Below are 52,931 nucleotides of genomic sequence, written 5' to 3' on the forward strand. Positions count from 1 at the left end.
TCGGGTTCATGAAGAACTTCACGAAGAACTCGACCGGCACGAGCAGGAACAGCACCGGCTTCGGCACACCCGGCGGCACGAGCTGGTGCTTGAAGTGCCCGGCGAACCCGTGCCTGCGGATGCCGAGGTAGTTCCACAGTGGATACACGATGAGAACCGACAGGGCCATCGGGAAACCGATGTGCGCCAACGTCGGGAACTGGATGATAGGGATGATGCCGAAGATGTTGTTCACCAGCACGAAGGTGAACATCGATACAATCAACGGCACAAAAGGCATGAAGTCCTTGGAACCGATGATCTCGCGCGCGATGTTGTTCCTGCCGAAGTCGTAGACCGACTCGGCGAGGAACGTGAACCGGCTTGGGACGACCTTGAGCCGACGCGATGCCATCAGGAAGAACACGATGATGATGGCGATGGACAGCACCGCCAGCACCATGGGCTTGGTGATACCCAGGAAAATGGGTGGGAGGTCGAAGTCACCCGCTCCCGGCGGAACGAACTCGCCACCTTCGGCTAGCCACAGCGCCCGCAACTGGGCTCCTTCCGGTTCTCCCGGCCGGCAGGTTCACACCGCCGGGGGAATCGTCACGATCAGGACGTAACGTACCTCAGTCAACCCGCGCACCTACCAGGGGCACCCCTGTTCCTGAGGGGTGCGCCCTGGGCTTGTGAACCGAGGTACAAGCGCACCCTATCAGGGGGTCCAGGCCATAGAGAACGCGCGTACTACTTGGTAGTAGATCTACTGGTCGTCGTTGGTGATGATCAGTGTCGGCAGCTTCGTGCGGCGAAACGCGACGGTGTCCATCGCGGCCCAGACGACCACCACCGCCAGCATCGTGTACGCCAGCGACTCCGTGTGCAGCCAGGTGATCTCCCGCAACACCATGAGCACGAGCAGCAGAATGATCATCTTGCCGATGAAGCCGCCGAGCGCGCCGGTCATCACCATCATCGGGTTCATCGCGGCCGTCCTGCGCATCAGCCACCACGTGGCCATCGACGAGCCGAACGCGACGACGCCGCCGATCAGGGCGGCGACCCCGCCCTGCACACCGTTCAGCACGCTCGCCACGACGACGCCGATCACGGTCGTCGCCACCGCGGGCCAGATCGCGTACCGGAGCATCGCGTCGGCCAGCCGCGTGACGGCCTCCCCGTGCGTCTTCGGCAGGTCGGTCTGAATGCCCAGGTCGGCAGCGCTCGGCCCGGCTTCTTCTTGCTCTGTCTTCTCGTTAATGATGTTCGCCCCGCAAGCTCCGCTCAGTCATCGCGCCCTGAGTCTAGGGACGATGGAGACGACCAGTGCGATCAGGAGGCCGATGCCGATGCCCCAGATCACGGCGAGCGCGTCGAACAGGGTCAGCGCGACGGTCCCGAACGCCAGCAACGCGGCCCACAGGTAGATCAACAGCACCGCTCTGCGCTGGGAGTGACCGATCTCCAGCAGGCGGTGGTGGAGGTGCATCTTGTCGGCGTGGAACGGCGAAAGGCCCTTGCGGGTGCGCCGGACCACCGCCATCAGCAGGTCGAGCACCGGCACGAACAGCACCGCCGCGACCACGAGCAGTGGCGACAGCAGCGCGATGGTCGTCGTGCCGTCGAGGCTCTGCACCTTGCCAGAGGCCGAGGTGCTGGCCGCCGCCATCATCAGGCCGATCAGCATCGAGCCGGAGTCGCCCATGAAGATCTTCGCGGGCTGGAAGTTGTGCGGCAGGAAGCCCAGGCACGCACCGGCCAGCGTCGCCGCGATCAGCGCGGGCGGGTAGTAGGTGACGTCGCCGCCGGACTGGTCGAGCAGGTGCAGTGAGAACGCACACGTCGCGACGGACGAGATGAGGCCCACACCCGCGGCGAGCCCGTCCAGCCCGTCGACGAAGTTGATCGCGTTGACCATCGTGACCACGAGCAGCACGGTCAGGATCGCGCCCTGGTTCTGGTCGAGGATCAGCAGCGAGCCGCCCGCCCCGTTGCCGCCCCACGGCACCCAGAAGATGATCCACTGCAGACCGAGCAGCACCAGGATGCCCGCACAGGTGGTCTGACCGGCGAGTTTGGTGAGCGAGTCCAGCTCGAACCGGTCGTCGAGCATCCCGATCACCATGATCAGGCCGCCGCCGAGCAGGATCGCCGTCGGGTCGAGCGAGTAGTCGAACGCGCGGCGCAGCACCGGCAGCTGGTGGGCGAGCAGCATGCCGCCGCACACACCGAGGTACATCGCGAGCCCGCCAAGGCGCGGGATCGGCACCGTGTGCACGTCGCGCTGCCGGGGATGGGCGACCGCACCCCACCGCAGCGCGAACCGCCGCACGAGGCCGGTGAACAGGAACGTCAGAACCGCGGTGGTGAGCCCGACCAGCAGGTACTCCCGGATCGGCAGCCCGGCGGGCTCGAAGTTCTGTGCCAGGTCCACGCGCTCAGTCCCGGGGGTAGGCGGGGTGCGTCGCGGTGAGCCCGCGGACGGCGGCGGCCACGGCGGCGTGGTCGGCGTCCCCGGCCTCGGTACCCGCTTCCGCCCGGACCGCGCGCCCGATCAGCCGTGCGATCTCGGCCATCTCCGGCTCGGTCATGCCCTGGGTCGTGACGCACGGTGAGCCGACCCGGATACCGGACGCGGTCGCCGGTGGCGCCGGGTCGAACGGGATGGCGTTCTTGTTCAGCGTGATGCCGGCGTGCCCGCACCGCTGCTCGGCCGCCGCGCCGGTGACGTCCAGTGGCCGCACGTCCAGCAGCGCGAGGTGGGTGTCGGTGCCGCCGGAGACCACCCGCATGCCCTCCGCCTCCAGGCCCTTGGCGAGCGCGGCGGCGTTCGCGACCACCTGCGTCGCGTACCCCTGGTACTCGCTGGTCGCGGCCTCCCGCAACGCGACGGCCTTCGCGGCCACCGCGTGCATCAGCGGACCGCCCTGGCTGAACGGGAACACGGCCTTGTCGATGGCCTTCGCGTGTTCGGCCCGGCAGACGATCATCCCGCCACGCGGGCCGCGCAGGACCTTGTGCGTGGTGAACGTGACCACGTCCGCGAACGGCACCGGCGAGGGGATCACCTTGCCCGCGACCAGCCCGATGAAGTGCGCGGCGTCGACCATCAGGATCGCGTCGACCTCGTCCGCGATCGCACGGAACGCGGAGAAGTCGATCAGCCGCGGGTAGGCGGTCGCGCCCGCGATGATCATGCGCGGCCGGTGCAGGAGCGCGAGGTCGCGGACCTGGTCGTAGTCGATCAGCTCGGTGTCCTGCCGCACCCCGTACGGGACGGCCTCGAACCAGTGACCGGAGAAGTTGACCTTGGAGCCGTGCGTGAGGTGCCCGCCCTGCTTGAGGTCCATGGCGAGGACGACGTCCCCCGGCTCGCAGAACGCGGCGTAGGCGGCGAGGTTCGCACTGGCCCCCGAGTGCGGCTGCAGGTTCGCGTGCTCGGCGCCGAACAGCTCCTTCGCCCTGGCGACACCGATCTCCTCGGCGATGTCGACCTGCGCGCACCCGCCGTAGTACCGCCGGCCCGGGTAGCCCTCCGCGTACTTGTTGGAGAGCGTCGAACCGAGCGCGGCGAGCACGGCCGGGCTGGTGAGGTTCTCGCTGGCGATCAGCTGCAGCCCGCCGCGCAGGCGGTCCAGCTCACCGAGCACCACGTCGGCGATCTCGGGATCCGCAGCGGCCAGCGAATCGAAGTCCGGACCCCAGAACGGCGTGTTCACCCCTGCTGCTTCTCTCTCGTGGCGGATTTGCCGGGCCAGGCTACCGCGACCCGGGTTACGGTCCGTGGATGACCAAGCTGAACTACCGGGCGGAGCTGGCCCGCCTGCACCTGGAGCTCGTGAAGCTGCAGGACTGGGTCAAGGCGAAGGGCCTGCGCGTCGCGGTGCTGTTCGAGGGCCGCGACGCCGCGGGCAAGGGCGGCGCGATCAAACGCATCACCGAACCGCTCAACCCACGAGTCTGCCGGGTCGCCGCGCTGGGCACCCCCACCGACCGCGAGAAGACGCAGTGGTACTTCCAGCGGTACGTGGCCCAACTCCCCGCGGCAGGCGAGATGGTCCTGTTCGACCGCTCCTGGTACAACCGCGCGGGCGTCGAACGCGTGATGGGCTTCTGCACGGAGGCCGAGTACCAGGAGTTCCTGCGCTCGGCCCCGGATTTCGAACGGATGCTCATCAGGTCCGGCATGATCCTGGTGAAGTACTGGTTCTCGGTTTCCGACGAGGAACAGGAAAAGCGTTTCCAGGAACGCATGCACGACCGCACCAAACGCTGGAAGATCTCCCCGATGGACCTCGAGGCGAGACGCCGGTGGTTCGACTACTCGAAGGCCAAGGACGTGATGTTCGCCCACACGGACATCGAGGACTCCCCGTGGTGGGTGGTGGAGGCCGACTCGAAGAAACGCGCGCGGCTGAACTGCATCTCACACCTGCTGGGCCAGGTCCCGTACGAGGACGTCGAGCCAGCCGTGCTGGAACTCCCGCCACGCGGCCCGGAGGACCCCCACTACCAACGCCCCCCGAAGAATTCGATGCGCTACGTCCCGGCCCGCTTCTGACGACGCTCCGACACCTCCCGAGCGAGCACGGAGTGCCCTGAAAGGCGCGTTGAGGACGTCGAGCGCCCTGAACGCGCCTTTCAGGGCATGACCGATGTTCCCGAACCCTCACCCGCTGCGCGGCCGCCCTGCGGACACGCCGCGAAAGGCGCGTTCACGGCACACCACATGCCCTCAATGGCACATTCACGGCGCTCAGCGCCCTGAACGGCCCATTCACGACACCACCAATGTCCCAAATGCTCCGTTGATCAACGACCGGCCCCGCTACGCGGACCGCGCCGCGCGCGAACGCGGAGCGCCCGCAGGGCGAAAGCCCGCGAAGCGGACACGCCGCGAAAGGCGCGTTCACGGCACACGACATGCCCTCAATGGCACATTCACAGCGCCCAGCGCCCTGAACGGCCCATTCACGACACCACCGATGTCCCAAATGTTCCGTTGATCAAGGACCGGCGCCGCTGCGCGGGCGCGCAGCGCCCGCAGGGCGAAAGCCCGCGTAGCGGGCAAAGCCCCCGCGTAGCGGGCCCGCCCTGAAAGGGCAAAGCACCCCGCCCCAACGCACCCCACCCGAACGGAACCACCCAGAAGGTTCGGTGGTGGCGGCGGGCATCCTCTGGGCAGGGCGCCAGCCCTGCCCACAAGGGCCCCTGCAGGGCGGCGGAGGCTCACGTGTCAAGGGTGGGCGAAGCCATCGCGAAGCGACGCCGAAGGCGCCCTTGACACGTGAGGGGCCGCCCGTAAAATCCGCCGCCACCACCGAACACCAACACTCGGGAAACACCCCGAAGACCCAAGTGGGACAACAAAAACAGCGGAAAGAACCCCGCACAACAAGATCAACAGGCGGCCTCCGGCCCCCCGATCTCCAGCCTACCGAGCAGTACCGACAACAACGGAACTCGAACCCACGAGTTGTCCACAGGAACACGTCAAGGCCGCGAGTTGGCGACCATCGCCTCGTAGACGGGCAGCATCCGTGGCCAGTCCTCGTCCGGCGCGGAGGCGAACACGAAGTACTCGACCTCGTCCACGAGCCAGTACAAGGCGTGCACCCGTTGCAGCCCACGCCCGTCCCGGTGCTGGAACTCCCACTCCACCGCCGGATGCCCGCCATAGGTGGCGCTGCTGAGGTCCAGCCGCCGATAGGACACCGTCCGCGACGCGAACCCGGACTCGTAGGCCACGTGCACCCGCACGATGTCCGGTGACGAGGCCGGGGCCCCGCCGAACCCGACGACCCGGGCCGGATCAGACGGATCGACGGCCCGCATCGCGCCGGGCCCGCCCGCGGCGACGGCCCGCCACCCGTCGGGGATGACGGTCGTCATGTTGGCGGGGCCGGTCGCGCGGCGAAACCCGGCAGGGACGGTGCTCGACGACACCGGTGGCGACGAACCGTCCGACGAGATGTAGGTGGTCGGATTCTCGGCACCGGCGGCGTCGGGCTTGGGCATCGCCAGCAGTACGGCGCCGACCGCGGCGCTCACCACCAGGTAGGCAGCGGCGAACGCCCACGCGACCCAACGTGAGCTGAGCGACCTGACGCTCGCCACCAGTTTCACCTCGACAACCCCCCGACATGGGTCTACCGAGAGTAACGTGCCCGCCGAGGTGATCCAATGCTTCGAGCGTGGCAGGACGTGATCGTCAAGTGGCAACTGGTGCCGGACGACCAACCTGTCGACCAGCCGGAGGCCCGGCTGCATGCGGAACGTGGCCGGTCGGCGCTGTTCGCCGGGCGGCTCGACGAGGCCCTCGCCGAGTTCGAGGCCGCCGCGGAGCTGCGTTCCGATCCACTCGATCGGGTGGGTGTCGGCGACGTCCACCTCGCGCGTGGCGGGTGGCGTAGCGCCGAGGAGAACTACCGTGCGGCGCTGACCTGCGGTGGGGCGGGCGCCTTGCTGGCACAGCTGGGGCTCGCGCAGGTGAAGGTCGGGCAGGGGAACGCGGCGGGCGCGGTCGGTGACCTGGAGCTGCTCGTCGCCGACCGGCCCGCTGATCCGACGCTGCGGTACTACCTGGCCAGCGCCTGGTTCTCGGCGGCGGACCAGTGCCGGTCGCGGACGGCGGACGACATCCTCGTGATCACCAGTGAGGCGCAGCTGCGGATCTGTGCGGACGCCGGGCGACGGATCCGCGCACTGGACACCGGTGACACGGAGCTGCGGCGCGGCGCGGACCAGCTGCTCGCCGAGGTGGCGGCAGGCAGGCGCTGGACGTGGGCGCCGGAGGGCATCGCGGTGAGTCTCGCGGTGCTGATCGTGGCGATCGGGCTGATCACCGTGGTGGCGGGCGGGTTGCTGGACAACGTGGTGCTGGTGGTCTCCGGCGTGGTGATGGGTGCGGCGCTGCTGTACGCGGTCGTGCACCGCTTCCGACGGCAGACGTGGCGGCGGCGGGCCGACGAGATGGCCCCGCACATCGTGAAACACGGTGTCTAGCTAAGGTCAGCGCTGTGAGTGTCGTGTACGACTGTGCCAGGGAACCGGACCGCTCCGACGGGCTCGCGGCGGCGGCGAGTGCCGTCCGCGCCGGGCGGCTCGTGGTGGTGCCGACCGACACGGTGTACGGCATCGGCGCGGACGCGTTCTCCGGTACCGCGGTGCGTGCGCTGCTGGCCGCGAAGAACCGTGGGCCGGACATGCCGGTCGGTGTCCTCGTCGGGTCGTGGTCGACCATCGACGGGCTGGTGCTGTCGGTGCCGCGGCCCGCCCGCCAGCTCATCGAGGCGTTCTGGCCCGGTGACGTGTCGATCGTGCTGCCGCACGCGCCGTCGCTGTCGTGGGACCTCGGCAGCAGCGGCGGGACCGTGATGCTGCGGATGCCGCTGCACCCGGTGGCGCTCGAACTGCTGCGTGAGGTCGGGCCGATGGCGGTGTCCAGCGCCAACGTGTCCGGGCAGCCGCCGGCGGCCACCGCGGACGAGGCGAAGGCACAGCTCGGTGAGTCGGTCGCGGTCTACCTCGACGGCGGGCCGTCGGGGGAACCGGTGCCGTCGACGATCGTCGACCTGTCCGGGGACGAGCCGGTGGTGCTCCGCGAAGGGGCTGTGCCCGCGGCCGCGATCCACGAGGCGCTGGGGTCCTAGATGATTGATTCCGTGAAGTCGGTGTGAGTGGGCGGCCGGTCGTCGTGTGCTGGTCGCGTCGTTGGGTGGGAGTGCTGGCTCCGGTTCGCGTGGTGCTGCGAAAGGCGCGTTGACGGCGTGGGAATGCCCTGAAAGGCGCGTTCAGGGCGCTGGGCGCCCTGAACGGCCCATTCACGGCACTCGTTGTGCCGTGAACGCGCCTTCACGGCATCGGCCCGCCCCGTCGGGCGCCCGCAGGGGTGTGGGGGTCGTGCCTGATGACGGGTTCGTACACCAAGCCACTTCACATGATCTTCACGGAATCAATCGTCTAGCGGCCTCGGCTCTCTGTAGGAGAGTCGGGTCCGATCAGCAGTTACCTCAGGGGAACGTGACCTTGAATCCCGGGGAGGCGGACTCGTCAGGACGTCCTGATCGCGGTCGCGAACCGTGGTCTGCCCGCCAGGTCGTCGTGGTCCGCGACGTCCGTCAGCACCTTCCTGGTGGCCAGCAGTTCCGGCACGGACTCCCGGTGGCTGTCGTCGTGTTCGATCGCGACCGCACCACCCGGCTTGAGCAGCCGTGCCGACAGGTTCACCACGTGCCTGATCACCGTGAGACCGTCGTCGTCGGCGAACACCGCCCGGAACGGGTCGTGCTCCCCCACCTCCGGCGCCACGTCCGTACCGACCGGGACATAGGGCGGGTTGCACAACACGAGGTCGACCCGCGCGTCCAGTTCGGTGATCAGGTCCGGGTCGGTCACGTCCCCCGCGTGCAGCCGGACCCGGCTCGACGTCATGTTGCGGCGGGCCCACGCCAGCGCCGTCGGGTCGATCTCGACGGCGTGGACCTCCGCCTCCGGCCGTTGCGCCGCGACCGCGAGTGCCAGCGCGCCGGAGCCGGTGCACAGGTCCACCACGACCGGGTTCTCCCGCCCCGCGAGGAAGTCGAGGCCCCACTCCAGCAGCAGCTCGGTCTCCGGACGCGGCACGAACACGCCGGGGCCGACCTCCAGGGTCACGGTGCCCATCACGGCCCAGCCCAGCAGGTGCTGCAGGGGAATCCGCTTCGCGCGCTGGTGCACGAGCTGCCCGATGGCCTCGATGACCTGCCGGTCCACGAGCGGGGTCAGCATCAGCTTGCCGCGTTCCGCGCCGAGCACGTGCGCCGCGATCAGTTCCGCGTCCACGCGCGGGGACGCCACCCCGGCATCCGCCAGGATGCGTTCCGCCTCCATGATCGCAAGCCGCAGCGGCTGTCTCGACATGGCGGTCACCCTGTCACGTCGACTGGTGCGCGGCGAGTCGTTCGTCCCGGTCCGCGGTGGCGAGCGCGTCAAGCACACCGTCGAGGTCGCCGTTGAGTACCTGGTCCAGGTTGTAGGCCTTGTAGTTCACCCGGTGGTCGGAGATGCGGTTCTCCGGGTAGTTGTAGGTGCGGACCCGCTCGGAGCGGTCCACGGTGCGGACCTGGCTCGCGCGTGCCGCCGACGCCTGCTTCGCGGCCTCCTCCTCGGCGGCCGCGGCCAGCCGGGCCTTCAGCACCTGCATCGCGCGTGTCTTGTTCTGCAACTGACTGCGCTCGTTCTGGCAGGACACCACGATGCCGGTCGGCAGGTGCGTGATGCGCACGGCCGAGTCGGTGGTGTTGACGCTCTGGCCGCCCTTGCCCGACGAGCGGAACACGTCGATGCGCAGGTCCTTCTCCGGGATCTCCACGTCCTCGACGGCGTCCTGCACGTCCGGGTACACCAGCACCCCGGCGGCGGAGGTGTGGATGCGGCCCTGTGACTCGGTGGCGGGCACGCGCTGCACGCGGTGCACGCCGCCCTCGAACTTCAGGCGGGACCACACCCCGTCGGCGGTGGGTGTCTTCGACCGGATGGTGACCGTCGCGTCCTTGTACCCGCCGAGCTCGGTCTCGGTGCCGTCGAGGAGCTCCGTGGACCAGCCGTGCTTCTCCGCGTACCGCAGGTACATGCGCAGCAGGTCGCCCGCGAACAGCGCCGACTCGTCGCCGCCCTCACCGGACTTGATCTCCATGATGAGGTCGTCGCCGTCGTGCGGGTCGCGGGGCAGCAGCAGCTCGGTGAGCTTGGCCTCCAGCGCGGGGACCTTCTCCTCCAGCGACGCGGCCTCCTCGGCGAACGCCGCGTCCTCGGACAGCTCCTTGGCCGTCGCCAGGTCGTCGCGAGCCCGCTCCAGCTCGCGCAGGGTGCGGACGATCGGGGTCAGCTCGGCGTAGCGGCGGCCCAGCTTGCGGGCGCGTGCCTGGTCACCGTGCACGGCCGGGTCGGCGAGCGTCGACTCCAGCTCGTCGTACTCACCGAGCAGCTCACCGAGCGATGACGCGTCCACGGGTCTTTCCTTCCGATGAAGCCAAGGTGCAGCGGACACGAAAACGGCGCCCACCCACGCGGGTGGACGCCGAATCCGAAGCTACTTGGCTTTCTTGTCCCGCTTGCCGTAGCGGGCCTCGAAGCGCGCGACCCGGCCGCCGGTGTCGAGGATCTTCTGCTTGCCCGTGTAGAACGGGTGGCAGTTCGAGCAGACCTCGACGTGGATGCTGCCCGACTTCTTGGTGCTGCGCGTGGTGAACGTGTTCCCACAGCCGCAGGTGACCTCGGTCGTGACGTACTCGGGGTGGATACCGGTCTTCACAGATCTTGCCCTTTCTCGGTGGCCGCCGGGTCCCCGAACAGCTTCTGGGGTGAACCGGAGCCGGACTCGACCTAACAGTTTGCCAGATGTCCTGGCAGGGGGTTCAACACGCCCCCACCAGGACATATTCCGGCTTCTGGTCGGTCTCAGTCGTCGTTGACGGAAGGTGTGTTCTTCGCCACCTGCATCAGGAACTCGATGTTGGTGCGGGTCTTGCGGAGCTGGGTCAGCAGCAGGTCGATGGCCTGCTGGTTGTCCAGCGCGTGCAGCACCCGGCGCAGCTTGACCGTGACCGCCAGCTCGTCCGGCGGGAGGAGCAGGTCCTCCTTGCGGGTGCCGGACGCGTCGACGTTGACCGCCGGGAACGTGCGCTTGTCGGCGATCTTGCGGTCGAGGATGAGCTCCGCGTTGCCCGTGCCCTTGAACTCCTCGAAGATCACCGTGTCACCCGCGGACCCGGTCTCCACCAGCGACGTGGCGAAGATGGTCAGCGAGCCGCCGTCCTCGATGTTGCGTGCCGCGCCCAGGAACCGCTTGGGCGGGTACAGCGCCGTCGAGTCGACACCACCGGACAGGATCCGGCCGGACGCCGGGGCCGCCAGGTTGTAGGCACGGCCGAGGCGGGTGATCGAGTCGAGCAGCACGACCACGTCGTGCCCCATCTCGACCAGGCGCTTCGCCCGCTCGATCGACAGCTCGGCGACCGTGGTGTGGTCGCCCGGCGGGCGGTCGAAGGTGGAGGCGATGACCTCACCCTTCACCGACCGCTGCATGTCGGTGACCTCTTCCGGCCGCTCGTCCACGAGCACGACCATCAGGTAGCACTCGGGGTTGTTCGTGGTGATCGCGTTCGCGATCGCCTGCAGCACGGAGGTCTTGCCTGCCTTGGGCGGCGACACGATCAGCGCGCGCTGACCCTTGCCGACCGGCATCACCAGGTCGATGACGCGGGTGGTGAGGATGTGCGACTCGGTCTCGAGGCGCAGCCGCTCGTTCGGGTACAGCGGCGTCAGCTTCGTGAACTCGGGGCGCTGCTTGGCCTGGTCCGGGTCCAGCCCGTTGATCGTCTCGACACGCACCAGCGGGTTGAACTTCTGCCGCTGCTGCTCGCCCTCACGCGGCTGGCGCACCATGCCGGTGATCGCGTCGCCCCTGCGCAGGCCGTACTTGCGGACCAGCGACAGCGACACGTAGACGTCGTTCGGGCCAGACAGGTAGCCGGAGGTGCGGACGAACGCGTAGTTCTCCAGCACGTCGAGCACACCGGCGACCGGCAGCAGGACGTCGTCGTCGCGCACCTCGGTGTCCGGGCTGTCGCCGCGGCCGCCACCACTGCTGCTGCCGCTGCCCCGGCGGCGACGGTCGCGGAACCTGCGGCCGCGCCTGCGCCCGCCGTCCTCGTCATCGTCGTCGTCCGGGCCGTTGTCGCGGTCCCGGCCGGAGTTGCGCTGGTCACCGCGGTTGTCCTGGTTGCGGCCACCGCGGTCGCCGCGGTCGCCGCGGTCGTTGCCGCGCCCACCCCGGTCGTTGCGGTCGCCCCGGTCACCACGGTCGTTGCGGTCGTTGCGGCCGCCGCGGTCGTCCCGCTTGTCGCCCTGCTGCTTCTCCGCGGGCTTCTCGTCCGTGGAGACACGCTGGTCGCCGCGGTTGTCGCGGTTCTCACCACGGTTCTCACCGCGGTTGTCGTCCCGCTTCTCCGGCTGCTCCGGGGAACCGGCCGCACGGCTCGAACCACGGCGACGGCGGTTGCCCTCACGGCGGCCGCCGTCCTCGGTGTCGGGCTGCTCGGCCTTCGGCTCCGCTTTCTGCTCCGACTTCGGCTCGGTCCTCGGCTCGGTTTCGGCCGTGACCTCGCGCTTAGCGGGCTTCTCCTCGGCAGGTGCCTTGTCACCGATGCCGAGCGGCAGGGTGTCGGAAGCGGTGTTCGCGGCGGGCTTCGACGAGCCACCCGACTGACGCTCCTTGATGGCCGCGATCAGATCGCCCTTGCGCATCCCGGCGGTACCGGTGATGCCAAGCTGGCCCGCGAGCTCCCGCAGCTCCGCGAGGACCATGCCGGTGAGACCGGCGCGGCGCTTCGTTCCCCCGTTTGCGCTGGTGCGTTGTGTTGTGTCGGCCGCACCGGCAGCGGTGTCGACCGTGCCGTTGGCAGTCTCGCTGCCCAGCAGATCAGTGTTGCTCACTCATGTCCTTCCTGACCAGGTCCCCGCCTCCTGAGGTGGACCCGTGAACCAGCGGACCGCCGTTCGTCGAACCGAGACGGCGTGCTCCGCGGCCTCGCCAACGCGGAGCTTTCGGTCACCACTGGTTTCGGTGCCCGCCAACGTCGACTCCGACCGGGAATGGGCCGAGTCGCCGACTGAACGGAAGATGCGACCCGAGGAAAAGAAAATCCTCGGGAACGACACCGGGCGCCCGTACGCGCGGTGACTGAACGCCCCTGAGGGTAGACGCACACCCTTCGGCGTGCAACAACCGGGGCCACCCGGCGTGGCACATCCTTACAACGCGGGCTACCTGCTGTTTGTTCCACCCGGCTCGACCACGACACCGGTCCGGTCGACCGGGAGCGCGCGCACGGTGAACCCCGCGGTGTCGACTCGAGACGGCAGCGACCCGCCCGACGGCAACGCGAGCACGGTAGGGCCCGCACCGGAAACCGTTGCGGCGACCCCGTTCTCGCGGAGTTCACGAACCATTCGCATGGTCTCGGGCCACGCGGACTCGCGGTAGTCCTGGTGCAGACGGTCCTCAGTGGCCGGCAGCAGGAGGTCGGGCCGCGCGGTCAGCGCGTGCACCGCCAGCGCGCAGCGCCCGACGGTGAACGCGGCGTCGGTGTGCGGAACGTTGCCGGGAAGCAATCCACGCGTGACAGACGTCGCGGACAGGGTGTCCGGCACCAGCACGACCGGAGCAAGCCCCGGGTGCGGCTCCAGCCGGACCGCCCGGTACCGCACCCCCTCCGACCAGGCCAGGACCAGCCCGCCGTACAGGGACGCGGCCGCGTTGTCGGCGTGTCCCTCGAACTCGGCGGCGACCTGCAGCGCGTGCTCGTCGAGCTCCTTGCCGGCCAGCGCGTAGGCGGCGGCGACCCCGGCGACGATCGCGGCGGCCGACGAGCCGAGCCCGCGGGCGTGCGGGATCGCGTTGTGGCACCGCAGCAGCACACCCGGTAGCGCCACACCGAGTGCGTCCGCACCGGCACGCAGCGCACGCGCCACGAGGTGCTTCTCGTCGGTGGGCACCGCACCGGCGCCCTCACCGGTGACCTCGACGCGGACCGCCGCGCCGGTCACGGTCACCTCGACGGTGTCGTGCAGGCACAGCGCCATGCCGAGCGCGTCGAAACCGGGTCCGAGGTTCGCGGTGGACGCCGGTACCCGGACGCGGACCGAACCGGGGGTCATGCCAGTTCGAGCGCGTGCGCGACCGCGTGCGGCTCCACCGGGATCGCCTCGACGGGGGCCATCTCGGCGAGCACGGTGTCGGGGTCCTTCAGGCCGTGTCCGGTGACCGTGCAGGTCACGAGCGAGCCCTTCGGGATGCGACCGTCCGCCGCGGCCGCCAGCAGGCCCGCGACGGCGGCGGCGGACGCCGGCTCCACGAACACGCCCTCCCTGCGGGCGAGCAGGTGGTACGCGGCGAGGATGTCCTGGTCGGTGACGGCGTCGATGAGCCCGTCGGACTCGTCGCGGGCGGTGACGGCGCGGGTCCACGAGGCGGGGTTGCCGACGCGGATCGCGGTCGCGATGGTGTCGGGGTCCGGCACGGGCTTGCCGTGCACCAGCGGCGCCGCGCCCGCGGCCTGGAAACCGAACATCCTCGGCAGCGACCCGACGACCCCGTCGGCGGCGTACGCGCGGTAGCCGCTCCAGTACGCGGTGATGTTGCCCGCGTTGCCGACGGGGAGGCAGTGGACGTCGGGCGCGCGGCCGAGCGTGTCGCAGATCTCCCACGCGGCGGACTGCTGACCGACGAGCCGCACCGGGTTGACCGAGTTGACCAGCTCGATCGGGTACTCGGCCGAGGTCTTGCGGGCCAGTTCGAGGCAGTCGTCGAAGTTGCCGTCGATCTGCAGGATCCGCGCGCCGTACACGACGGCCTGCGCGAGCTTGCCCTTCGCGATCTTGCCGCTGGGCACGAGAACCGCGCAGGTCAGGCCCGCGCGGGCGGCGTAGGCGGCGGCGGACGCGGACGTGTTGCCGGTGGACGCGCAGATCACGCCCGCCACGCCGGACGCGAGCGCGTAGGTCATCGCGACGGTCATGCCGCGGTCCTTGAACGAGCCCGTCGGGTTCGCGCCCTCGACCTTCAGGTACACCTGGCAGCCGGTCAGCTCCGACAGGTGCGGCGCCTCGACCAGCGGGGTGCCACCCTCCTGCAGCGTCACCGGCTTCGCGCCCTCCGGCAGCTCGATCCGGTCCGCGTAGGCGGCGATGACGCCCGGCCACCCCGGTCGCACACCCGCAGGTGCCTGCGACAACGCTCCGCTCATGGTGCTTCTCCTTCTACCCGCATCACGCTGGCCACCTCGTGCACCGAAGGCAGGCCGGCCACCTTGTCCACCGTGGACCTCAGCGCCGCGTCCGGCGCGTAGTGCGTGACGATCACCAGGCTCGCGTCCGTGCCCCGACCCTGCTGGCGCACGGCCGCGATGCTCACGTCGTGCTCGGCGAACACCGAGGCGACCGACGACAGCACACCCGCGCGGTCGGCGACGTCGAGGCTGACGTGGTAGCGGGTGTTCACCTGCGCGACCGGCACGACGGGCAGCGCGGCGTAGGAGGACTCCCCGGGGCCGCGGCCGCCGCTGACCTTGTTGCGTGCCACGGCGACCAGGTCGCCGAGCACGGCGCTCGCGGTCGGCGCGCCACCGGCGCCCTGGCCGTAGAACATGAGCGAACCGGCCGCGTCGGCCTCGACGAACACCGCGTTGAACGCGCCGCCGACGCTGGCGAGCGGGTGCGTGCGCGGGATCATCGCCGGGTGCACGCGCACCGCGACGCTGCCGTTCACGCGCTCGCAGATGGCGAGCAGTTTTATCGTCCTGCCAAGGGTTTTCGCCGCCGCGATGTCGGCTGGCGTGACCGCCGAGATGCCCTCGCGGTACACGTCGGCGGCGGTCACCCTGGTGTGGAAGGCGATCGAGGCGAGGATGGCGGCCTTGGAGGCGGCGTCGTAGCCGTCCACGTCGGCCGTCGGGTCCGCCTCCGCGTAGCCGAGCCTGGCCGCCTCGTCGAGGGTCTCCGCGTAGCCTGCGCCGGTCGCGTCCATCGCGGACAGGATGAAGTTGGTGGTGCCGTTGACGATGCCCATCACGCGGTTGATGCGGTCACCGGCGAGTGACTCGCGCAGCGGGCGCACCAGCGGGATCGCACCGGCCACGGCGGCCTCGAAGTAGAGGTCCGCACCGGAGGAGTCCGCGGCGGCGAACAGGTCGGCGGCGTGCTCGGCGAGCAGGACCTTGTTGGCGGAGACGACCGACTTTCCCTTGCTGAGCGCGGAAACCAGCAGCTCGCGCACCGGGTCGATGCCGCCGATGACCTCGACCACGACGTCCACATCGGATGCCACCAGCGCCTGTGCGTCGGTGGTGAGCAGGTGCGGCGGGACGTCCGGGTGGCGGTTCGGGCGGCGCACCGCCACCCCGGCCAGCTCGACCGGGGCGCCGACGCGGGCCGCGAGGTCGTCGGCCTGCTCGTGCAGGATCCGCATCACCTGCGAACCGACGGTGCCGCAGCCGAGCATCGCCACCCGGATGGGCTTTCGCCCCTCCTGACTCATGAGACCTCCAGGCGCAGCTGGTCGTCCAGGTTTTCCCTGCGCAGCAACAGGCGCGCTTCCCCGTCGCGGACGGCGACCACGGCCGGGCGCGAAAGCCGGTTGTAGGAGCTGGCCATCGCGTAGCAGTAGGCACCGGTCGCGGCGACCGCGATCAGGTCGCCCGGCGTGAGGTTCTCGGGCAGCCAGCAGTCCCGCACGACCACGTCGCCGGACTCGCAGTGCTTGCCGACCACCCTGGACAGCGTGGCCGCCGCGCCCCGCTCCCCCTCCGCGCTGGACCGCGACACCAGCCTGCAGTCGTACAGCGCGTCGTAGAGGGCGGTGCGGATGTTGTCGCTCATGCCGCCGTCGACGCTCACGTACCGGCGCGACGACCCGTGGCCGAGCTCGACTTCCTTGGTCGTGCCCACCTCGTACAGCGTCACCGTGCCGGGGCCGACGATCGCGCGACCCGGCTCGACCGCGATCTTCGGCAGCTCGAGTCCTGCCTGCTCGCACTCCTTGGCCACGATGTTGCGCAGCTGCTCGGCGAGCCAGCCGGGCGGCGGCGGGTCGTCCTCGGCCGTGTAGGCGATGCCCAGGCCGCCGCCGAGGTCCACGGTGGTCACCGACGCCATCGCGTCGGCGCCGTGTTCGGCGTGCAGATCCGCGAGCAACCCGATCACGCGGTGCGCGGACAGCTCGAACGCGTTCGCGTCGAAGATCTGCGAGCCGATGTGGCTGTGCAGGCCGGTCAGCCGCAGACCCGGCGCGCGCAGCACCCGCCGCACCGCCTCGGCCGCCGCACCACCGGTGAGCGAGAACCCGAACTTCTGGTCCTCGTGCGCGGTGGCGATGTACTCGTGCGTGTGGGCCTCGACGCCGACCGTCACCCGCACCAGCACGTTCTGGACGATCCCGCGCTCACGCGCGATCTGGTCGAGCCGGGCGATCTCGAAGAACGAGTCGAGCACGACCGTCCCGACCCCGGCCTCGACCGCGTCGGTCAGCTCCGCGACCGACTTGTTGTTGCCGTGCATCGCGATCCGCTCCGGCGGGAAGTCCGCGCGCAACGCGATCGCCAGCTCACCGCCGCTGCACACGTCGAGCGAGAGGCCCTCCTCGGCCACCCACCGCGCGATCCGCACGGACAGGAACGCCTTCGCCGCGTAGTGCACGAGCGCCGGGTCGCCGAACGCGGCGGCGTGCTCGCGGCAGCGGGACCGGAAGTCGTCCTCGTCCATCACGAACAGCGGCGTGCCGTACTCGCGGGCCAGGTCACGGACGTCGACGCCGGCGAGCCGGACCACGCCGTCCTCGCCGCGCGCCGCGTTGCGCGGCCAGATCTCCGCGTTCAGCACGTCCAGCTCGGCCACGTCGGAGGGCCGGAAGCCCGCCGTGTTGGTGGGCAGGAGCACCTCTGCGTGCCGGGGTCCCGCCGGATGCGCCCTCATGGTCTACATCCGTTCCGGGGCGTCGACGGCCAGCAGGCCGAGCCCGTTGGCGAGCACCTGGCGCGTGGCGACGCACAGCGCGAGGCGGGCCGCGGTCAGCGGGGTGGCCTCCTCGTCGCCCTGCGGCAGGACGCGGCACGCGTCGTAGAACTTGTGGTACGCACCGGCCAGCTCCTCCAGGTAGCGGGCGATGCGGTGCGGCTCCCGCAGGTCGGCGGACGTGCGCAGGATCTCCGCGTACTGGCCGATCGTGCGGATCAGCTCGCCCTCCCGCTGGTGGGACAGCAGACCGAGGTCCAGCTCGGTGTCCTTGTCCGGCACCGCGAGCCCCAGCTCGGCGGCGTTGCGCGCGAGCGACGCCAGCCGGGCGTGCGCGTACTGCACGTAGAACACCGGGTTGTCGTTGGTGCGCCGCGACCACAGGTCCAGGTCGATGTCGATCGTGGCGTTGGCCGAGGACCGGATCAGCGCGTAGCGGGCCGCGTCCACGCCGATCGCGTCGACCAGGTCGTTCATCGTGACGAGCGTCCCGGCTCGCTTGCTCATCCGCAGCGGCTTGCCGTCGCTGACCAGGTTCACCATCTGGCCGATCAGGACCTCGACGGTGTCCGGGTCGTCCTCCAGCGCCGCCGCGGCCGCCTTGAGCCGGGCGATGTAGCCGTGGTGGTCGGCGCCGAGCATGTAGATGCACAGGTCGAAGCCGCGCTGCCGCTTGTCGCGGAAGTAGGCGATGTCACCGGCGATGTAGGCGGGCTGCCCGTCGCTCTTGATGACCACGCGGTCCTTGTCGTCGCCGAACTCGGTCGTGCGCAGCCACCAGGCGTTGTCGTCGAAGTAGAGGTGGCCCTTCTCCTTGAGCTGCTCGACCAGCTCCCCCACCGCGCCGGAGCGGTGCAGCGAGTCCTCGTGGAAGTACACGTCGAAGTCGGTGCGGAAGTTGTGCAGGTCGGCCTTGATCTCGTCGAACATCAGGTTGACGCCGATCTTGCGGAAGACCTCGGCGCGTTCCTTCTCGTCGGCGATGGACAGCGCGCTCGGCTCCCTGCGCAGCACCTCGGCGGCGACGTCCGACAGGTACGTGCCCGCGTAGCCGTCCTCGGGCGGCGGCTCGCCCTTCGCCGACGCGATCAGCGACCGGACGAACCGGTCGATCTGCTGGCCCGCGTCGTTGAAGTAGTACTCCCGGGTGACCTCGCCGCCCTGCGCGGACAGCACGCGGCCGAGCGCGTCGCCCGACGCGGCCCAGCGGGTGCCGCCCAGGTGCAGCGGGCCGGTCGGGTTCGCGGAGACGAACTCCAGGTTGATCCTGCGGCCCGCCATGAGGTCGCCGTGGCCGTAGGTCTCGCCCTGCGTGAGCACCTGCCGGACGATGTCGCCCTGCGCGTCCGCGGCGATCCGGAGGTTGAGGAAACCGGGGCCCGCGACCTCGGCGCCGGCGATGCCGTCCTGGCCCGCCAGGCCCTCGGCCAGCCAGTTCGCCAGGTCCCTCGGCGGCACGCCGACCTTCTTCGCGACCTGCAGCGCGAGGTTCGTCGCGTAGTCGCCGTGCTCGGGGTTGCGGGGTCGCTCGATCGTCACGGCGGGCGGCAGGGCGGAAGTGTCCAGGTCTCGGCTGGTCAGCACGTCGCTTGCGACAGCGCGGACCAGGTCGGCAAGTGCTGCGGGAGTCACCCCGGGAAGTCTAGGTAGCGGGTGTGGACCCGATAGAGTCGCCTCGGCCATATCGACGATGCTGACCTCTGGAGGACCTGCGTGGCCATCGAATTCCGGGTCGGCCCCATGGCTGCCATCGCGGTTGTCCTCGTCGCCGCAGCGGGGTGCTCGGTGGAGCGCTCCGGTGACGACGGCGCTTCCTCCGGTTCCTCCGAGGGCGCGGCGGCCGGGACGTCGGAGCAGGCCCCCTCGGCCGGGTCCGGGTTCGTGCCGGGCCCGGACAACGAGGACCCGTCGAAGGACATCGAGGGCGTCGAGATCACCGAGTATCCCGTCGGCCAGCACGCCGCGCCGGGCCAGCGCGTCGCGTACGTGAAGGCCCCGCCGGACGGCGGCGCGCACGACCAGGTGTGGGCGACCTGCAACGGTGTGGTCTACGACACCCCGGTGCGCAACGAGCACATGGTCCACTCGCTCGAGCACGGCGCCGTGTGGATCGCGTACGACGCCGACCAGGTGACCGGCGAGGACCGCCAGGCGCTGGTGGACCGCGTCGACGGCCAGCCGTACCTGATGATGTCGCCCTACCCCGGCCTGGACAAGGCGGTGTCGCTGCAGTCGTGGGGCCACCAGCTCAAGGTCGACGACGTCGACGACGAGCGGATCGACCAGTTCATCGCCGCGCTGCGGGAGAACGAGTACACGACCCCGGAGCCGGGCGCCCCGTGCGATTCGGTCGGCCCGGAGTTCGACGCGACGAACCCGCCCCCGTTCGAGGCGGGCCCTCCCGGCCCTGGTGCGGCGCCCGTCGGCGGCGGGTGACGAAACTGTGACCACCCTCCGTTGACACCCATCTGACACGGTGTCCTTACACTGGGCGGTCGGAGACTCCCTGTGTTCCTGTAGTTGAGACGAGGACCGGCACCGGCATGGCGAGCGGAACGAAGAGCAAGGGCGCGAGCAAGCCCAAGGGCAAGAGCAACAGTGCCAACAAGGCCCGGCGTTCTGTCGTCGGCTCCGCACGCAAGCCCAAGCCCTGGGGCATGATCGCCGCGATCGTGGCCGTCGTCGCGCTGGCGGCCGGCGTCTTCACCTACGCGTTCATGGAGATCGACGCGAAGGAGAAGTGGGTCGTCTCCGAGGAGAACCAGGACCCGTCGGTCAACATCGGCGGGGTGGTCCGCGAGACCTACGACGCAGGCCAGCACGTCACCGGCGAGCAGCGCGTCGCGTACGACCAGAGCCCCCCGTTCGGCGGCCCGCACGACCAGTCGTGGGCGGACTGCAACGGCACGGTCTACCCGAACCCGGTGCGCAGCGAGAACATGGTTCACTCGCTCGAACACGGCTCGGTGTGGATCGCCTACAACCCCGACCAGGTCAAGGGCAAGGCGCTGGACACGCTGAAGGCGAAGGTCGAGGGCCAGCCGTACATGCTGATGTCCCCCTACCCGGGCCTGGACAAGCCGATCTCGCTGCAGTCGTGGGGCCACCAGCTCAAGCTGAGCAACGCCGACGACGAGCGCGTCGACCAGTTCATCAAGAGCCTGCGGCAGAACAACTACCAGAACCCCGAGCCGGGCGGCCGCTGTGACGTCCAGGGCACCGGGTTCGACGTGACCAACCCGCCGCCGTTCGTGGCCGAGCCGCCCGCCAAGGACGACCCGACCACGGTCACGATGGACGGCAAGGGCGCGGTCGACGAGTCGGCGCAGGAGCAGGGCGGCATGCAGGCCCCGCCCGCTGGCGAGCCCACCGCGCCCGCCACGGGCGCCGAGGTCCCGACGGGTGCGGCCACGCCGCCGCCCAGCCAGTGACCTCCGCGGCCCCGTCGTCCAGCGGCAGCCGCACGTTCATCCTGATCGCGGCCCTGGTCGCCGTGCTGCTGGTGGGCGCCGCGGGCGGCATGCTGATCAACTCCGCGCGCAGCGGTGCTGACGACGCGTTCCCCAGCGCGGAGTCGGTCGACGTCGGCTTCGCACACGACATGCGCGTCCACCACCTGCAGGCGGTGACGATGGCGGGCATCGAGCGTGACAAGACCGCCGACCCGGTCCTGCGGGGCTTCGCCTTCGACGTGGAGTCCACCCAGCTGGCCCAGTCGAGCGAGATGGCGGGGTGGCTCACCGTGTGGGGCCACCCACAGCTGCCGGAGGCGGGTGCCCCGTACATGCAGTGGATGAGCGAGAACGGCACCCACACCCACAGCAACGGCGAGGGCGGCACGACCACGGGCCCCGTACAGCGCATGCCGGGCATGGCCACCACGGAGGAACTGAACAAGCTCCGCACCCTGACGGGCAAGGAGCTGGACGTGTTCTTCCTGCAGCTCATGCTCCGCCACCACGTTGGCGGCCTGGAGATGGCCCAGTACGCGGCCGACCACGCCGCGAAGGGCTACGTCCGCAACCTGGCCGACAAGATCGTGCAGAGCCAGGAAAGCGAAACCAACCTGATGAAGAGCTACCTGGCGGAACGCGGCGCCCAGCCACTCCCGTTCCCGTAACCGGGTCACTGCCAGAGGGACTTACCCGAAGCGGGTTGAGCACCCCATCGACCCGCTGCGCACGAAGCGAGCCCCGCGATGCGGGCGCGCCGTGAAAGGCGCGTTGACGGCACACGACATGCCCTCAATGGCACATTCACGGCGCTCAGCGCCCTGAACGGCCCATTCACGACACCACCGATGTCCCAAATGCTCCGTTGATCAACGACCGGCCCCGCTACGCGGACCGCGCCGCCCTGCGGGCGAAGCGGGCAGGCGAAGCCCGCGAAGCGGGCACGCCGCGAAAGGCGCGTTCACGGCACACGACATGCCCTCAATGGCACATTCACGGCGCCCAGCGCCCTGAATGGCCCATTCACGGCACCGCCGATGTCCCATATGTTCCGTTGATCAACGACCGGCCCCGCTACGCGGACACGCTGCGCGCGGGCGCGCAGCGCCCGCAGGGCGAAAGCCGCGAAGCGGGCAAAGCCCCCGCGTAGCGGGCCCGCCCTGAAAGGGCAAAGCACCCCGCCCCAACGCACCCCACCCGAACGGAACCACCCAGAAGGTTCGGTGGTGGCGGCGGACATCCTCTGGGCAGGGCGCCAGCCCTGCCCACAAGGGCCCCTGCAGGGCGGCGGAGGCTCACGTGTCAAGGGTGGGCGAAGCCATCGCGAAGCGACGCCGAAGGCGCCCTTGACACGTGAGGGGCCGCCCGTAAAATCCGCCGCCACCACCGAACACCAACACTCGAGAAACACCCCGAAGACCCAAGTGGGACAACAAACCGAGGAACCGCGCCGAACAATCCAGCCGCCAGCACCGGGCACACCATCCACAGCCCGGCTCACCAGTGCAGCTCCCGGCAGGTACCCTCACCGGCCTCGACCTGCACGGTCGCGTGCTCCAGCTGGTACTCCCGAGCCAGCAGCTCCTGCGCGGCGGCGAGGATCGCGGACTGGTCGCACCCGGGTCCGACCGTCAGGTGCGCCGAGGCGACCTCCATCCCCGAGGTCAACGTCCACACGTGCACGTCATGCACCTCCCCCACCCCCGGCAACCCGGCGAGCGCTTCGGTGAGCGCGTCCACGTCGACCTGTTCCGGCGCGTGCTGGAACAGGATCCGCAACGACCGTTTGGCGAGCGCCCACGTCCGGGGCAGCACGAACAACCCGATGGCGACACCGAGCACGGGGTCGGCGTACCGCCACCCGAACAGCAGCGTCACCAGCCCGGACACCAGCACCCCGAGCGACCCGACCAGGTCGGCGATCACCTCGAGGTAGGCGCCCCGCAGGTTCAGGCTCTCCGCCGCGCCCCGCCGCAGCAGCAGGAAGGCCACCACATTGGCCGCGAGCCCGAACAGCGACACCACCACGACCGGCAGCCCCGGCACCGCGGGCGGCGAGGAGAACCGGGTGATCGCCTCGTACACGACGTATCCGGCGACCCCGAACAGCAGCACGGCGTTGGCGAGCGCGGCCAGCACCTCAGCGCGGTAGAGCCCGAACGTCCGCCCGGAGGAGCGGCTGGCGCGCCGTGCGGCGAGGATCGCGGCCAGGGCGAGGCCGATCCCGAGCACGTCGGTGATCATGTGCGCCCCGTCGGAGAGCAGCGCGAGCGAGCCGGTGACGACACCGGCCGTGACCTCGACCACCATGAACACCGCGGTGACGGTGAACGCGGCGGCGAGCCGGCCGACGTGTTTGCCGGACGCGCTCATCGGCGTTCCGTGCCCGTGTCCGTGCCCCATGGCCACAACATATAGTCACATGCGCATGAGTACAACTGGAGTGGTGATGGACCGGCACCCGGACACTAGATCGAGCCGAGGTCGCCCTTCTTGTCGAACTCCGCGACGAGCAGCGCCGCGGACACGCGGAAGTGGTAGTCGGCCGTCGTGCCGGGGACCTGGACCACCCACGTGTCGTTGCCGACCTGGAACACGCGCCTGCCGCGCGGCGACATCGGGTGTTGCGGCTGGTAATCCTTCGCCAGCGCGTAGGCCCGTTTGCGTGCCTCGTCGCGGTCCGCGCACAGCGCCACCTTCGTCAGCACCCAGCGGTAGGAGTTCCTGCCGAAGCCCACGGTCTCCTCGAGCAGCACGTGCCAGTTCTCCATCACGTGCGTGAAAGTAGAACAATCCGCCCTCGCGGGAGGCCGGAACGGGTGATACTGCGGTTCTCACCGTCCACTGGGGAGGTCCTATGGCCAGAGCCGCACTCGCCGGACTGCTCGCGCTCCTGCTGGCTCTGGCCGGGTGCGCGGCTCTGGCCGACCTCGGGGAACTGCGTGCCGACCTGGAGTCGGCGGGCTACGACGCGACGAACATCAACAACAACACCACCAACGGTTTCACCGTGCTGAGCATCGACGTGTCGATGCCCGACGCGGTGCCGACCGACGAGGACGCCGAGAGGGTCGCCGAAGTGGTGTGGAGGAAGTACCAGGACGACTTCGACCAGCTGCTGGTCACGATGAACGGCGCGGTCCGCCTCGACGCGACCCCCGAGGACCTGACCGGGCTGTTCGGCGACCGCCCCGGCGACGTCGCGGCGGCGGACCGGGAGGACGGCTCGTCCGCGACGACGACGGTGATCGTGGTCGTGGTCTGCGCTGTCGTGTTCGCCGGGCTGATGGTGCTGGTGTGGCTCCGCGGCCGCCGACCGCCACCACCACCGCTCGCACCACCCGGACACCACCAGCCGGGCGGGTACTACCAGTACCCGCCACCGCCCCCGCAGGGCTAGTTCTTGCAGGCACTGCAAGGGATCCGCGGGGTTGCGTCGATGGGGTGATCTTTCGTGTCGGACGCCTGACCAGCCACTCTGCCCGGTCTACGGTCCCTGGCATGGGCGAGCACATGAGTCCGGCACAGGCGCGCGAGCTGGCCGAGGAGCTGCGGCACTACCGCGAGATCCTGGGCATGCCCGCCTACGAGCTTGCGGACCGGCTGGGCTGGTCGGCGAGCAAGCTGTCCAGGGTCGAGCATGGTCTCTCCCCCATCAGCGAGGTGGACGTCGTGCGCTACGGCGCCCACTGCGGCGTGTCGGCCGAGGGCATCGAGGCCCTGCTCGACCTGTGCCGCGATCCCGGCGCGGCGGGCTACTGGCTGTCGAAGTGGTCCAGCACGCTGGTCTTCGCCGAGAACACCGCCGCGTTCTCGGCCAGCTACGACCCACTGGTCGTGCCCGGCATGCTGCAGACGCAGGAGTACGCCGCCGCGCTCATCGGCCAGGACAAGGCGGAGTGGGTACAGGTGCGGATGGAACGCCAGCGGCTGCTGAACAACCGGCCGTTCGAGTTCTTCATCCACGAGCAGGCGCTGCGTCTGCCGGTCGGCGGTGACCGCGTGATGAACGAGCAACTGCTTAAGTTGGTGCTGGTCGCTGCCCAGCCCACGGTCACGATTCGAGTGGTGCCTTCCGCGCTGGGAGCGCAGTCGATGTTCGGAGGAGCGTTCCTGTTCTTTCGTTACGACAACCACCAGCCGCTGGTCTACGTGGAGTCAGGGTTCTTTCTCGACGACGAACAGCACATAGCCAAGTACCAGGGAAAACTGGCCGGGCTCTCGAAAGTCGCCCTGAGTAGTGGAGAATCGCGGGAGGTGCTCGCCGAGATGGCGAGCGAGGTCGACCGACCGGAGGAATCTCCCGATGCCCCTGACGACGTGGCGAAAGAGCGGCTTCAGTTCTGAACCCGCAGGCAACTGCGTCGAGGTGGCCTGGCGAAAGAGCAGCTTCAGCGAGGAACCCCAAGGCAACTGTGTTGAGGTGGCGTTCGTTCCGGCCGCGGTGGCGGTCCGTGACTCCAAGAACATCGCCGGGCCGACGCTCGCCTTCGACCCCCGCGCCTGGCGCACGTTCGTCACCCGCCGCTAGACGCTTGATTCCGTGACGTCGGTGTTGTCTGGCTGGTGAGTTTGTCCTCGCCGGACGGGCAGGTCTCTGGGGTGGCGGAGGGGTGGGTCGGCTGCGGTTGGGTTCGGGTCTGCCTGCCATCCCGTCGACCTCCCAGGTGCTATCACACCGCGCCGAGGGGGCCGATTCGTGCCTGTTGTGATTCGGGTGTTTGGCCCCCTTGACACGGCGTGATCGGGCTTCGCCAGGTCGACGGGATGGCAGGGAGCCCCTTTGTGGTTGGCTGGCGCCACCATCGGGGTTGCGCGGACAAGGCCCCGCTTCGTGGGCCGGGGTTCCGCTTCGCGGGCCGGGCACGCAGCGTCCGCGGCCATGCCGTGGGCAGCGACTCGCCTTGCGAACGCGCGGGCTCGTGCAGGTGTCCCGAAAGACGCGTTCGGGTCGGTGGCGACAGTCGTGAGTGTGCCGATAGGGACCGTGAGCGTCACGATCGGCACACTCACAACGTCGGCCATGCCCCGAAAGCGCCTTTCGGGGCACTCCACGTCCCGAAAGCGTCTTTGGGGGCAGGTCCGCTTCGCGGGCCGGGCGCGCAGCGCCCTCGGAATGCCGTGAAAGGCGCGTTGACGGCGTCGGTTGTGCCGTGAAAGTGCCTTTCACGGCACTGGTCCGCCTTGCGGATGTTCCGCCGGGTAGGTGCGTGCGTGCCGGGCTCACTTCGCATGACCTTCACGGAATCGGTCGTCAGCCCTCAGCGCTCCGGCCAGTGCCAGGGCGGCTGGTCGAGCAGGCCCTGGCCGTCGACGGTGGTGGTGCTGTCGGTCTTGACCAGGGTCAGCACGGTCGCCTTCGGCAGTGCGTCCACCAGTCGTGCCGCGTGGGTGACGACCACGACCTGGCTGCGGGTCGCCGCCGTGGTGATCAGGTTCGCCAGTGGTGGCAGCAGGTCCGGGTGCAGGCTCGTCTCAGGTTCGTTCAGCACCAGCAGCTCCGGCGGGCGCTGGGTGAGCAGTGCCGCCACCCACAGCAGGTAGCGGAGCGTGCCGTCGGACAGTTCGGCCGCGTCGAGTGGGCGCAGCAGCCCGTGCTGGTGGAACCGGAGCCCGAACCGGCCGTCGTGGTCGACGACCTCGATCCGGGAGCCGGGGAACGCGTCGGCGACCGCGTCCGCCAGCTCCGTCGCGGCGCCCTGTTCGTGGATGGTCCGCAGCGCGGCCGGCAGGTCGGCGCCGTCGTGGCCGAGCACGGGTGTGCGGGTGCCGATGCGGGCCTGGCGGGCGGGTGCGTCGCGGTCGGTGCGGAACTGGTCGTAGAACCGCCAGGACCGCATCCGGTCACGCAGCAGCAGCACCTCCGGCTCGGCCAGCTCGCTCAGCATGGAGTCGGTGAGGCCGATCTTCGTCTGCCCGCCCCACGCGCCGGTGGCGTCGCGGGCCCGCACCACGTTCCTGGCCCGGTCCGCCAGCACCGCCGACGGGCGCAGCACCGGGCCCGCCCACAGCGCCTCGCGTTTGAACTCGGGGTCGCGGCCGAACATGGTCTCGGCCGGGACCGGCATGCCCAGGTCGAGTGCGTAGCCGTACTCGTCGCCACCGAAACCCAGCCGCAGCGCGACCGGTTTCGTGCGCACGGTCCCCTGCACGGGACGGCCCTTGCGCACCTTGCCCTCCGGGCCGGCCCACAGCGTCGACGTGAGGCCACCCTCGCGAGCCAGTGCCGCCACCGCACCGCCCAGCGCCGCGTCCGCCAGCAGCCGCAGCGCCCGGTACAGGCTCGACTTCCCCGCGCCGTTCGCCCCTGTCACCACGGTCAGCGGTGACAGGGGCAGCACGAGCTGCCGCAGCGAGCGGTAGCTCTCGACGGCGAGAGTCTGGATCACGCTTCTACTTCGCGCCTGTCCTCGGACCACATGGTGTGGAAGGTGCCTTCCTTGTCGACGCGCCGGTAGGTGTGCGCGCCGAAGAAGTCCCGCAGGCCCTGGATCAGCGAGGCGGGCAGCCGTTCGGTGCGCAGCCCGTCGTAGTACGCGAGCGACGAGGAGAAGGCGGGGGTGGGGATCCCGGCCTTCGCCGCGTGCGCCACGATCCGCCGCCACGACTCCTGGCCCTCCGCGACCGCGTCCCGGAAGTACGGCGCGACCAGCAGCGACTCCGGCCGCTCGTGCTCGTAGGACTCCTTGATGCGGTCGAGGAACCTGGCGCGGATGATGCAGCCGCCGCGCCAGATCGTGGCCATCGCGCCGAGGTCGATGTCCCAGCCGTACTCCGCGCTCGCCGCGGCCATCTGGTCGTAGCCCTGCGCGTACGCCACCACCTTCGACGCGTACAGCGCCTTGCGGACGTCGTCGACGAACGTCTCGCGGTCGGCCTGCGGCACCGAGCCGGGGCCGGGCAGCGCCTTCTGCGCGGCGACCCGCTGCTCCGGGTGGGCGGACAGGGCACGCGCGAACGTGGCCTCCGCGATGCCGGTCACCGGTACGCCCAGGTCGAGCGCGGTCTGCACGGTCCAGCGGCCGGTGCCCTTCTGCTCGGCCTGGTCGACGATGACGTCCACGAACGCGGTGCCGGTCGCGGCGTCGACGTGCCCGAGCACCTCCGCGGTGATCTCGATCAGGAACGACTCGAGGTCCCCGGAGTTCCACTCGGCGAAGATCTGCGCCAGCTCCTTCGGCGACGCGCCGAGCCCGTCGCGCAGCAGGTGGTACGCCTCGGCGATGAGCTGCATGTCGGCGTACTCGATGCCGTTGTGCACCATCTTGACGAAGTGCCCCGCGCCGTCCGGACCGACGTGCACGCAGCACGGGGTGCCGTCGACCTGCGCGGCGATCTTCTCGAACATCGGGCCGAGCGTGGCGTAGGACTCCTTGGAGCCGCCGGGCATGATGCTCGGCCCGAGCAGCGCGCCCTCCTCGCCACCCGAGACACCCGCGCCGACGAAGTGCAGGCCGTGCTCGCGCAGTGCCGCCTCGCGCCGCCGCGTGTCGGCGAAGTGCGCGTTGCCGCAGTCGATGACGATGTCACCCTCGTCGAGCAGCGGGATCAGCTCCTCGATCACCGCGTCGGTCGGCCCACCGGCCTTGACCATGATCACGATGCGCCGCGGCCGCTCGAGTGCCGCGACGAAGTCCGCCACCGACTCGGCCGGCACGAAGACACCCTCGTCACCGTGCTCTTCGACGAGTGACCGGGTGCGGGCCGGGGTGCGGTTGTGCAGCGCGACGGAGAAGCCGTTCCGCGCGAGGTTGCGGGCCAGGTTGCGGCCCATGACCGCGAGCCCGGTGACACCGATCTGTGCCTGAGTTGCCATGGTGCCCACTCTGCCCGAGGACGCTCCGTGACGCATCAGTCCTCCTCCGGCCGGTCCAGCTCCTCGTCCAGGATCCGGTCGATCCGGCGGGACGCCCTGCGCAGCGCACGGACGGTGTAGAACACGAGCACGACGAGCACCGCGGCACCGATGGTGATGGTCAGTGCGGCCATGGGTCATTCCACCGTTTCCGTTGTGCCGCCCACGGAATGCGAACCCTACTCGACCACAATGGCTCGTGCGGAACGACAACGCCGTCCGATCCGCACAGTCCACGCCGCGACGGGAAATGTCCTGGCCACCATTGATGTTGTGCATGGCATGGCGCACACGGACGTGGTGGTGATCGGGGCCGGGCAGGCCGGGCTGTCCAGCGCGTACTTCCTGCGCAGGGCCGGGATGGACTTCGCGGTGCTGGACGCGAACCCCGCGCCGGGCGGCGCGTGGCAGCACCGGTGGCCGACGCTGCGGATGGCGACCGTGCACGGCATCTTCGACCTGCCCGGCACGCGGTTCACCCCGCCCGCCCCCGGTGAGCGGGCCGCGGCCGCCGTGCCCGCGTACTTCGCCGCCTACGAACGGGAGCACGACCTTCGCGTGCACCGGCCGGTGACCGTGTCCGCCGTCCGCGACCTCGGTGAACGGCTCGGCGTCGAGTCCTCGGCAGGTGACTTCTCGGCCCGTGCCGTGATCAACGCCACCGGGACCTGGACACGCCCCTTCTGGCCGCACTACCCGGGCCGGTTCGACGGCAGGCAGCTCCACACCGCCGACTACCGCGGTCCGGACGAGTTCGCGGGCAGGCGGGTGCTGGTCGTCGGCGGTGGCACCTCGGCGGTGCAGCTGCAACTGGAGCTCGCCGAGGTCGCCGAGACGTTCTGGGTCACCCGCAGGCCACCGGAGTTCCGCACGGAACCGTTCACCCACGAGTACGGCAGGCAGATCATCGCCCGCGTCGACGAACGCGTCCGGGCCGGGCTGCCGCCGGAGAGCGTGGTCACCGCGACCGAGCTGTCGCTGACCCCGGAGATCGTGGCGGCGCAGCGGAAAGGCCTGCTCGCGCGGCGTCCGGTGTTCGACCGGCTGGTGGCGGGCGGCGTGGCGTGGGCCGACGGCACGACACTGGACGTCGACGTGATCCTGTGGTGCACGGGCTGGCGGGCCGCGCTCGACCACCTCGCGCCGCTCGGCCTGCGCGCGCCGGGCGGCGGCATCGTCATGGACGGCACGCGGGTGGTCGCCGAACCGCGCCTGCACCTGGTGGGCTACGGCCCGTCGGCCAGCACGGTCGGCGCGAACCGGGCCGGGCGCACCGCGGTCCGGGAAATCCGGCGGCTGCTCGGCGTCCCGGCCGCCGTGGCGTGACCCCGGTGTGCCTCACCCGATAGTGGGACGGGTGAGAATGGTGGCGTGCCAACCACGACGAACCGGTGCCCGTGCGGGACACCGCTGCCCTACGACGAGTGTTGCGGCCGCGTGCACTCCGGTGCGGTGGCCGCGCCGACCGCGGAGGCGCTGATGCGGTCCCGCTACAGCGCCTTCGCGGTCGGCGACGCCGGCTACCTGCTGGAAAGCTGGCACCCCGACACCAGACCGCGCGAGCTCACCCTCGACATGGAGCGGCAGTGGGTGCGCCTGGAGATCCTCGGCAGCACCGGCGGCGGGCTGCTGCACGTCGAGGGCACCGTCGAGTTCCGCGCGCACTACCAGCACGTCACGCACGCCGGGATCCTGCACGAGCTCAGCCGGTTCACGAAGGTCGACGGCCGGTGGGTCTACGTGGACGGGGACACCACGCGGCCGAGGTAACCGTTGTCCACCAGCCACAACACGTTGAGCCGTGCCGGTGCGCCGGGCACCAGCGCGCCCGCGAGCTGGTACTGCAGCCCGCCACCGGTCTGGTAGAACCACGGCGCGATCGGGCCCGCCCACACGTCGAAGGGCCGCAGCACCTCGTACCGGTGGTAGTTGCAGCCAGCCGCCGGGGTGCCGACCAGGTTCGACGGCGGGATCGACCGCGTGGTGTAGGGCAGCCCGGCCGGGGCGAGGAACCCGCCGTACTCGCTGCCGTACCGGTCGATCTCGAAGCCGCGCGACAGCGTCTGCTCCCACTTCACCGGCTCGCCGTCCTGGCCGATGGCGTAGCCGTCGTCGGGCGGGTAGCGCCAGCTACCCCCGCCGTCGTCGTAGTAGCGGTCCATGAACACGTCCACTGGGCGATATCCGGTGCGGTTGTACCCGCGCAGCTGGGCCCCGACGTTCCCCAGCCTCGGCAGCCGCGCCGGGCCGAGCCGGGCGTCCCCCGCGTACAGCTCAGCCGAGCACTCGGTGAGCGAGAGCGGGGCCGCCTGTGCGGGCGGCGCGAGGACGAAGGTCACCAACAGCAAGCCCGCGACCAGCGCGGCGATCCGTCTCATGCCCTCCGACGCTGCCAGGTGACCGGGTCGCGGCGGAACGGCTGCCACCCGATCGAGTCCCGCATTGCTCCGGTGGTGCGCGGGGTGTCACGCACGCGAATCGGGGTACACGGTGCGCGTGGCCGATCCCATCACCGACGAACGCGTCGCGTCCGTGCTGCGGACGTTCGTGCGTGGGTGTGAGCCCGTGCTGCCGCGCCTGCGGGACATCGACGCGGACGTGGCGCCGGACGACGCGGAGGTCGACCAGAACCTGCTGCGCAAGGTGCGCCGCCGGCTCGCTGAGGTGCGGTGGCCGGGGTCGGCGTCCTGGGCGCGCATGAACGTCGAGCAGCGCGCGCACTGGTGGGTCAACCGGGTCGGCAAGCTGACCGCGCTCGCCGCGTCCGTCACCGGGCTCGCCGGCGCGCTCGGCGACCGGCTGCCGTTGCAGGACGTGCTCGGTGCGGCCGGGCAGGGCCTGCTGCTGTGCGCCATCGCCGGTGAACACGGCGTCGAGGACCGCGTCACCAGGGTGCGGCTGCTGGCTTCGGTCCTGTTCGACCGCGAACTGGACCCGGCCGTGGCCGCCGGTGACGGCACCGACGACCCGGAGGCCGCGCCAGAACCACCGTCTGGCCGCCGCATCGGGCTGAAACCGGCCGCGAAGTGGTTGTGGCGGCAGGGGAAGCTGCTGCTCGCGGTGCAGGGCGAGCTGGAGAAGCGCCCGCACGGCCGGTTCTACCACCGCCTGCTCGGCATGCTCCCGGTCGTCGGGATGGCAGGCGACTACCTCGGCGAGCGCTCCGCGCTCAAGCGCGCCGCGAAGTCGGCGGACCGCTGGCTGCATTCCTCGGGTTTTGATCCGAATCGCGTGTAATGGATGGCAAAACTGTGGTAATGGCACCGGCAATTGACCTGATCTAGTGTCAGTTACCGGCCACCCCGCTTTTTCGACTCGATCCCGCCACCAATAGGTTACGAAGCCACACCGTTTCTATACCTGGGGAAAACGTGACGGGAGCATGATGCATATGCGGAGCAAGCAATTCATCGCCGGGGAATGGCGCACCGGTGCGATGGACAAGGTCCTGGTGGACCGTAACCCGTTCGACGGGTCGACGATCGCGGAGTTCAACTGCGCGAGCGTCGCCGACGTCGACGATGCCTACCAGGCCGCGGCACGCGCCAAGTCCGAGTGGGACAGGGTGAACCCCTATGCCAAGCGGACCGTGTTCGAGCGGGCGGTTCGTTACGTCGAGGACCACACGCCGGAGATCGTCGAGATCATCATCGACGAGCTCGGCGGCACCCGGTTGAAGGCACACTTCGAGATCGGCCTCACGATCGACATGCTCAAGGAGGCCGCCACCTTCCCGCTGCGGATGGAGGGACGGATACTGCCGTCCCCCATCGACGACAAGGAGAACCGGGTCTACCGGGACCCGGTGGGCGTGGTCGGGGTCATCAGCCCCTTCAACTTCCCGTTCTTCCTCGGCATGAAATCCGTCGCCCCCGCGCTCGGCGCGGGCAACGGGGTCGTGCTGAAACCGCACGAGGACACCCCGATCGTCGGTGGCACGCTCATCGCGGAGATCTTCGAGGCGGCCGGGCTGCCCGCCGGACTGCTGAACGTCGTGATCACCGAGATCCCCGTGATCGGGGACGCGTTCGTCGAGCACCCGGTGCCGCGCGTCATCTCGTTCACCGGCTCGGCGGCGGTGGGCAGGCACGTCGCGGAGGTGGCGGTCCGCAACTTCAAGAAGCCGCTGCTGGAGCTGGGCGGCAACAGCGCGCTGATCGTGCTGGCGGACGCGGACCTCGAACTGGCGGTGGACGCGGCCGTGTTCAGCCGTTTCACCCACCAGGGCCAGGTCTGCATGGCGGCCAACCGGGTCCTCGTGCACCGCGACGTGTTCGACGAGTTCGCGGAGAAATACGTGGCGAAGGCGGCGTCGTTGCCGGTCGGCGACCCGCGTGACGAGGCCACGATCCTCGGCCCGCTGATCAACCAGCGGCAGGCCGACAACCTGGCCGCGCTGGTGGAACAGGGCATCGCGCAAGGCGCGCGGCCGCTGCTGCGCGGCGAGGTGAACGGCACGCTGTTCCACCCGACGGTGCTGACCGACGTCACACCGGAGATGCCGGTGATGCAGGAGGAGATGTTCGGCCCGGTCGCGTGCCTGGTGCCGTTCGACACCGAGGACGAGGCGGTGGCGATCGCCAACGACACCCGGTTCGGGCTGTCCGGCGCGGTACACACCCGCGACCTCGACCACGGCGTCGAGCTCGCGAAACGCATCCACACCGGCATGATCCACGTCAACGACTCGACCATCCACGACGAGACGATCGTGCCGTTCGGCGGTGAGAAGCAGTCCGGCCTCGGCCGCCTCAACGGCGACTGGAGCCTCGAGGAGTTCACGACGCTGAAGTGGATCTCGGTCCACCGAGGCCGGCGCCAGTTCCCGTACTGACGCGTTCGATACTGGGGGCATGGTCCTGCGCTATGCCGCCTTCACCACCGATCCGACGACGGGCAACCCGGCCGGTGTCGTACTCGACGCCGCCGGGTTGTCCGACGCGGAGATGCAACGGATCGCCGCGGAGGTGGGTTATTCGGAAACGGCGTTCGTCTGTGGCGGCACCCGCCCCGATTTCACCGTCCGGTACTTCAGCCCGCTGGCGGAGGTCCCGTTCTGCGGCCATGCCACGATCGCGACGGCGGTCGCCCTCGCCGATCGGGACGGTCCGGGTGATCTGGTTCTCGAAACGCCCGCGGGTGCGATTCCGGTTCGTACGACGACGGGCACGGCGAGCCTGACCAGTGTGCCGACGAGGACCCGGCCTGCCACGGCCGCGGAGATCACGTCGGCGTTGACGGCGCTGCGCTGGCTGCCGTCGGACCTCGACCCGTCGTGGCCGCCGCACGTCGCGTTCGCGGGCAACGACCACCTCGTGCTGGCGGCGGGGAGCCGGGCCCGGCTCGCGGACCTGGACTACGACTTCCCCGCGCTGCGGGCGTTGATGGCGCGCGCCGGGTGGACGACCGTGCACCTGTTCTGGCAGGCCGGTGCCCGGGAGTTCCACGCGCGGGACCCGTTCCCGCCGGGTGGGGTGGTCGAGGACCCGGCGACGGGGGCTGCCGCGGCGGCGTTCGGCGGCTACCTGCGGGCACTCGGCCGGGCCCCGTCCAGGTTCACGATCATCCAGGGCGAGGACATGGGGCGCCGCAGCGAACTGACGGTCGAGGTCTCCCCCGACGACGCCAGGGTGACGGTCTCCGGCACGGCGACGCGGATCCCGGACTGAGGGCTCGCCCGGCGGCGCGGGCCGACCCCCTGCCGATGCAGGACCGTCACCGCACAAGCCCACTGAGGACCGTGTCGCGCGGGCCGCTGCGCCGGGGACCGGACCTGTCCGACGTAACCAGCACGTGCCCACCGACACCAACCAGCTTTCCGGTCGACGACATCCCACCACACGCGAGGTCAGCCGTGCTCATCGTTCGTTTCGTTCCCCCGGGCGCCGAGCGCCCGGCCGTCGGTGTCCGCGCCGCGGACACCGTCACCGAGCTGCCGGTCGGGAGTGTCGGCGAGTTGCTCGGGCTGCCGCTGGCTGACCTGCGTGCCGCGCTCGCCACGACCGGCGCCGTCCACGCGGCCGCCGACGTCGCGCTGCTGCCGCCGGTGGACCAGCGGATGGAGGTGTGGGCCGCCGGGGTCACCTACCAGCGCTCGCGGGAGGCCCGGATCACCGAGAGCGAGCGCGCCGCCGACGTGTACGACCTCGTGTACGACGCGCAGCGGCCGGAGCTGTTCTTCAAGTCGGCGAGCTGGCGCGTCACCGGCGACGGCGAGTCCGTGTCGGTGCGGACCGACTCCGAGATCGACGTGCCGGAGCCGGAGCTGGGCCTGGTGGTCAACCGCCATGCCGAGGTCGTCGGGTACACCGTCGTGAACGACATGAGCTCTCGCACGATCGAAGGGGTCAACCCGCTCTACCTCCCGCAGGCGAAGATCTACCTGGGTGGCTGTGCCGTCGGCCCCGGCGTCCGGCCGGTGTGGGAGGTCGCCGACCCCTACGCCCTCACGATCGAGCTGACGATCCACCGTGACGGCGAGGTGGTCTGGTCCGGTGCGACCAGCACGTCCCTGCTGCGCCGCGGGTTCGACGAGCTGGTCGCCTACCTGTTCCGCGCCGAGGTGTTCCCCGACGGGGTGGTGCTGGCGACCGGCACCGCGCTGGTGCCCGACCTGCCGTTCACCCTCGCCGCCGGGGACCGGGTCGCGATCACGGTCGGCGAGGTCGGCACCCTGACGAGCACGGTGGTGTCCGGCAAGGAACCCCTGGCCTGGCTGGCGACCGGCCGTGAAAGACGCGGTGACACTCGATGACCTGAAGCGTCTTTTCGTGGCATCGGGCCGTTCGTTCGGCGACACTGTTCGCGGGCACGGCAAGCTGAGGAGGGACTGATCGTGCGTCTTCTGATCACCGGCGCGGCGGGCGGCGTCGGCACGTTGTTGCGTCCGCTGCTGGCCCACCCGGACCGGGTCCTGCGCCTACTGGACGTGGCGGAACTGCCGGACACCGGTGACGGCGCGGAACGCGTCCAGGCGTCGGTCACCGACCTGCCCGCCATGGTCGAGGCGTGCCAGGACGTGGACGCGGTCCTGCACCTCGGCGGCCTGTCGACGGAACACGCCTGGGACGACATCCTGTCGGTCAACATCGACGGCACCTACAAGGTCTTCGAGGCGGCACACCGGGCAGGCGTGCCGCGCGTGGTGTTCGCGAGCACCAACCACACGGTCGGCTTCCACCCCAGGGACGGCCAGGAGGCCCCGGACTACCTGTTCCCGCGCCCGGACACGTACTACGGCGTGTCCAAAGTAGCCGGTGAGGCGCTCGGCAGCCTTTACCACGACCGATACGGGATGGACGTGGTGTGCCTGCGCATCGGCGGCTGTTTCGCGAAACCACTCGACACCCGCATGCTGGAGACCTGGCTCTCCCCGAGGGACGCGGCCGACCTCGTGGCGGCGGCACTGTCCACTCCGGAGCCGGGCTTCAAGGTCGTGTGGGGGGTCTCCGACAACACCCGCCGCTGGTGGAGCCTGGCGGAGGCGCGGGCCATCGGCTACCACCCCCGGGACGACGCCGAGGTGTACGCCGACGAGGTGCCGCAGGCAGACGAGCGGTACCTGGGCCGCCTTGGCGGCGCGTTCTGCTCCCCGGACCTGGACGGCGGCGGCCGGCAGGCCGGTCGGACCTGACGGTAACGCCGACCTCGGCGGGCTACACCCGGCTTCGTCCGATGTAGACGTTTCTGGCGCGGTAGTACGTGGCCCCCGCCGGTCCCGGGGACCCGGACGAGCCCTCCATCTGCAGGTTCAGGATCAGCCACATCGGCCGGCCGACGAAGTTCGCGCCGCGGTGCTGCCCGACCCAGTTGCCGTCGAGGTAGTAGTGGATGTCGACGTCGGTCGCGTTGGCCTTCGTGATCCACGCGCGGTAGCCGTGCCACGCGCCCGGGTTGGCCACGCTCACGATCGTGTTCGACCAGCCGCCGCTCGCGTTGCGGTAGGTGTTGAACCAGTTCCTGTTGTCCCCCTTGAACTCCAGGATGTCGCTCTCCGGCGGCCAGCTGTTCACGCCGGTCAGCCAGAACGCCGGCCACGCACCCCTGGTCGCCGGGGCCTGGAACTCGCCCTTCACCTCCCAGTTCGGGAACTGGTCGGTGACGACCACCTGCTGCCGCGCGTGCAGCGCACCGGAGTGGTACCGGATCGGCAGATACGGGTCCGCGGAGCTGTTGCCCTCGTCCCAGTCGATGCGGGTCGCCTTGATGGTCAGGACACCAGAGGTCTCCAGGTAGACGTGGTTGATGTCGCTGGAGCTGGCGTACATCCTGGCGCTGCCGTTGTGGTCCGAGCCCCACGGGTAGCGGTAGTGCCAGCCCGCTTCGAGTGCGGCTCGGTTGGCGAACGAGCCGGACAGGACGGTCTCCCACGCGGCCGCGCCCGCGGGTGGCGCACCGGCCAGCGCGGCGCCGGCCGCACCGGCCAACGTGAGAAATGTTCTTCTGCCACAGGCATTGCCGGCACGTGGCGGTTCGACGGGTCGAGGCATCGTTGCCACCCCTTCGACGGGAAAGCGTTTTCCTCATGCAGGCTAGAACCGTCGGCCACGTCTCGTCAACAGTGCGTGACGATGTGAACGCTCTCATGATCCGGCCGGACCGCCGTAGCAGCCCTCGCCAAGATCCGTTTACCGCTAGGCAAGCGCATTCCTGGTTGACACCTGTCCCGAACTGGTGCTAACACTGAGTACGGTTCATTGGGAGCGCTCCCAGACCGCAACGCTCACCCCCGGACCATCCGATTTCGTGCGCGGTGGTGAGCGCCGTGGTGGCGCGTCTGTGCGAACGGCACGACGTTTTCTCGATCGGCAGGTAACTCAACGAGGAGGAACACCATGCGCAAAACCATCGCGGGCATCGCCGCGGCGAGCATGCTCGCGGCAGGCGCGGTCACCGTGGCCATGACCGGCGGCACCGCGGGGGCCGACGTGCGTGCCTACGCGGCACCGATCGGCTTCGGGGCCGGCACGACCGGCGGCGCGGGCGGGCAGACCGTCACCGTGTCGTCGACCAGCGCGTTCCTGTCCGCCGTGCAGAGCAGCTCGCCGACCATCGTGCAGGTCAGCGGCACGATCTCGTTGTCGGGCATGAACAAGGTCGCGTCCAACAAGACGATCGTCGGCCTCGGCACGTCCGGCAGGCTCACCGGCGGCGGCCTGAACATCAGCAAGGTCAGCAACGTGATCATCCAGAACCTGACGATCACCGGCTCCGGCGACGACAACATCAACGTCCAGTACTCGACCAGGGTGTTCATCGACCACAACAACCTGTCCGACGCGAACGACGGCAACCTCGACATCAAACGCGCGTCCGACAACATCACCGTGTCCTGGAACCGATTCCACAACCAGGACAAGAACGCGCTCCTCGGCCACAGCGACAGCAACTCGGGCGAGGACAGCGGCAAGCTCCGGGTGACCTACCACCACAACTACTTCGACGGCGTGAACCAGCGCAACCCGCGCGTCCGGTTCGGCAACCCGGTGCACGTGTTCAACAACTACTACCGCAACATCGGCAGCTACGGCGTCGCGTCGACCGAGAACGCGGGCGTCCTCGTGGAGAAGAACTACTTCGAGAACGTCGAGGACCCGTACCACCTCGGCGAGGGCAGCTCCGACGAGGGCTCGCTCGTGGCGCGGGACAACTACAAGGTCAACTCCGGCGCCGGCCAGACCGGCGGCAGCGTCGCGGGCATCCCGTACTCCTACGGCACGGACACGGCCGCGAACGTGAAGTCGATCGTGACCTCCGGCGCGGGCGTGCACTGACCTGACGGCAGGCGGGCGCGTCCGGCCCAGGACGCGCCCGTCAGCCGCCGCCTCCCCTTGCGGACAAGTTGACGGCCGTGGACGACGAGCGTCGTTGCCTCGGCCGTTTCTTCATGGGGGAGCGTTCTCCACTGCTCGGATCGAGTGCGCGAGCCGGACTCGCTCCCCGAGGCTGCGCGTGTCCGGTACTCGGTGCTACTGTGTAGTGGTACTCGTTATCACCGAGTACCCGGAGGACCGGAGACCCACGATGGACGACCTGACGGAGATGCTGAAGGGCACGCTCGAGGGCTGCGTGCTCGAGATCATCGGCAGCGAGGAGACCTACGGGTACGCCATCACGCGCAGGCTGAACGAACTCGGCTTCACCGACGTCGTCGAGGGAACCGTTTACACCATCCTGATGCGACTGGAGAAGAACGGGCTCGTCCAGGTGACGAAACGACCGTCAGGGATGGGCCCGCCGCGAAAGTTCTATGCGCTCAACGAGGCGGGACGCGAGGAACTCGCGACGTTCTGGGCGAAATGGGAGTACATCACCGCACGGATCGCCAAGCTCAAGGAGAGCGGGAGATGAATTTCTGGGAGACCGTCACCGGCAGCGATCTCACGAGGGAATGGAAGGCGCTCGAAGCCAGGGCCCAGGCATTGCCTGCCGACCACCGGGCAGCGTGGGAAGAGGTCAAGGCCCATCTTTTCCCGTACTCGGACTTCACGGGCCGAAACCTGATGCCGGTTCTCGACGGCGCACTGGGCCTGCTCGAAGAGACCGCGGCCGACGGGCAGAACGTTCGCGACGTGCTGGGCGAGGACATCAAGGGCTTCTGCGCGGCCCTGGCCGACGGAGAAGGCGGCCGGAGCTACCGCGACCGGTGGCGCGAGCAGCTGAACAGGAACGTCGCACGGAAACTGGCCCGGCTGGGAGGCTGACATGGGCATCCACGACATCATCGAGGGCAAGAAGCAGTGGCGGGCGCACACGGCGCGGGTCAAGGCACTCCCACCGGACTACCGGATCGTCTACAAGGAGATGCAGAAGTACGTCTTCAAGGTGGGAGCGGTCGACCTGCCTGAGGGGAACCTCCTCGCCGGGATCATCGACTTCTTCGAAGAGGGCGTCGCGGCAGGCAAGGGAGCCCTGGAAGTCGTCGGCGACGACATCGCCGCCTTCTGCGACGACCTGGTGCACAGCGCACAGCGGACGTGATCCTCGCGGGGTGCGCCGCAACAGTGCGCGCACCGGTGTCGTGTGGCTCCCGGCCCGGGGTCGGTGCTGGCTCCTTGTGAATTTGTCCTCGCCGGACGGGCAGGTCTCGGGGGTGGCGGAGGGGTGGGTTGGCGGCGGTTGGGCGGGTCTGCCTGCGTGGTGGGCTTGCGCCACCGCCGGGGTTGCGTGGCTTGCGGGCCCGCTACGCGGAGCGCCCGGGTTCGCGTTGACGGCGTGGCAATGCCCTGAAAGGCGCGTTCAGGGCGCTGGGCGCCCTGAACGGCCCATTGACGGCACTCGTTGTGCCGTCAGGGCGGGGCTGCGAGCAGGGGCCCGGTTTACCTTGCCGGGCCCCTGCTTTGTGTCAGCAGCTGCCGTTGACGGCGCCGTTCACGCCCGTCCACATGAACGCGTCGGTCACCCACGTGCCGTCGGTCAGCCGGTTCCACAGGCTGGTGGTCCCCCACCGGCCCGCGTGCGAGGTCCCATTGGCGGAACACGACACCGTGACCGTCGCGCCGTCGGCGACCGAACCGACGACGCCGTAGCCGGTGCCCGGCCCGGACCGCTTGTTCACCGCGGTGCCGCCGTTCGCGTCGATGACGCCCTGGTTGAAGCCGAGCGCGCCGTAGTTGTACAGCGCGCCGCCCGCGTAGACGCGGGTGCTGCCGTGCAGCGCCGACCCCTGGTAGGCGGCGCCGCCGTTCTGCGGCACCCACTTGCCGAGGTTGTGGTTGCCGATCCCGACGTAGGCGCTGTGCTGCCGCAGCGCGAAGTGCACGTGCCTGCCGGACGCGGAACCGCCGCAGGTGACGTCCGTGCCGGTGTTGCCGAGGAACGTGCCCTGGCTGACGCCCGCGCCGTCGACCCAGATGTTGTTCCACAGGTGGTAGTAGTCGGTCGAGTAGCCGCGGTCGTGGATGACCCGCAGCCAGCCGGTGCACATCGTGTACGCGGTGCCCGCCCGCGCGGCCAGCACCCGCTGGTCACCGCCCGCGAGGTCGAGTGAGCTCCACGGCGCCGGGGTGCCGGACCAGCCGTGCGGCCCCCCGTACATGTACCAGCTCTGCCCGACCGCATACGGCAACGCCATGCCCGTGCGCAGGTCGTTGCCCGCCTGGACGCCCGGCTGTCCGCCGAGCCCGGCGAGCCTGGCCCGCTCCCCGGCCTGGACCACCGGCGCGCGCCCGGTGAGCTCGGCGAACGCGGGTTCGCCCTCGAGCGCCACGCGCCAGCCCTTCCCCGTCCGTTCTGCGACGAACAGCCAGCCCTCGGGATGGCGGTCCACCTCGTGCCCGGTGGCGAGCACCGCGGTCCCGAACGCCCAGCCCGCCGCTTTCCTGGTGGTGGTCACGACCGGCTCGGCTTCGGACGCCACCCGCGCCTTGGCGAGCATCGAGTCGGTGACCGCGGTCTCGAGGTCCGGGGGTGGCGCGGCCACGGCCGGTGTCAGACCGGTCGTGACCAACGCGCCGGCCAGTACGGCACCGGCGAGCAATCTCCACATCATGTCGAATTCCTCCGCAGGGTTGAAGGGATGCCTTCGAGTCTTGAGACGAGGACCCACGCCGTCACCCGCCAACCGTCCGATCACGAGCCCGGTCGGCGGCGGCCGATAGGCCGCATCCTCGCCGTCCAGTGGCCGCATCCGTCGCCGATGCGTTGACAGCAAATATGAAAGTTCGTCTTACTTTCAGATGGCCCACGCCCACCCTGCACGTGGAGCCCGAGGAGGCACGACCTGTGTTGTCGTCACGTCCCATCCGCCTGGCGTTCTCGTCACTCACCGCCGCCGTGGTCGCCGTCGGCGTACTGGCCGCCCCGGCGGCACAAGCGAAACCGGTGCCCGCCGACCCGGTCGGCGTGGTCACCGACCGCCTGGCCCGCCAACTGGCTGGCGAGTTCGCGGCCGACGCGAGGAACCTGTTCCCGGCCACCGCGGACCGCGCGGTGAACCTGGCCAGAGCTCCGGAGACCAGCCCGCTGGGCCGGGCCGTCCGCGCCGCGAACCGCACCGTCCTCGCCGCGAAGGGCCTGCCGCAGAACGGCGCATCGCTGCTCACCGTCCGGCTTGCGGACCCCGGCATGGTCCCCGCGCTGCGCCGGGGCGTGGCGCCGCTGGTGGCGTCCTCCCCGAGCGACGACACCGGGGTCAGCGTGACCGCCTACGACCGGGCGGCCAACCGCGTGCTCCTGTCCCCGGACAGGGTCCCCGACCGCCCCGTCTACCTGGTGGAGGTCGACACCGGGGCGGCGGTGACCATGGGCATGGCCGTGATGCGCACGACGCTGTCGGAACGCGGCCAGGCCACGCAGCCCCGGGCGGCGGCGGGCTACTGGGCGACCCAGGTGACGTCGATCCGTCTCGATGACGACATGGAACCGTGGCACAAGGGCAAGGCGGAGATCTTCGCCATCGCGGCGGGCTTCGGCCAGGACGGCAAGGTCAAGGTCGACACCGTCGAGATGCCGTACCTGGACCACGACGGCACCACCTACTACCCCGGCCAGCTGCTGGTCCACTTCTCGTCGTACAAGTACAACCTGGCCGACCTGGTGCTCATGGAGGAGGACGGCGGCACCAACTACCGGGAGCTCGCGCTGGCACTGAGCCAGGCGCTGCTGACCATCGTCGACGGCGGCGTGTACATCCCGCTGGTCAGCGCGATCCTGAACGCGATCCCGGACTCATGGTGGGTCGACGACCCCGACTACGTGGACTCCTGGTACACCCTGTCGACCGCCACGTCCGGCACTCTCCGCGGCGCGGCCGCGAACGGCACGATCTCCGTCAGGCCGTACTGGGTGCAACCACTGTGACGACACGGTGCCGCCCGGTGTCCCGCCGGGCGGCACCGTCAGTCGACGGGGCCACGCAGCAGCAACATGACCCGCAGCACGTGTTCGACGGCGCAGGGGAAGGCGGCCCCGCGCAACTCCCCGCGAGTGGCGAGGTTGCGTGCCGCGAACTCGAGCATCCGGTCGGTCCCCAGCCGCGCGACGACAACGGCGGCGACCTCCCCGAGGTCGAGGCCCGGATGGTCGAGCCGCGCAAGCGCGAACTCGACGACAAGCTCCTCATCCGTCATGGCACCCCTCCGCCCCGAGTCTAGAACCTGTGGGAAGCCGGTGCCCGGCCCCGGGAACGTGGTCAGGTCCGGTCGAGCAACTGCTGGGCCGCCGCGACGATCTCCTCGGCGCAGGTCTCACGGGCAACGTCGTAGTGCTCGGTCCAGTCCTCCCACTGGCTGACCGCACCGACGATGGGACGTATCGCGTCCGCATACCCCACCTCGCTCCACATGGTCGAGATGCGTTGCCCACCTTCGACCGGGGAGAGGTCGCCGTCGACGATCAACCGGCACCACCAGCGAATGAGCACCCACCGCGCGTCCGCGGGGTGGTCCGGCAACGAGGGCGCGAGGTCGAGTTCGTGGATGACCTGTTCGAAGAGGTCGTGGGCCTCGGGCTCCTCGCCGCGGGTGAGCCCCGCCAACTGCCGGAGCGCAGGCGTGTCGACTCCCCCGATCAGCGCGTCGAGCGCTGTCCGGATCAGCTCGTCGGAACCGACCTGATGGCCACTCCGCTCGTTGATGGCCGCGATGAGCAGTCGCTTGAGGTGGTCCACCCGCACACGATGGCACGCTCACATCCGGCGCCCGATACCACGCAGGATGGCCCGGGTGGCGGCCGGTGAGATCCGGTTGGCGACCGCGCCGACCTTGGCCTCGGCGGTCACGGGCACCACGGTCCGCCCGTCCCGGACCGCGGCGACCACGGCGGCGGCCACCTTCTCCGGCCCGAACCCGCGCCGCCGGTACAGCTCGGTGGCCCGCGCCCGCAGCTCGTTCTCCTCGTCGGCACCGGTCCCGGCGAAGCGCGCGGCCGAGGTGATGTTGGTGTGCACGAACCCGGGGCAGATCGTGCTGACCGCGATCCCGTCGGAGGCCAGCTCCCCGGCGAGGCACTGCCCCAGCATCAGGACGGCGGCCTTGGTGGTCCCGTAGGCGGGCAGCGACGGCAGCGGCAGGTATCCGGCGGCCGAGGCGGTGATGACCACGTTGCCGCCCTCCCCGCGCTCGACGAGTGGCGGCAGGAACGCACGCAGGGTGTGGATGACGCCCCAGACGTTGACGTCCAGGACCCGCTGCCAGTCCTCGACGCCGGTGTCGAGGAACGACCCGGCGACCGCGACCCCCGCGTTGGCCATCACCAGGTCGGGCACACCGTGCTCGGCAAGAACGTGCTCGGCGAGCCGCTGTGTCGAGGCCCCGTCGGCAACGTCGAGCTGGAAGGCGGCGCCCTCGACGTCGGCGGCGGTCCGGGTGGCGGCGTCGAAGTCGATGTCGACGCACAACACCTCGGCCCCCTCGGCGGCGAGCGCGACGGCGGTGGCCCGCCCGATCCCACTGCCGGCCCCGGTGACGAGGGCGAGCCGCCCACCCAACGCGGCCCGGCGCTCCCCGACAACGGCCCTGGCAAGCTCCCGGGACGCGGTGTTCCCGCCGAGGTGGTCGACGAACTCGACCACCATCCGAGCGGCGAGCCGCGGGTTGTCCCGAACCACCCAGTGCCCGGCGGCGACGGGCCGCCGCCAGAGCCGCGCACACCACGGGTCGGCGGCTTCGAGGATCGACGGCGTGACGAACGGATCCCGGGTGAGCGCGAGCTGCTGGACAGGAACGTCGGTCCGCCGGGCGCCGGGCCGAGAAAGCCGCCCGACCATGTTGGCCCGGTACAGCTCGACCCCGTTGCTGGCGTCCCGGTAGGTGGCGTGGAACTTCCGCCGCAGACCGGGAACCCGCCACACCAGCTCGGGCAGCACAGGAACCTGAAAGGCCCCGATGTACCAGGAGTGGACGAGCTGCCGAAGCACCCGCCGCTTGTCAGCGGTCCGCATCCAGGCCCCCAGGTGATCGAGGTCGGGCCCGGAGATGGAGGTGTAGGAGGCGAAAAGCCCACGCAGGTCGGGGTCACTGACCGCGCCCCAGGCCTGGATGGACCCCCAGTCGTGCGCGACAAGGTGCACCGGCCGGTCAGCGACACTACGGACAACGGCGGCAAGGTCCTCGACAAGCCGCTCGATCAGATACCCGTCACGCGAGCCGGGCGCCCCGGACTCCCCGGTCCCCCGCACGTCATACCGCACGACCCGGAACCGCCCGGCCAGCTCGGCGACCACCCCGTCCCAGACCGAGGCGTTGTCCGGATACCCGTGCACCAGCACGACGGGCACCCCGTCAACAGGCCCGTCCTCATAAACAGCAAGCCGAACCCCACCCGACTCCACCCACCGTCGACCCATGAAGCCACGGTAGCCGCAACCCCCGAAACCGCATGCGCTAAGCTTCCCGAAGTCGCAAGACGAGCCCACGTAGCTCAGGGGATAGAGCACTGCCCTCCGGAGGCAGGTGTCGCAGGTTCAAATCCTGCCGTGGGCGCCCCTCTCCCATCTGGCATTTCGGTCTCTGACCAGGCCAAACTCTCTCACCAAATGATCATGGCCTGTCCGGCCGTGTCCGGCTATCCACGGACATTCACGGACAGCTGTGCCCTATTTCTGCCCTGAGGGCTCTGCCACGGCCGCCCGTCCGGCTCCGCGCTGCACTCCCTCGCCGCTCCCGCCCGTGGGCACAGCGGAGGGCGGACGTGACCCTGCTGAGAGGCCGCCTCGACTTCCGCTGACCCCCGATGACGCGATCTGGCCTGGTCCCGTCGTCGGGGGTCTCGTCTGTCCGGGGAGGGTGGGTGATGCCGGTTGGCGCCCATGCCTCGGTGATCTCGTGGCGCGGCCAGAGGACGAGTTGGTGGGTGCTGACGTGGCGGCGCATGGCTGGTGCTCCCGGAGGTGGTGGCCTGGTGCGGTCCGTTCCTTCGCACGGGCCGTCGGGTAGCGCCGGGTCGTCGATGTCAAGGGTGGGCGCAGCCCATCGCGCAGCGACGCGACGGAGGAGCGCCCTTGATGGCGGCAGGCCGGTGTTAAAGGATCACCGGCTGTTCGAGGGGACGGCCGCGGTGAGTCGCTGGTGCCATGGCTCGGGGCTGTTGGGTGGCGTCGCTTTGTGGGTGGCGGGCGGCGGCCGTGAGCGGAGCGGCAGGCCGTCCGCCCGCGCGGCGCGTTTGCGCGCCGCCTTGATCCCCTAGAGCCGAATTCAGCAGCATGCGAACAACCGGCTTACTTTATCCACCTTGATGTGTCGCGAGTACTTGATACTTTCAACTGGAGGGCGGACCGCCCGTAGCTAGCGAGACGGCCCGACGGCAGCGGTGTGGGACAGTTGCGCATGGCTCGGCTCACACAAAGCGTGTACTCTTGCATGCGTGCTGGTTTCCAGCGCCAGACTTGAGTGCTGATGAGCGCCATGAGCGCCCCTGGTTGGCGAGCTGATACGCCCACCAACCAGGCAGCGCTCAACCCGGAGTTTGGTGCGCAGTTTCGAGAGAACCAAGGCTTAATCGCCAGCGCAGATGGCCTACGGCACGCGACACACAAGCCGTAGCAACTTTCCGGGGTTGCTGCGTGCAGGGCTGGTGGCGTCGTGTGGAGCCAACTCTTGGCGAATGCGCCGTTTGTGGCTGTGGCTGTGGTCCTAATCAATAGGATCTACGCCTATGTAGTTGTGCGGCGAACACTCAAAGATGCGCCGGACGCTTCGTTGCAGGTCGGCAACACCACATTGACGCGCCGACAAGTCACAGCTGCTGCGGACCCGGGGAAGAGACGCGACGTGTCAGGCCGCCATTGCGAAACGCGGGCCGGTGAGGCGCGATGCACTGGGTGTGACCAGAAGATCAAGAAGAGACGTTGTTGACTATCCACAACGTGCGGCGCTGGTCGGGGCGCAGCGCGGCGCGCTTGCGGGCATCTGCGTCGTTGCAGTCGGTGTCGTCGTAGCTGGCGTCCTGATGCCGTCGAATGGTGGGGGGCGCTCGCCGCCTGGTCCGGGACCGTGGGGGCCCTGTTCGCGGTGGCCGTGGCGGTTTTCACGACGCGCCTGCAGGCTGATGAGGCCGCCAGACGCTCTAGCGCCGAGCAAGCCGAGCGAGAGGTCCAGATAGCCAAGGCTGCTCAGCAGGCGCGCGAGGACCAGGCAGAGCGTGAGATCCAGCAGGCCAGGTTGGTGACGGTCGAGTTCACCCCTAGCGAGTGGGACGATCCAGAATTCAGTAGCCACTATGACCTCACTGTGAGAATCACCAACCACAGCGCAGCCCTCATTCTTGACCCGCGCTTAGAAGAGTTTGTCCATCCTGAGAAGGGTGGCGAGGTCGCCGACGTTCCTGCGTACACGGAGTACCAGGGCGCGCCCAGCGTGCTGCGGACTGACGGCACAGACATGCTGCTTGTCACGACTACTTACCGACCAGCCCTCGCGTCAAACGCTGTGGGGCCTTCGCAGCGAGTGGAAGCGGTCATCGGGTTCACCGACGCCGCTGGCTTGCGCTGGCGACGGGTCGGATCCTCGCTTCCTGTGCGCGTACCAGTCAACGTGCAGTCAGAGGGAGTTGACATGTCAGTGGCCCACACGTTCCGTCCTAACGGGCCGGACTGGTATCGCTACGAGGTATAGACCGCTGCAAGGTCATCACGAGAGATGACCCACGCGGCCAAGCATGGGGTGCAACCAGACCGTATGGCATGTTTGCAGCCGCCTGATTGCAGGAAGTGACGGCATGAGCGCTGCCCGCGTTCACAAGATGACCTCACCGCCACAATTGAGTTATTCTGCGTCTGTTGAGCGCAGCGCTGCATGCGTCAAGCGAAACGATTGGGAGTTGCTGTGGCACGTCTCGAACCTGGCTTCAAGGTGAAGCAGATACTTGGCCCTCTCGACGGAGTGAGCAGGACGGGACCGCTGCTATGGACGGTTCAAGCCCTCTTAAAGGAGGAGGTCGGACCAGAAACATATGACCTAGCAAACGAGTATATTTGCGCTAGACTGGCTGCGATCATCGGCCTGCCTAGCCCTCCCGGCGACTTCGCGACGCGCTATGACTCGACCGAAAAATACTGGGTAACCCCCTTGGTCATGCGAGAATCTCCGCCCCCGGCGGACACGGAGAAGATCTGCGCCGAAGAACCCAAATTCACCGCAGGCACTCTTGTATTTGACACTTGGATCCTAAATGACGACCGACATGAAGACAATATCATTTACAGCTCAACGGTAGGACTATGGCTCATAGACCATGCGTCTGCCTTGTGCCCTAAAGGTGAGAACCCTAAAGAGATTATTGAGCAGTGCGTGCAGCAAACTCTTAGCAATCATATATTTAGCCACCATGTCAATCGGGACGACGTAAGCCACTGGTGTGGACGCGTCAGGGGTGTTCAACCGCAGGCGATACGAGCAGCGATCTGGCCGACGGTGAAATACGAAATTATCAGCAAGGAGCACGCTGGTGCATTACAGACGTTCCTCTGCGAGCGTGCGCAAGTAATCACGCGGCTCGTATCAGCGTTAATGCGCTTCAAAGAAGACGCGAAGACCGCGGGTGAGACGTCGGAGGAGAACATCTCATGAACGCCGACTGGGACGTCATCCGATACTTGCCAGATCTTAAACGGGGCGAACCGCGTAATATTGGTGTAGCGCTAATTGTTGAGGGCATTGCCAGAGTTCGATTCTTCGCCGAGCAAGAGCCTGGCAAAGTTGATGGTCGATCAGTACGAACTCGTGTCAACGATCTGCAGAATTACAAAGAATGGATCGCATATTTTCGTCGCAAAGCTGCTTCTGGACATTGGGAAGATGTCAAACGCAGTCGGCTGCGTCGACCTGACTATCCGTATTATATAGACCGCGGCGGCGTCATATTTGACGTATCCCCGGAGAATATCGATGTGGAGCTAGACGCGTTGTACCAAGAGGTAGTTGCCGATCCAAATAGAGAAGGCCGTACATCTTCTGTTGCAGAGGATCACCCTGACTCCTTTGCGGAGCAGGTTGATCGAATCCTTCAAAGCGTACCGGCGCATTTCAACAAGAACGTCACAGTCCCAGGTGTCTTTGCGGGAGGGCCGCGTGGCGGTAACTCAATCCAAGATAACATCCGATTCAGGTTTGGGTATCAAAATGGCCGGATGCACCTCATGGATAACGTCTCCAGTCCGCCTTATGCATACTCGTTCTTTGCGCGCGCAGAAGCAGCATACCGAGTAGACACTACATTGAGCTTCTTGGCATTCTATCGTCGAGACAAATTTGGTCGAAATGAAGGCGAAATTGATATTATCGAACGGTACGCTAATACAGTGGATGTGGAAGATGAGGAAGCTGCCATTGACTTGGTTGCAGAGATCGTGGGCGTAGAACGCACACGACAGATGGAACCCATACCACACCTATTTCGCGATCGAGAGATTGAACCCGAACCAACGCTTGCGATTGAACCATCGGAGGCAGAACGAGAATTGGGCGACGGCGATGACATCGAACCGTACTGACACAAGCCAGGTTCATGGGTGCGCTTGCCATGTTTCCTGCAACTTGCCGTCCATTCCTCCAGGCAGGCCATTTGGATCCCGACCACTTTGCAGCAGTCGATACAAGTGATTAGATAGCGCGGAGTCGACATCATCAAAACTAGCAACGACTACGAACTGTAGCGCGGTCACGCGTGTGTCACATGGCTTATCGAGCACCTGACTGGTCGAGGTGGTGAGTGCGCCAATCTGATGCAAGAATGGACAGGTGGACGAACTTGCACTGACTGCGGAACGTCGTGGGGAACTGCTCGCACTGCTGGACGACGAGGATCGCCTACGTGCCGAGTTCCCGAAGGTCAGCGACTACCTCGAAATGGCTCCGACTTTGCCGGGGACTGGGAATCTTCAAGTCGACGCAGCATTCGACTTGCGATTCGTTCACTACGTGACCGGTGACCGTACCGTAAGCGCCAATCCTTACTGGGACCTCGTTGCTCCATTCGTGAACGAACACGAAGGCCGCAAAGTGGTCAACGGTGGCAATGCGGAGGGAAGCGGCCGACTCGCCTACGCTCAGATGGCGCTACAGGAGATCTACGCGTACGCGATCCCATCGCCGCAGACCGTCGAATGGGTATCGGACTTCTGTGCCGGTCGGCAGCTCGTCGAGCACGGCGCTGGGCGCGGGTACTGGGCCGAACAGCTCTCCCTCGGCGGGGTCAACGTCGCTGCCTACGACTTCGAGCCACCAGACAAGACGGAGAACGCTTCGTTCTCGCGGGCCGCGGGACAGGCGGATGTTGTCTGGCATCACGTCGGTGACCTGGCGGAGTTCGAGGCCAACAAGGACGGCTACGGCGACGCGGTGCTGTTCCTGTGTTGGCCGCCAGGCTGGGGCAACACGATGGCGTCGGAGGTCCTGCGGTCCTTCGAGGAGGCGGGCGGCTCGCGCCTGATCTTCATCGGGCAGCCCAAGGGTGGGATGACGGGTGACGATGCCTTCTTCGACGCGCTGTCTGCCGCGTGGGAGCTGGAGTCCGAAGACCCTGGCTTTGTTGCGTGGTGGAACTTGCTGGACGTGGCGCAAGGCTGGGTTCGGCGCTGAAGAGCGGTCTGGGCTGAATCCGATGTGCTCAGATTCAGCCCAGACGGTTCTGGCATGACCTGGTGGTCAAGATTCGCGCGTGATCTTCATTCTGAACACGAACGCGTCGTATCGATCCATCGGATACGAGACGTGAGAAACCATGATGGCCCGGCCATCGTCGGTGATGAAGTGCTGACGCACTGACCTCACGAGATCGCCGGGAGTGGTGCGCAACCACTCGGCGTGGACCGCTGACGGCAACTGGTCGGAAAGTGTCTCTTCGAGGTCGGTAGCCGCGGAGAGGTCGGGCGCGTCCAGGGGCTGGTAGGTGTCGGAGATCGAGATCGGGCGTCCGCTCTCGGCCACGCGCGTGACCACGAGCTTCACCTCGTCGCCCTGCGTGATGCCGAAGGCCTCCGCTACCTCCTCGGAGGCACTGACCCGCTCCTCCTGGCGGTCCACCTCGATCTTGCGTTCTGACTCCGTGCCGAAGGTGACCTCCGGGTTCTGGAGCTGGCGCTCGGGTGAGATGCGTACGAGGTTGGGGCGGTCGGCCACGAAGATGCCGCGTCGCCGGACAGGGCGTACGAGCCCTTGGCTGCGCAGCAGCTCGATGACCTTGCGAACCACGATGTCCGAAACGCCTTGTTCCTTGGCGATCTCGGCATAGCTCGGCAGTTGCATTCCCGGCGGTAGTTCCCCGCTCCTGATCCGGCGCGCGTACTCGCCTGCGATCGAGACGTAGGCAGGCTGCGTCATGGTTCTAGCCCCTTCGGAAGTCGGCGTTGAGCTGGGCGTCTGCTGAAGCGTAGCAGCCTTCGTATACGCAGAGGTTGTGCGTATACGAAGCTACGTATACGATGGTCTCACCTGGTCGTGAAGAGCGCACGACAGGGCGGGCGGTCCGATGGGCGCTCGTTGGTGCGAACTGAAGGACAACAGACAGATGGCTATCAGCAAGGGCTACAGGTTCCCGATCGAGTTCTCGGAGGCGTTCCCGCGCGGGCTCGTGATGGTGGGCGAGGTACAGCCGGACACGGAGTTCCAGTCTCAGGACGACCGCGCACGCAACCGACCGGTGCGTCAGCGCATCGACGAGGCGACGGGACTTCGGCAGTGGAAGGTCAGCGTCACCGACCCGGACGAGGCCAAGGCCAAGCGGGCCTCGTTCGAGGTGACGATGCTCGCGGAGGTTCAGCCGGTGCCGACCACGATGGAGGCGCTGCCCGGTGTGCGGCCTATCGAGTTGGACGGGCTGACGGCGGAACCGCGCGTCGCTGGGAACGGCGAGTTCAAGTACCTGTCGTACGTGTTCCGTGCGACTGGGTTCCGGGAGGCGGGCGCGGCCGGCGGTACCGCTGGCGGTTCGACTGGCACCCGGTCAGCAGGCAAGTCGGCCGGATCGAACTCGGCGGACAAGGCCGCGTGAAGCACGAGATGCACGCCAGGCGTGGTCACGGGGAGCTGGCCGAGTTGGGATCGGTGACGGTACTGCCGTCCGGCCCTCCCCCGGCCACGTCTGGCGGAGAGGTGGCGGACATGAGCGGTGCGGACTTGGTGCCTGCGGATTTGCTGCGTGTTTGGGAGGGCATCTACCGGGACTACCTCGCTACTTCGCAACTGATGGACAACGGGGACATCGGTAAGCGGGAGGTGCTGGCGCGCCTGTCGGCACAGGTTGCGGTGACGTGGCGCCGGATGGCGGACACGGTTCCTGGAAGCGAGTGGTGGCTACGAGCCGCGCTTCTGACTGCGGCGGAAGCGATGGAGCACCAGGCGGGCGACTGGTGCGGACGCCGTGGGAGGCCGCGATGACGGGCGGCCTCGGGCTGGACATCTACGTGGAGATGACCTCGCCGCGCATGCGGGTGACGGTCGAGGAGGGCGCGGACAGCCGGTTGGAAGTGCGGATCGGCGCTGCGCACACGTTGGTGACCGGCGAGACCTCGACCGTGCACCTGTGGTTCAAGCGTCCAGACGCGGCGATCGAACTGGGAAAGGAACTGGTCCTCAAAGGCCAAGCGTTCCTTGATCAGGTCGCTGACGAGGCGGCGGAGCGTCCGGGTGATGTCTGTCAGTGATGCGGGGTGACAGGCAACCGCGGACCTTGGCAGAGGTACACGAGATGTTGATCCACGCGCGTCCGGCGCGCGATGCGGAGCCGTCGGAGTGGATCACGTTCCATCGTAGCAGCGCGGACGTCTACGCCCAGACAGCCAAGGTGGACGTTCGGCACCGGCACGAGACGACGCAGTACGCGGGGATGGAGATCCGGCGTGCTCGGGAGATCGAGCACCGTCTTGATCCCACGCTCGACGAGGATTCCTGAGTAGACAGTTCGGATGAAAGGTCGCATCGGGGAGGTGATGGAGTGACCGCTCGTGTGGTGTCCGATGAGGTGTCGGAGAAGGCGCTTGCGCGTGCTGTGGGTGAGGAGTTGCGGCGTGCGCGTGAGGCGAACGGGTGGTCACGCAAGTACCTGGTCGCGCGCCTGCCATCGGGAATCGGGGACCGAACGCTACTGTGAACCGCCCCGGGTCTGATGGAGACTCACTCGTTGAGTGAGGATGTGGATCATGGCCGGGAAGAGTT

Annotated in this window: 55 protein-coding genes and 1 tRNA gene (1 of these 56 cut by a window edge); 30 read left to right on the top strand and 26 right to left on the bottom strand. The window is 68.8% G+C overall.

From position 1 onward, the window contains the following. The 4 genes from atpB to ACFPCV_RS24685 form a co-directional block, all read right to left on the bottom strand. Positions 1–538, bottom strand: the 5' portion of a protein-coding gene (atpB, locus tag ACFPCV_RS24670) for a F0F1 ATP synthase subunit A (protein WP_378058671.1). The gene continues 245 nt to the left of window position 1, outside the view; the window shows 538 of its 783 coding nt (coding positions 1–538); it begins with the start codon at positions 536–538; the stop codon falls past the left edge of the window. 210 nt (positions 539–748) lie between these two features. Then, complete coding sequence (locus ACFPCV_RS24675) at positions 749–1,135, bottom strand: hypothetical protein (protein WP_378058672.1); 387 nt, start codon at positions 1,133–1,135, stop codon at positions 749–751. 138 nt (positions 1,136–1,273) lie between these two features. Further along, on the bottom strand, positions 1,274–2,419 hold the full coding sequence (locus ACFPCV_RS24680; protein ID WP_378058673.1) for a glycosyltransferase family 4 protein: 1,146 nt from the start codon (positions 2,417–2,419) through the stop codon (positions 1,274–1,276). Positions 2,420–2,423: 4 nt separating this feature from the next. After that, entirely contained in the window at positions 2,424–3,704 is a 1,281-nt protein-coding gene (locus tag ACFPCV_RS24685; RefSeq protein ID WP_378058674.1) for a serine hydroxymethyltransferase, read from the bottom strand. A gap of 68 nt (positions 3,705–3,772) precedes the next feature. Here ACFPCV_RS24685 and ppk2 point away from each other — a divergent pair, with 68 nt between their 5' ends. Then, entirely contained in the window at positions 3,773–4,546 is a 774-nt protein-coding gene (gene ppk2, locus ACFPCV_RS24690; RefSeq protein ID WP_378058675.1) for a polyphosphate kinase 2, read from the top strand. A gap of 932 nt (positions 4,547–5,478) precedes the next feature. Here ppk2 and ACFPCV_RS24695 read toward each other — a convergent pair. Continuing rightward, positions 5,479–6,102: a hypothetical protein gene (locus tag ACFPCV_RS24695; RefSeq protein ID WP_378058676.1), complete on the bottom strand. Its 624-nt coding sequence runs from the start codon at positions 6,100–6,102 to the stop codon at positions 5,479–5,481. Between the two features lie 66 nt (positions 6,103–6,168). On the opposite strand from ACFPCV_RS24695, the gene ACFPCV_RS24700 reads away from it, so the two are divergent. Next, positions 6,169–6,990 carry a hypothetical protein gene (locus tag ACFPCV_RS24700; protein WP_378058677.1) on the top strand — a complete coding sequence of 274 codons (822 nt, stop codon included), beginning with the start codon at positions 6,169–6,171 and terminating at the stop codon, positions 6,988–6,990. A gap of 14 nt (positions 6,991–7,004) precedes the next feature. Continuing rightward, positions 7,005–7,637 (top strand): L-threonylcarbamoyladenylate synthase, encoded by a 633-nt coding sequence (locus ACFPCV_RS24705; RefSeq protein WP_378058678.1) that lies wholly within the window; start codon positions 7,005–7,007, stop codon positions 7,635–7,637. Positions 7,638–8,037: 400 nt separating this feature from the next. Here the strand turns inward: ACFPCV_RS24705 and prmC are convergent, their stop codons facing one another. The 9 genes from prmC to argS form a co-directional block, all read right to left on the bottom strand. Further along, positions 8,038–8,886 (bottom strand): peptide chain release factor N(5)-glutamine methyltransferase, encoded by an 849-nt coding sequence (gene prmC / locus ACFPCV_RS24710; protein ID WP_378058679.1) that lies wholly within the window; start codon positions 8,884–8,886, stop codon positions 8,038–8,040. 13 nt (positions 8,887–8,899) lie between these two features. Continuing rightward, positions 8,900–9,976: a peptide chain release factor 1 gene (prfA, locus tag ACFPCV_RS24715; protein ID WP_378058680.1), complete on the bottom strand. Its 1,077-nt coding sequence runs from the start codon at positions 9,974–9,976 to the stop codon at positions 8,900–8,902. 81 nt (positions 9,977–10,057) lie between these two features. Continuing rightward, positions 10,058–10,279, bottom strand: coding sequence for a 50S ribosomal protein L31 (gene rpmE / locus ACFPCV_RS24720; protein ID WP_378058681.1), 222 nt, complete (start codon positions 10,277–10,279; stop codon positions 10,058–10,060). 146 nt (positions 10,280–10,425) lie between these two features. After that, complete coding sequence (gene rho, locus ACFPCV_RS24725; protein WP_378058682.1) at positions 10,426–12,462, bottom strand: transcription termination factor Rho; 2,037 nt, start codon at positions 12,460–12,462, stop codon at positions 10,426–10,428. A gap of 330 nt (positions 12,463–12,792) precedes the next feature. Further along, positions 12,793–13,686 (bottom strand): homoserine kinase, encoded by an 894-nt coding sequence (thrB, locus tag ACFPCV_RS24730; protein ID WP_378058683.1) that lies wholly within the window; start codon positions 13,684–13,686, stop codon positions 12,793–12,795. Next, positions 13,683–14,774 (bottom strand): threonine synthase, encoded by a 1,092-nt coding sequence (gene thrC, locus ACFPCV_RS24735; protein ID WP_378058684.1) that lies wholly within the window; start codon positions 14,772–14,774, stop codon positions 13,683–13,685. Before thrC ends, thrB begins: the two co-directional genes overlap by 4 nt. Beyond that, complete coding sequence (locus ACFPCV_RS24740) at positions 14,771–16,063, bottom strand: homoserine dehydrogenase (protein ID WP_378058685.1); 1,293 nt, start codon at positions 16,061–16,063, stop codon at positions 14,771–14,773. Before ACFPCV_RS24740 ends, thrC begins: the two co-directional genes overlap by 4 nt. Further along, the gene (gene lysA / locus ACFPCV_RS24745) at positions 16,060–17,496 is read right to left on the bottom strand and encodes a diaminopimelate decarboxylase (RefSeq protein ID WP_378058686.1); all 1,437 of its coding nucleotides are present in this window, start codon (positions 17,494–17,496) and stop codon (positions 16,060–16,062) included. The genes ACFPCV_RS24740 and lysA overlap by 4 nt, the downstream gene beginning before the upstream one ends. A gap of 3 nt (positions 17,497–17,499) precedes the next feature. Continuing rightward, positions 17,500–19,167 (bottom strand): arginine--tRNA ligase, encoded by a 1,668-nt coding sequence (argS, locus tag ACFPCV_RS24750; protein WP_378058687.1) that lies wholly within the window; start codon positions 19,165–19,167, stop codon positions 17,500–17,502. A gap of 81 nt (positions 19,168–19,248) precedes the next feature. On the opposite strand from argS, the gene ACFPCV_RS24755 reads away from it, so the two are divergent. The 3 genes from ACFPCV_RS24755 to ACFPCV_RS24765 all read left to right on the top strand — a co-directional run bounded on the left by ACFPCV_RS24755 (position 19,249) and on the right by ACFPCV_RS24765 (position 21,655). Further along, positions 19,249–19,971 carry a DUF3105 domain-containing protein gene (locus tag ACFPCV_RS24755; RefSeq protein WP_378058688.1) on the top strand — a complete coding sequence of 241 codons (723 nt, stop codon included), beginning with the start codon at positions 19,249–19,251 and terminating at the stop codon, positions 19,969–19,971. Between the two features lie 107 nt (positions 19,972–20,078). Continuing rightward, a complete protein-coding gene (locus tag ACFPCV_RS24760) occupies positions 20,079–20,966 on the top strand; it encodes a DUF3105 domain-containing protein (protein ID WP_378058689.1) in 888 nt (295 codons plus the stop codon). Continuing rightward, entirely contained in the window at positions 20,963–21,655 is a 693-nt protein-coding gene (locus tag ACFPCV_RS24765) for a DUF305 domain-containing protein (RefSeq protein ID WP_378058690.1), read from the top strand. The genes ACFPCV_RS24760 and ACFPCV_RS24765 overlap by 4 nt, the downstream gene beginning before the upstream one ends. An 829-nt stretch (positions 21,656–22,484) precedes the next feature. Here ACFPCV_RS24765 and ACFPCV_RS24770 read toward each other — a convergent pair. Together ACFPCV_RS24770 and ACFPCV_RS24775 are read right to left on the bottom strand one after the other, a co-directional pair. After that, positions 22,485–23,390 carry a cation diffusion facilitator family transporter gene (locus ACFPCV_RS24770; protein WP_378058691.1) on the bottom strand — a complete coding sequence of 302 codons (906 nt, stop codon included), beginning with the start codon at positions 23,388–23,390 and terminating at the stop codon, positions 22,485–22,487. A gap of 65 nt (positions 23,391–23,455) precedes the next feature. Then, entirely contained in the window at positions 23,456–23,761 is a 306-nt protein-coding gene (locus ACFPCV_RS24775; protein WP_378058692.1) for a hypothetical protein, read from the bottom strand. A gap of 83 nt (positions 23,762–23,844) precedes the next feature. Here ACFPCV_RS24775 and ACFPCV_RS24780 point away from each other — a divergent pair, with 83 nt between their 5' ends. The 3 genes from ACFPCV_RS24780 to ACFPCV_RS24790 all read left to right on the top strand — a co-directional run bounded on the left by ACFPCV_RS24780 (position 23,845) and on the right by ACFPCV_RS24790 (position 25,518). Continuing rightward, positions 23,845–24,387, top strand: a complete 543-nt coding sequence (locus ACFPCV_RS24780) for a hypothetical protein (protein WP_378058693.1) — start codon at positions 23,845–23,847, stop codon at positions 24,385–24,387. Positions 24,388–24,488: 101 nt separating this feature from the next. After that, complete coding sequence (locus ACFPCV_RS24785; protein ID WP_378058694.1) at positions 24,489–25,334, top strand: helix-turn-helix domain-containing protein; 846 nt, start codon at positions 24,489–24,491, stop codon at positions 25,332–25,334. Then, the gene (locus ACFPCV_RS24790; RefSeq protein WP_378058695.1) at positions 25,294–25,518 is read left to right on the top strand and encodes a DUF397 domain-containing protein; all 225 of its coding nucleotides are present in this window, start codon (positions 25,294–25,296) and stop codon (positions 25,516–25,518) included. The genes ACFPCV_RS24785 and ACFPCV_RS24790 overlap by 41 nt, the downstream gene beginning before the upstream one ends. Before the next feature lie 730 nt (positions 25,519–26,248). On the opposite strand, the gene ACFPCV_RS24795 is transcribed toward ACFPCV_RS24790, so the two are convergent. From ACFPCV_RS24795 to ACFPCV_RS24805, 3 genes are read right to left on the bottom strand one after another with little or no spacing between them, the layout of a single operon-like run. Continuing rightward, positions 26,249–27,376 (bottom strand): AAA family ATPase, encoded by a 1,128-nt coding sequence (locus tag ACFPCV_RS24795; protein WP_378058696.1) that lies wholly within the window; start codon positions 27,374–27,376, stop codon positions 26,249–26,251. Then, positions 27,373–28,803, bottom strand: coding sequence for an NADP-dependent phosphogluconate dehydrogenase (gene gndA, locus ACFPCV_RS24800; RefSeq protein WP_378058697.1), 1,431 nt, complete (start codon positions 28,801–28,803; stop codon positions 27,373–27,375). Before gndA ends, ACFPCV_RS24795 begins: the two co-directional genes overlap by 4 nt. A gap of 35 nt (positions 28,804–28,838) precedes the next feature. After that, complete coding sequence (locus ACFPCV_RS24805; RefSeq protein ID WP_378058698.1) at positions 28,839–28,976, bottom strand: hypothetical protein; 138 nt, start codon at positions 28,974–28,976, stop codon at positions 28,839–28,841. A 148-nt stretch (positions 28,977–29,124) separates the two neighbouring features. On the opposite strand from ACFPCV_RS24805, the gene ACFPCV_RS24810 reads away from it, so the two are divergent. Continuing rightward, positions 29,125–30,168: a flavin-containing monooxygenase gene (locus ACFPCV_RS24810; RefSeq protein ID WP_378058699.1), complete on the top strand. Its 1,044-nt coding sequence runs from the start codon at positions 29,125–29,127 to the stop codon at positions 30,166–30,168. A gap of 45 nt (positions 30,169–30,213) precedes the next feature. After that, positions 30,214–30,612, top strand: coding sequence for a YchJ family protein (locus ACFPCV_RS24815; RefSeq protein WP_378058700.1), 399 nt, complete (start codon positions 30,214–30,216; stop codon positions 30,610–30,612). Here ACFPCV_RS24815 and ACFPCV_RS24820 read toward each other — a convergent pair. Further along, positions 30,579–31,220, bottom strand: a complete 642-nt coding sequence (locus ACFPCV_RS24820) for a TNT domain-containing protein (RefSeq protein WP_378058701.1) — start codon at positions 31,218–31,220, stop codon at positions 30,579–30,581. The two genes, ACFPCV_RS24815 and ACFPCV_RS24820, sit on opposite strands and share 34 nt — an antisense overlap. 118 nt (positions 31,221–31,338) lie before the next feature. On the opposite strand from ACFPCV_RS24820, the gene ACFPCV_RS24825 reads away from it, so the two are divergent. From ACFPCV_RS24825 to ACFPCV_RS24845, 5 genes are all read left to right on the top strand, one after another. Further along, positions 31,339–32,079, top strand: coding sequence for a hypothetical protein (locus ACFPCV_RS24825; RefSeq protein ID WP_378058702.1), 741 nt, complete (start codon positions 31,339–31,341; stop codon positions 32,077–32,079). Positions 32,080–32,233: 154 nt separating this feature from the next. Next, on the top strand, positions 32,234–33,676 hold the full coding sequence (locus ACFPCV_RS24830; RefSeq protein ID WP_378058703.1) for an aldehyde dehydrogenase family protein: 1,443 nt from the start codon (positions 32,234–32,236) through the stop codon (positions 33,674–33,676). Between the two features lie 19 nt (positions 33,677–33,695). Continuing rightward, positions 33,696–34,511 carry a PhzF family phenazine biosynthesis protein gene (locus tag ACFPCV_RS24835; protein ID WP_378058704.1) on the top strand — a complete coding sequence of 272 codons (816 nt, stop codon included), beginning with the start codon at positions 33,696–33,698 and terminating at the stop codon, positions 34,509–34,511. A 185-nt stretch (positions 34,512–34,696) separates the two neighbouring features. Further along, the gene (locus ACFPCV_RS24840; protein ID WP_378058705.1) at positions 34,697–35,596 is read left to right on the top strand and encodes a fumarylacetoacetate hydrolase family protein; all 900 of its coding nucleotides are present in this window, start codon (positions 34,697–34,699) and stop codon (positions 35,594–35,596) included. Between the two features lie 75 nt (positions 35,597–35,671). Then, on the top strand, positions 35,672–36,475 hold the full coding sequence (locus tag ACFPCV_RS24845) for an NAD-dependent epimerase/dehydratase family protein (protein ID WP_378058754.1): 804 nt from the start codon (positions 35,672–35,674) through the stop codon (positions 36,473–36,475). Between the two features lie 22 nt (positions 36,476–36,497). Here ACFPCV_RS24845 and ACFPCV_RS24850 read toward each other — a convergent pair whose 3' ends face one another. Continuing rightward, positions 36,498–37,268 (bottom strand): family 16 glycosylhydrolase, encoded by a 771-nt coding sequence (locus ACFPCV_RS24850; protein ID WP_378058706.1) that lies wholly within the window; start codon positions 37,266–37,268, stop codon positions 36,498–36,500. A gap of 408 nt (positions 37,269–37,676) precedes the next feature. On the opposite strand from ACFPCV_RS24850, the gene ACFPCV_RS24855 reads away from it, so the two are divergent. The 4 genes from ACFPCV_RS24855 (at position 37,677) to ACFPCV_RS24870 (ending at position 39,822) form a co-directional block, all read left to right on the top strand. Then, on the top strand, positions 37,677–38,615 hold the full coding sequence (locus tag ACFPCV_RS24855) for a pectate lyase family protein (protein ID WP_378058707.1): 939 nt from the start codon (positions 37,677–37,679) through the stop codon (positions 38,613–38,615). Between the two features lie 250 nt (positions 38,616–38,865). Then, a complete protein-coding gene (locus ACFPCV_RS24860) occupies positions 38,866–39,192 on the top strand; it encodes a PadR family transcriptional regulator (RefSeq protein WP_378058708.1) in 327 nt (108 codons plus the stop codon). Beyond that, positions 39,189–39,545, top strand: a complete 357-nt coding sequence (locus tag ACFPCV_RS24865; RefSeq protein WP_378058709.1) for a DUF1048 domain-containing protein — start codon at positions 39,189–39,191, stop codon at positions 39,543–39,545. Before ACFPCV_RS24860 ends, ACFPCV_RS24865 begins: the two co-directional genes overlap by 4 nt. A 1-nt stretch (position 39,546) precedes the next feature. Continuing rightward, on the top strand, positions 39,547–39,822 hold the full coding sequence (locus ACFPCV_RS24870) for a DUF1048 domain-containing protein (RefSeq protein ID WP_378058710.1): 276 nt from the start codon (positions 39,547–39,549) through the stop codon (positions 39,820–39,822). Positions 39,823–40,186: 364 nt separating this feature from the next. Here the strand turns inward: ACFPCV_RS24870 and ACFPCV_RS24875 are convergent, their stop codons facing one another. Further along, a complete protein-coding gene (locus ACFPCV_RS24875; protein WP_378058711.1) occupies positions 40,187–41,332 on the bottom strand; it encodes a hypothetical protein in 1,146 nt (381 codons plus the stop codon). A 233-nt stretch (positions 41,333–41,565) separates the two neighbouring features. Here ACFPCV_RS24875 and ACFPCV_RS24880 point away from each other — a divergent pair, with 233 nt between their 5' ends. After that, entirely contained in the window at positions 41,566–42,642 is a 1,077-nt protein-coding gene (locus tag ACFPCV_RS24880) for a DUF3103 family protein (RefSeq protein ID WP_378058712.1), read from the top strand. Between the two features lie 38 nt (positions 42,643–42,680). Here ACFPCV_RS24880 and ACFPCV_RS24885 read toward each other — a convergent pair whose 3' ends face one another. The 3 genes from ACFPCV_RS24885 to ACFPCV_RS24895 all read right to left on the bottom strand — a co-directional run bounded on the left by ACFPCV_RS24885 (position 42,681) and on the right by ACFPCV_RS24895 (position 45,127). Further along, complete coding sequence (locus ACFPCV_RS24885; RefSeq protein WP_378058713.1) at positions 42,681–42,911, bottom strand: hypothetical protein; 231 nt, start codon at positions 42,909–42,911, stop codon at positions 42,681–42,683. Between the two features lie 62 nt (positions 42,912–42,973). Continuing rightward, complete coding sequence (locus ACFPCV_RS24890) at positions 42,974–43,450, bottom strand: hypothetical protein (protein WP_378058714.1); 477 nt, start codon at positions 43,448–43,450, stop codon at positions 42,974–42,976. A gap of 18 nt (positions 43,451–43,468) precedes the next feature. Further along, positions 43,469–45,127, bottom strand: coding sequence for an SDR family oxidoreductase (locus ACFPCV_RS24895; RefSeq protein WP_378058715.1), 1,659 nt, complete (start codon positions 45,125–45,127; stop codon positions 43,469–43,471). A 63-nt stretch (positions 45,128–45,190) separates the two neighbouring features. On the opposite strand from ACFPCV_RS24895, the gene ACFPCV_RS24900 reads away from it, so the two are divergent. From ACFPCV_RS24900 to ACFPCV_RS24920, 5 genes are all read left to right on the top strand, one after another. Beyond that, positions 45,191–45,263, top strand: a tRNA-Arg gene (locus ACFPCV_RS24900). A 1,509-nt stretch (positions 45,264–46,772) separates the two neighbouring features. Continuing rightward, the gene (locus ACFPCV_RS24905; RefSeq protein ID WP_378058716.1) at positions 46,773–47,393 is read left to right on the top strand and encodes a hypothetical protein; all 621 of its coding nucleotides are present in this window, start codon (positions 46,773–46,775) and stop codon (positions 47,391–47,393) included. A 210-nt stretch (positions 47,394–47,603) separates the two neighbouring features. Next, complete coding sequence (locus tag ACFPCV_RS24910; RefSeq protein ID WP_378058717.1) at positions 47,604–48,347, top strand: hypothetical protein; 744 nt, start codon at positions 47,604–47,606, stop codon at positions 48,345–48,347. Beyond that, entirely contained in the window at positions 48,344–49,270 is a 927-nt protein-coding gene (locus ACFPCV_RS24915; RefSeq protein WP_378058718.1) for a hypothetical protein, read from the top strand. Before ACFPCV_RS24910 ends, ACFPCV_RS24915 begins: the two co-directional genes overlap by 4 nt. A gap of 247 nt (positions 49,271–49,517) precedes the next feature. Next, a complete protein-coding gene (locus tag ACFPCV_RS24920; protein WP_378058719.1) occupies positions 49,518–50,357 on the top strand; it encodes a hypothetical protein in 840 nt (279 codons plus the stop codon). A 66-nt stretch (positions 50,358–50,423) separates the two neighbouring features. On the opposite strand, the gene ACFPCV_RS24925 is transcribed toward ACFPCV_RS24920, so the two are convergent. Continuing rightward, a complete protein-coding gene (locus tag ACFPCV_RS24925; RefSeq protein ID WP_378058720.1) occupies positions 50,424–51,098 on the bottom strand; it encodes a GntR family transcriptional regulator in 675 nt (224 codons plus the stop codon). A 187-nt stretch (positions 51,099–51,285) separates the two neighbouring features. On the opposite strand from ACFPCV_RS24925, the gene ACFPCV_RS24930 reads away from it, so the two are divergent. From ACFPCV_RS24930 to ACFPCV_RS24945, 4 genes are all read left to right on the top strand, one after another. Further along, positions 51,286–51,768, top strand: coding sequence for a hypothetical protein (locus tag ACFPCV_RS24930; protein WP_378058721.1), 483 nt, complete (start codon positions 51,286–51,288; stop codon positions 51,766–51,768). A 110-nt stretch (positions 51,769–51,878) separates the two neighbouring features. After that, on the top strand, positions 51,879–52,154 hold the full coding sequence (locus tag ACFPCV_RS24935; RefSeq protein ID WP_378058722.1) for a hypothetical protein: 276 nt from the start codon (positions 51,879–51,881) through the stop codon (positions 52,152–52,154). Continuing rightward, positions 52,151–52,420 carry a hypothetical protein gene (locus tag ACFPCV_RS24940; protein WP_378058723.1) on the top strand — a complete coding sequence of 90 codons (270 nt, stop codon included), beginning with the start codon at positions 52,151–52,153 and terminating at the stop codon, positions 52,418–52,420. Before ACFPCV_RS24935 ends, ACFPCV_RS24940 begins: the two co-directional genes overlap by 4 nt. Further along, positions 52,420–52,668 (top strand): AMED_5909 family protein, encoded by a 249-nt coding sequence (locus tag ACFPCV_RS24945; RefSeq protein WP_378058755.1) that lies wholly within the window; start codon positions 52,420–52,422, stop codon positions 52,666–52,668. The genes ACFPCV_RS24940 and ACFPCV_RS24945 overlap by 1 nt, the downstream gene beginning before the upstream one ends. Positions 52,669–52,931: the final 263 nt, after the last annotated feature.

Source organism: Actinophytocola glycyrrhizae (assembly GCF_042653545.1).
Taxonomy (GTDB): Bacteria; Actinomycetota; Actinomycetes; order Mycobacteriales; family Pseudonocardiaceae; genus Actinophytocola; species Actinophytocola glycyrrhizae.

What these genes read in the sequence shown, in the direction of transcription:
- ACFPCV_RS24855 (WP_378058707.1), top strand. Translation starts at nt 37,677, where the DNA reads ATGCGCAAAACCATCGCGGGCATCGCCGCGGCGAGCATGCTCGCGGCA.
- ACFPCV_RS24790 (WP_378058695.1), top strand. Translation starts at nt 25,294, where the DNA reads ATGCCCCTGACGACGTGGCGAAAGAGCGGCTTCAGTTCTGAACCCGCA.
- ACFPCV_RS24830 (WP_378058703.1), top strand. Translation starts at nt 32,234, where the DNA reads ATGCGGAGCAAGCAATTCATCGCCGGGGAATGGCGCACCGGTGCGATG.
- ACFPCV_RS24860 (WP_378058708.1), top strand. Translation starts at nt 38,866, where the DNA reads ATGGACGACCTGACGGAGATGCTGAAGGGCACGCTCGAGGGCTGCGTG.
- ACFPCV_RS24925 (WP_378058720.1), bottom strand. Translation starts at nt 51,098, where the DNA reads ATGACGCAGCCTGCCTACGTCTCGATCGCAGGCGAGTACGCGCGCCGG.
- ACFPCV_RS24930 (WP_378058721.1), top strand. Translation starts at nt 51,286, where the DNA reads ATGGCTATCAGCAAGGGCTACAGGTTCCCGATCGAGTTCTCGGAGGCG.
- ACFPCV_RS24770 (WP_378058691.1), bottom strand. Translation starts at nt 23,390, where the DNA reads ATGGGGCACGGACACGGGCACGGAACGCCGATGAGCGCGTCCGGCAAA.
- gndA (WP_378058697.1), bottom strand. Translation starts at nt 28,803, where the DNA reads ATGGCAACTCAGGCACAGATCGGTGTCACCGGGCTCGCGGTCATGGGC.
- ACFPCV_RS24885 (WP_378058713.1), bottom strand. Translation starts at nt 42,911, where the DNA reads ATGACGGATGAGGAGCTTGTCGTCGAGTTCGCGCTTGCGCGGCTCGAC.
- ppk2 (WP_378058675.1), top strand. Translation starts at nt 3,773, where the DNA reads ATGACCAAGCTGAACTACCGGGCGGAGCTGGCCCGCCTGCACCTGGAG.
- ACFPCV_RS24700 (WP_378058677.1), top strand. Translation starts at nt 6,169, where the DNA reads ATGCTTCGAGCGTGGCAGGACGTGATCGTCAAGTGGCAACTGGTGCCG.
- ACFPCV_RS24810 (WP_378058699.1), top strand. Translation starts at nt 29,125, where the DNA reads ATGGCGCACACGGACGTGGTGGTGATCGGGGCCGGGCAGGCCGGGCTG.
- lysA (WP_378058686.1), bottom strand. Translation starts at nt 17,496, where the DNA reads ATGAGGGCGCATCCGGCGGGACCCCGGCACGCAGAGGTGCTCCTGCCC.
- ACFPCV_RS24870 (WP_378058710.1), top strand. Translation starts at nt 39,547, where the DNA reads ATGGGCATCCACGACATCATCGAGGGCAAGAAGCAGTGGCGGGCGCAC.
- ACFPCV_RS24865 (WP_378058709.1), top strand. Translation starts at nt 39,189, where the DNA reads ATGAATTTCTGGGAGACCGTCACCGGCAGCGATCTCACGAGGGAATGG.
- ACFPCV_RS24895 (WP_378058715.1), bottom strand. Translation starts at nt 45,127, where the DNA reads ATGGGTCGACGGTGGGTGGAGTCGGGTGGGGTTCGGCTTGCTGTTTAT.
- ACFPCV_RS24940 (WP_378058723.1), top strand. Translation starts at nt 52,151, where the DNA reads ATGACGGGCGGCCTCGGGCTGGACATCTACGTGGAGATGACCTCGCCG.
- thrC (WP_378058684.1), bottom strand. Translation starts at nt 14,774, where the DNA reads ATGAGCGGAGCGTTGTCGCAGGCACCTGCGGGTGTGCGACCGGGGTGG.
- ACFPCV_RS24835 (WP_378058704.1), top strand. Translation starts at nt 33,696, where the DNA reads ATGGTCCTGCGCTATGCCGCCTTCACCACCGATCCGACGACGGGCAAC.
- ACFPCV_RS24760 (WP_378058689.1), top strand. Translation starts at nt 20,079, where the DNA reads ATGGCGAGCGGAACGAAGAGCAAGGGCGCGAGCAAGCCCAAGGGCAAG.
- ACFPCV_RS24875 (WP_378058711.1), bottom strand. Translation starts at nt 41,332, where the DNA reads ATGATGTGGAGATTGCTCGCCGGTGCCGTACTGGCCGGCGCGTTGGTC.
- ACFPCV_RS24945 (WP_378058755.1), top strand. Translation starts at nt 52,420, where the DNA reads ATGCGGGGTGACAGGCAACCGCGGACCTTGGCAGAGGTACACGAGATG.
- ACFPCV_RS24935 (WP_378058722.1), top strand. Translation starts at nt 51,879, where the DNA reads ATGAGCGGTGCGGACTTGGTGCCTGCGGATTTGCTGCGTGTTTGGGAG.
- ACFPCV_RS24915 (WP_378058718.1), top strand. Translation starts at nt 48,344, where the DNA reads ATGAACGCCGACTGGGACGTCATCCGATACTTGCCAGATCTTAAACGG.
- thrB (WP_378058683.1), bottom strand. Translation starts at nt 13,686, where the DNA reads ATGACCCCCGGTTCGGTCCGCGTCCGGGTACCGGCGTCCACCGCGAAC.
- ACFPCV_RS24805 (WP_378058698.1), bottom strand. Translation starts at nt 28,976, where the DNA reads ATGGCCGCACTGACCATCACCATCGGTGCCGCGGTGCTCGTCGTGCTC.
- ACFPCV_RS24820 (WP_378058701.1), bottom strand. Translation starts at nt 31,220, where the DNA reads ATGAGACGGATCGCCGCGCTGGTCGCGGGCTTGCTGTTGGTGACCTTC.
- ACFPCV_RS24675 (WP_378058672.1), bottom strand. Translation starts at nt 1,135, where the DNA reads ATGCTCCGGTACGCGATCTGGCCCGCGGTGGCGACGACCGTGATCGGC.
- prmC (WP_378058679.1), bottom strand. Translation starts at nt 8,886, where the DNA reads ATGTCGAGACAGCCGCTGCGGCTTGCGATCATGGAGGCGGAACGCATC.
- ACFPCV_RS24740 (WP_378058685.1), bottom strand. Translation starts at nt 16,063, where the DNA reads ATGAGTCAGGAGGGGCGAAAGCCCATCCGGGTGGCGATGCTCGGCTGC.
- ACFPCV_RS24780 (WP_378058693.1), top strand. Translation starts at nt 23,845, where the DNA reads ATGGCCAGAGCCGCACTCGCCGGACTGCTCGCGCTCCTGCTGGCTCTG.
- ACFPCV_RS24785 (WP_378058694.1), top strand. Translation starts at nt 24,489, where the DNA reads ATGGGCGAGCACATGAGTCCGGCACAGGCGCGCGAGCTGGCCGAGGAG.